Raw genomic sequence first — 57,671 nt, 5'->3', positions numbered from 1 at the left:
AACACACCTGTAATCACACCCGGAATGCAGGCGATAAACAGAATCATCATCAGACTGCGTCTGAAATAGCGCCCTCTTGGCAAGTTGACTGCTGTGCGCTTGAATAACATCTGTCTGTGCCTCCTTCCCGGGAATATAAGCCGAATTAATTGCAGCCTGAATCCTGAACACAGATTTATCCTTTAACCGAGCCGATCAAGGCTCCTTTGGCAAAGTGTTTTTGAATAAACGGATACACAACTAGTACAGGCAGAATGGCTACAATGATCGCGGCCATCTTCAGCATTTCTGTCGGCGGGGTCTCCACCTGCTGTCCAGGTGCAACCAGATCGATATTGGAAGCATTCAGCAGCATGTTCTGCAGCAGTACTTGAATAGGCCATTTGGCAGAATCGTTCAGGTACAACAACGCCGCGAAGAATTGATTCCAGTAGCCTACTGCGAAAAATAAACCAAATGCAGCCAATGCCGGCATAGACAGCGGCAGTACAATCGTGTACCAGGTTCGGATGGCACTACAGCCGTCAATGGACGCCGCTTCGCTGATCTCTGCCGGCAGGCTGTCGAAGAAATTTTTCATCAACAATACCGTCCAGCCATTGGCGAGCGCAGGCAAAATCAGCGCCCAGATGTTATTGATTAGCCCCAGCTCCCGTACCAGCAAATAATTCGGAATGATGCCCGGGCTAAACAAGATGGTTAGTACAATCAGGAACATCAATATTGTTCTGAATTGAAACCGCTTCTGGGACAGCGCATAAGCCAGAGAAGACGATACAGCCAGGCTGCACACCGTGCCCACGGTTGCCAGAAATGCACTGTTTCCCAGCGAGCGTGCAAAGGCAGGCGTCGATAACAAATACGTATACGCTTCGACAGACCAGTGTTCGGGGAAGAGTACGATTTTCTTTTGCAAATACTCTCCTGGATCGGTGAACGAAACGACAAAAACATAATACAGCGGGAAGAACATGACTACTGCCAACAATCCAAGAACAACAGCATTCAGGGACTGCCCAACTCTCTCACTCCATTTCAAACGATGCATTCGAAACCTCCTTCCCCTGAAACATTGTCTGACCCGAAAACGGGTACCGAAACTAGTAAACACCTTCCTGTCCCATGCGTTTTACCAGACGGTTTGCAACCACAACCAGTACCAGTCCGATCACCGATTTGAACAGTCCAACCGCTGTACTATAGCTGAAATCTCCCTGCTCGATCCCTGTTCGGTATACATAGGTGTCGAATACTTCAGCCACTTCGGATACAGCACCGTTGTACATAAGGAATATTTGCTCAAATCCAACCTCCATGATGTCTCCCAATCTTAAAATCAGGAGCACGATGATGACACTACGGATGGCAGGCAGTGTAATGTGCCAGATCTGACGCAGCCGCCCTGCCCCATCCATTCGAGCCGCCTCATATAGTTGGGTGTCCACACTCGCCATGGCTGCCAGAAACACAATCGTTCCCCATCCAGCTTCCTTCCACATCGCTTGCAAGGTCACCATCACCCAGAAGCTGTCCGGGTTCGTCAATATATCTACCCGCTGCCAGCCCCATAAGGTGAACAGTTCGTTAATCAGTCCCGTTCCTTTGGCGAACAAGAGCAGTGTCAGCCCCGCGATGATGACCCAGGACAGAAAATGTGGCATGTAGATAATCGTTTGAATTAGTCTCTTGTACGCCACACTTTTCAGTTCGTTAAGTCCCAAAGAGATCAGAATCGGAAAAGGAAAGAACAGAATCAGATTCAACAGACTAATCGCCAGTGTGTTTCGGAACAGCAAAGCAAAATCCGGATTGGCAAAGAGTTCAGTAAAGTGCAGCAGCCCGACCCACTCACTGCCCTGAATGCCACGAAAAGGGGAATAATCCTGAAAAGCAATGATGATGCCCCACATCGGGATATATTTGAAAACAAGAAAGAACAGGATACCTGGCAATGCCAGCAAGTATAACGACTGGTCACGCCGGAGCGAGGACAGCAAGTTTAACCATTTGCTCCTAGCTGAAGTCTGCTTCCCCTTTACCGTGTTCATTCGTTGTCCATGGCTGCTCATGGTTTGCAGCTCCTTCCCTCAGATTCAATGTCCGTTTCGTTTCTTATAAGCCTCTGTCATCTCATCACTCATCGCTTGAACATTCGGGTCATTTCGCAGCGACTCCACAAAGGTATCCCAAGCTTCAATCGGCTCTCGGCCTAATATAATCTTCGCTTTCAAGTCCTGAATCTTCTTGTTGAGTTCAGGCAGAACCTTCTGTCCGGTCTCCGATTGAAGGCCAGCAGATAGATCAGCTACACTAGTTTTGTCCCGTTCGGCCTCCACTTTCTTGAACAGCTCATTCGCCTGTGTTTCTTCATCCGTTTCGCCTGTCGTATCCCACGGCAGATCAATAACGTTGACGATATGATTGAAATCCGAGGCGTTGTCCGCAGTCAATTTTTCGTTATTCGCTACCTTTTTGCCATCCACCACTTCATAATGTGTGCCTTCAATCCCGAACTGCTGAATTTCAAATACTTCGGGGTTCATCCAGCTATCCACCAGCTTCAGAATACGTTTCATCTTCTCTTCCGGAACACTCGCAGGGATCGCCAGAATTCCGTTGTATCCAGCCCCCTTTGGGTTGTATCCATTCAGATTGGTCAGAGGGTAAAAGTCCGTATATTTGAAAGAAGGATCAACCTTCTTCAAGTCATCCGCATAGATTTTGCGCATCGTTCCTGTCTTGTCCACAATAATGCCTGCCTGATTACGCTTGAACAACTCCCTTGCCTGCGTCAGCTTGAGCGAAAGCAAATCTTCCGGCATCATGCCGCTGCTGTAAGCTTTGGTCAGATATTGAAGGGATTCTCTGACCTCAGGCAGTAACTCCCTGTAGATCAGCTCCCCTTGCGATTCATCCCATTTCCAACTGCTGTTGATTCCAATAAATGAACTTTCAATGGTGCCCAGTACAGGGCCGAGGTTGCCACCCCAACCAAGATCATCCGGACTGATATAAGCGGCAAGTGCCGTCGTATCTTGGGCTCCATTCCCATCCGGGTCCTGCTCCACAAAAGCCTTCATCACTTCGAACAGCTCATCCGTGGTCTCCGGCACCTGCAAATTCAATTTGTCGAGCCAATCCTTGCGGATGATGAAAAAGGAGTCTCCGGTTACCGGGCGGGGGCGGGGAATACCATAATTGTTGCCATCCGCTGCCTTGGTTGTTTCCCAGGCAATGTCGGGAATGCCATTGCTCAGATTGGGATAATCCTTGATATAAGGCGTGACATCCCAGAAAGCCCCCTGCTTGACCATCTTGGTAAACGTGCTTCCGAACGGGTCATTAATCATAATCAAATCCGGAATATCCCCGGAAGCGAGTGTCAGATTCAGCTTGTCACCATAAATATTGTTGGAAACCCACTGGATGTTCATTTTGGAATTCGTCGCCTTTTCGATTGCACGCTTGATGACATTATCATCCGCCGCAGGAACCGCACTTGGCGTAATCGTCATGATACTGACTTCCAATGGATCATCCGCATTACCATTACTTCCGTTCGCCTGTTCTTCTTCTTTATTTCCGCATGCACTGAGTACAACAGATACAACCAACACAATCGATATGATCCAGGCTAAACTACGGGTGTTTCGTTTCCCCACTTTTTGCATGAGCTTTCCCATCCTCCTTAGTCTCTTAAACCTATCGTATTAATCGGATTAACACTAAAAAAAAGGGGCTTCTACAGGCCAATGAAGAATATTCTTCGGCACTGGTCAAAGCTTTCACTCACTATATCGAACACCCGTATTTCCTGCAATTGCACTTTTTTGCACCTGTTAAAATCGGCATAAATAGCCCCTAAACCCTTTCGTCTCAGCGATATGGTCTGATAATTCTCTCGCTCCACACCTGTACTTCGATATAACGCTCCGGTCCGAGATCACCCTGTTGATTCCATTCCTGAGGCCAGCCATAGGTTTGAATAATGTCCAGTATTTCATTTTTCGTGAAGACCTGCTTACGGTAGGGTTTATCGTCCAAATAACGCATCGTTGGAAACAAATCGCCGTAGGTAAAACTTACGGAATCATCAGGCAGATTCTCCCATGAGATCGTGACCCAATCCGGTTCGGTATACCATGATTCCAACCACGTACATGCACTCAGGGTCATATAGTGAGGAAAACGGTTGGTCGGTTTCCCACCTTTGGCGATAAACTGCTCGTACGCTTTCCGCTCAAGTTCTCTGCGAATCATTATGTAATCAGCTGATCGCTGACTGGCAAAATTCCGGCCTTCCTGCCGGATATGCTGCGCAACGGCTTCTGCATCCTGCTCGGACAGACTAGAGAGATTGCGGAATGGTCCCACACTTTTTTCAAAATAATGATACGCGTTCAGGTCTGTCATTCGAAGCTCGCCTCTTTTTCATGTTGAATTAAGCTTACATTTCTGCCTGATAGCTGAATGAAAAAAGGAGCAGCCTGCAACCTTCAGACTGCCCCCTGTTTTGTAAAGTGGGATTTATATCAAAAGGTAGGAGCAGGTAATTCATCAATTTTTATACGAAGTAAACTATACGGTTTTTGTCGCAGGTCTCTTCCATAATGAAATCTCGCCTGCCTATGTAATTGGTTCACAATTACATATAAGTATTGATCCGGACCAATAGAAAAAGTATCCGGCCATAAAATTCTCGGATCATGAGCGATGGTTTCCATGATTCCATTCGGCAATATTTTTCGAATACTATCGTTTTCATAATCTCCAGCATAAACGTTTCCTTGTGCATCCGTTATCATTCCATCAGACGCACCTTTTTCTCCCCAATACTGCACAAGATCACGTAAATTGAAATCCGGTATCGTTCTGTCTCTTAAGGCTTCTGTTGAGATCGAGTATAGATGACGACTGGTTAATGGACAATAGAATAACACTTTTCCATCAGGGGAAATGGCTATACCATCAGAGGCCAATCGAAAGGGAGATGTCGATCCATCCGTGTTTCGATTCATCAAAATTTTACCTTCCACTTTCGGTAAAAAATATGGATCGGGTGAAGTTGAATCTGCTCCATCTAACCGTCTGTATGCATTTCCGTTTTCTAAATTCACGACGATAATAGCGCCTGGACCATTGGAAGAAGAATCGGTAATATATGCATAACCCGCTTTACCTACACGAAAATCAAATCGGACATCATTCAGATACGTTGTCGGCAAGACTACATCTTCTCCAAATGTATATACATTTCTTATTGTATTTGTTTTTAAATCTACAGCAACTAATTTTGCCCCTCCTTTCACAGGCTCAGAAAAGTTTGGTGCAGCCGTATCCAATACCCACAGGGTTCCCCTCCCATCTGCAACTACACTTTGGACACTGATGAAGGACATAGTGATATTCAAAGGGTTTATCAAATTCGTTTCTAAATTTGGATAAGGCTGCACCCGACCCTCAACAATTTCCGCTACCGTAAATCTTACGTCATCTCCCCATTTCGGAAAGCAAATGAAGATGCGCCCGGTTTCTGACACACTAACACCTGTAGGCATAGCCCCATAAAATGAATAAACGAGTTCTAACTTACCGAAATATTCTTCCATTGGCAACATAGGTTTTATGATATCCTCCCCAAACATATTTGAATAGATATACCTATAATATGTTCAAGACATCTTCTAATACCTGGCTCTTAATCATTCTTTTTCTATCCGAAATATCTCAAAAAAAAACAAAGAAGCTTCGGCGCTAACCGAAGCTTCTAACGGTGAGTCTCCGTGTCTATGGCAAATATATTCTTACAAGCGTCAACACAGGTCATATCCGAAAAAGAAAGCCAATCTCTGCCAAACAAACTGTTTATTGTTGGTCCGGCAGATGTAATGCATTGGCTGAAGTTATCGCTTGATCTAAAAACTCTTCTGCTCGGGTCAATTGCTGCCGGGCCTTCTCCAACGCTTGTGAATTGGTTGCCGCATTAGATTCACTTATGGAGCTTATTGCCTGATTTAAAGCCGTCTGCACCTCAGAAACCGCGTTAGATGCGTGCTGCTCCAGCGTATTACCACTCGAGTTAAGTGCACCTTCTGCCGGTTTTCTTGCATTTTCGGTGGCTAGATCAATTTTGTTTTTATTGGGCACCGTAAGTCCTCCTTCCATGAGTAAGATCATTCATTTAAACAGAAATAAGTATGGGAATGAGATTTTGTTTATATCCCTGCGACGGTATGGGAATATTCGGATCTTACCTCTCCGGCGATCCATATTAGTATAAGATCCGATGCATTGGAAAATCTAACGTTGTTGAAAAAGGAGGTGATCATTTCTTAATGACTAATCCAACGCTAGCGCCGCACGAATCGATGGAACTGCATGAAGCGTTAAACTTCAAAACGCTCTGCCTCGCTAAGTCGAAACTTATGCAAGGCCTGGTCTTTGACCAAGAGCTAAAAGCCTTAATGCAGAAAGACGTAATTCAATCCATACAACAGATCGCCGAGCTGCAAGCAATCTACGCAAGAGCTCCTTTTCAAGCGCCTGTTCCGAATAGTCCGACACCTATAACACATTAAGGGGAACTCAGATGAATACCGATTATTTAGACCCGATTAATTCATTGAATATGCCGGAAATGGCAGATATGACTTTTGCCATGGACTTCCTTCTTCGTGCCAAGGAGGGTGTACGTAATTTGTCCATCGCCCTGACGGAAACGGCTTCAACGGATGTAAGAGCCTTGCTGCATACTCAACTTAAGCAGGGGATTGCAATGCACCAAGAAATCACGGAGCTCATGATTCGCAAAAAATGGTTTCATCCTTATGAGCTGAACGAACAGTACCAACTCGATCAGCTTTCGGCGAAAAATACGGTGATGATCGGGCAGATGAATCTGTTCCCGGATGATACGTCGCGTAAAGGGATGTTTGATCGGACCCCAGATGAGCATATTGGAGGACATAAAGCATGAAGGCGGTAACGTATCAAGGGATTAAAAATGTCGTGGTCAAAGAGGTGCCTGATGCGAAGATTGTGAAACCGGACGATATGATCGTAAAGATCACCAGTACCGCCATTTGCGGTTCTGACCTACACCTTATTCACGGGATGATCCCTAACCTTCAGGAGAACTATGTCATCGGACATGAGCCGATGGGGATCGTAGAAGAAGTAGGTCCTGGCGTGACAAAGGTAAAAAAAGGCGACCGTGTGATCATTCCGTTTAACATCGCATGCGGAGAATGCTTTTTTTGCAAAAATCAGCTGGAAAGCCAATGTGACAATTCAAACGAACACGGGGATATGGGCGCATATTTCGGCTACTCCGGAACGACCGGCGGATATCCTGGCGGGCAAGCCGAGTATTTACGGGTCCCGTTCGCCAATTTTACCCACTTTAAGATTCCTGAAAACTGCGAACAACCAGATGAAAAGCTAAGCTTGATCGCTGATGCCATGACCACGGCATTCTGGAGCGTAGATAATGCCGGCGTAAAAAATGGAGATACGGTCATCGTGCTCGGATGCGGCCCGGTCGGACTCCTGGCCCAGAAATTCTGCTGGCTGAAAGGAGCTAAGCGTGTTATAGCCGTCGACTATGTCGATTACCGCTTGCAGCATGCGAAGCGAACGAACCATGTGGAAACCGTAAACTTCGAACAGGATAAGAATATTGGGAACACTCTCAAGGAAATGACCAAAGGCGGCGCCGATGTTGTCATTGATGCAGTAGGAATGGACGGCAAGATGAGCGATCTTGAATATTTAGCCAGCGGTTTGAAACTGCAAGGCGGCACTATGAGTGCATTTATCATTGCGTCTCAGGCTGTCCGCAAAGGAGGAACCATTCAAGTCACTGGGGTATACGGCGGACGCTATAACGGATTTCCACTTGGTGACATCATGCAGCGAAACGTGAATATTCGTTCCGGACAAGCTCCGGTCATTCACTATATGCCATATATGTACGAGTTGGTTACGTCTGGCAAAGTGGACCCTGGCGACATCGTTACACACGTCATTCCCCTCAGCGAGGCCAAACGGGGCTACGAGGTGTTCGATACGAAAACGGACGATTGCATTAAAGTCATCTTAAAGCCTTGAATATGGATAAATACATGGGAGGACAATCCGAATGAATTCCAATTACGCTTTGCATGAGATGCTTGAGGTTCATGAAATGGCTGCGTTCAAGACGGTTTGCATGACGAAATCAAAGACCATGCAATCACTGGTAACCGACCCGGAGCTTTTGCAAATTTTGCAACAAGAAGTGAAATTATCACAACAGCAGCTTCAGGAGCTTGGTGGAGTGCTGACTAAAGCGACTTTATAGGAGATAAAAAATGAACCCAATATTAGAACACATGACAGGGCTTCATATGCTGACTGATGACGTCATCGCAATGGATTTTTTGATGAATGCCAAGAGCGGAGTCAGAAACTACGCCATGGCCGTGACCGAATGTGCCACACCTGAAATCAAGCAAATTTTGATGAAACAGCTCGATGAGGCCATAGACTCTTATGAAAAGATATCCACTTACATGATGCAGCATGGCTTATACCATCCGCACCATATTCCAGAGCAAATCCAGCTCGATCTGAAAAACATTCAGACCGCTATGAACCTTCCGTCCTGACGCGTTCTTGCCCCGGCAACATGCTTAAAAACATAATGGTTCAGGATTGTTTTTGATTTTAGCCGAAGACTTCAGAGAACAAAATATTTTTGTGTCAAATAATCCAACAAAGAAATAAGGGCGGATACAACTCCGCTCTTATTTCAGTTGCGTTACGAACTCACATTTATTCCTTAGATTTTAAATAAAGCCAAAATTCATTCAATCATACCTTTGCGCTAAAATCCCCGTCGACTTAACGTAAAGACAAGATTAATTAGTCTAGTCTTTTTCGCCCATGACTGCTGTTGTTTTTTCTATAGACAATCCAACTAATGTCATGTTTCACGAATTCTGACGGTTGTATATTTTAACTGCTTGGATTGGCCTATTTAGCCTATTGTCCTTCTTGTATTTCGTATTAAGTAAGCATCGAGTATAATTAATCCATGTATTACCATTTATGATTTTTGAAAAACACACTGTAAGTGTGAAGAGGAAGAATTACATGGTTAGCTGAGATATTAAAGGAGGGCTTTATTATGTTAGGCATCAAAGTACAGCAAGTAGAGAATCAACTCATCATCCGTTGGCAGCTTTCCAAAATAGAAATTCCCATCTCAGATATTAAAGCAGTTACCCTTGATGATACATATGGTGGAAGTGAGCCTTCAGCCGTTCGAATCGGCGCAGCGTATGGCGCTTCCGAAACAATCCTGATGCGAACAACCAATCAATCCTACATCTTGTTTACTTCCAATGAGGCTTTATTTCCAAAAATCAGTGCCATGCTTTCCAATAATGCAGGTTAGCTCTTTATTCAGACCTCATTCCTCCACAAGAAAGACGTCTCATATAAAAGGTGCTATCTCCATAGGGCTTCGCATATCGGTAACCGTGGCCGCACGGCTGGTGAGCGAAATTCGTCAAACTTGCAACGTGCTAACGAATCTAGCGCACCTTAAACGTCCGATTCTCAAGGCATGCCAATTTTAACGAACTTCAGTGACGTTATTTCGGTACAAACACAGCGTCAAAGCCTAAAAAGCGACGCAATACATAAAATAACGTCTCTGGGATTCGTTACATCTTAGAACGGTGCAAATGAGAGCAAATAACGTCTGTCAGGTTCGTTAGGCCAAATCAACGCGAACAAGAGGCGTCCACCGTCATGGTTCATGACTTATGGAACAGCCCCCTTTTTTTCACGTCAGTAGAAGTTCAGACAATAGCCCTCCCTATCTCCAACTCCACTTCGGTAATTGATCCAGCGTAATGATTTCTTCGCTATTATATACTTCCTTCAAATACGCCACGGTATTATGATTGCCACCCTTTAGGAATTCTCCTGTCCAGGTACAGAACCAGCTCCAATATACACCTTGCTCTTTCATTTGCTTTGGATCAGGAATGGAGCCGTTCTCGGCTAAGGCTATGATTTTGCTGTCTTTCACCAGTTCACGCAGATTCTCATAACGTTCAGCTAGTGGGCTGTGATCGCCTGCTTCTGGATACACATCCACACTCACAATATCCACCACATCGTCACCCGGATACCACTCCGGCTTTTCCGAGTTCCACACCCAGATCAGATTACCCAGCTCATATTTGTTGACCAATTGATCATACAGCAGGCGATATAACTGTTTGGCAGGTTCAGGTCCCTGGGCTCCCCACCAGAACCAGCCTCCCTCCGCTTCATGAAGCGGCCGGAATAACACAGGCACCCCAGCATCCTTAAGTTCTTGCAGCTGTAATGCAATGGCATCGATATCCCGGATCAATAAGGTATACTCTTGCGATTCAGGATGAGCCAATGCTGAAGCGAGATCATAGGTGGTGGCATCCGTATAGAAACCGCGCCACCATTCCTTGCCTGGTTCATCCACCAGATGAGTAGGTGCATTCCAATGCCAACACAGAGTCACAATTCCGCCTTGCTGGTGCCATGCAATCGCATCCCGAATCTCCTGGGAGATCGCGCCGCGTTCTGTCCTTGATGGAGAATAATCCATGAGATCGAATCCGATCACCGCCGGCTTGCGGCCTGTATTCTCATTAATCCAGTTCAGATTGCCGTAATCCTGCTGACCTGACAGTACCCCTTTTCCATAACGATCCGCCAAGTACGTCATCAGTTCTCTAGCCTCGGAAGTCGCATCTTTATTCACTAAATTACTGCTTATCTTTTGCTCCGTCATTGATAATCCCCCATTCCAAGGCAGGGTACATAGCGACCCAAATATCAAAAACACCCGAATTACGCATCCTGTACGACTACGCCAAGCCCGGTTAACCAACTACACCTGAGCGTTCAATACTTTCCACGAAATAGCGCTGTACAAACAAATACAAAATAATGAGCGGTGCAATCGCCAGCAGAATGCCTGTATCCACGATCATGGCAACATAATTGGGGTCTGCCTTCATGCCCGAGTTCGAGCCAAAACCCATCAATTGGGGAATTAACTGGTTCGCCTGGGCAGGCAATGAAGCCACCTTCAGCGAGATAAGCGGGCTTTCACTCATAAATAGCGAAGAATAGAACGTATCGTTGTACTGCCAGACAAACGAAAACAGAATGACTGTGATGAGCGGTGAAATGGCATTCGGCAGCATGATGCGAGCAAATGTCCGAAATCCTCCTGCTCCATCAATCAGTGCAGCTTCTTCAATTTCCTTGGGCATGCCCTTGAAGAACTGGCGGAAAATATAAATGAACAGCCCTGCCTTCAGCCCACCTGCCGTAGCCGCAGTAATCATGGACGGCCAGTATGTATTCAGCAGGTTGATCCCCTCTCGTCCCGTGAACAGATGAACCATTCCGAGGAAGTCAAAGTTGCGGAAATGCAGATACATCGGCACCATCAGGGTGCTTGTTGGCACCAAAATAGTGAGGATGACCAATACAAACAGCACATTACTGCCGGGAAAAGAAAAGCGGGCGAAGCCGTACCCGGCTAATGCACAGGATATCGCTGTGAGCAGCGTTGTAATCGTGACGGATAACAGCGTATTCGCCAGCAAAGGCAAATAATCCATCACCTGCGCCGCAAGCTTGATATTATCCAGCGTAAAATGCTGAGGAATCATATAGATGGTCGGATTATAGATATCCTGTTTATCCTTGAACGCAACCGAGATTTTAAGAAACAATGGATACAAAATAATAAATGAAATACCAATAATCAATGCATATCTGAAGATGGAATACAGGAGGTCCGATGTCTTGTTTCGCACCCTCTGCATGCTGTAGTTCTCTTTCGGAACCACCACCATGCGATCCGTTCCCGACACAGTCATAGTCTCATGCCTCCTTCAACGTTCGTTAGCTTTCAGTTGTAATGAACCCGTCGTGACAGTACCCATCCAACAACAACTAATACCAGGCCGATGACCAGCGTGTACAGCCAGGACATGGCTGAGCTCAGACCGAAGTTCTGTGTTTTAAACGCCGTCTGGTAAATGGCCTCTGTCACCGGGCTTCCTGCAAAGGAATCAATAATCGTATAGATGACATTGGTAAGAATCAATGGACTCACCATCGGAAACGTAATTTTCCAGAAGGATTCATAGGCCGTCGCTCCTTCAATTTTGGCCACTTCGTACATGGAGCCGGGTACCGATTGCAGCGCAGCGAGGAAGATCAGAATCTGTACGCCGGAGCTGCTGACAATATCGTAAATGCGCATAATGGCTTCCACGATGTAATCGACATATGCCATGGGCAACCCCACATCATTCAGCATTCGCACGATTGAAAGGACGTTAAACGATGCTCCCCCCTCTGCCGACGAATCCACTGCACTGATGTCTCCCATCAGATTGATCAGACCTGCGGACTCGGCCGCCGCCACCGCACTGGAGGCCAGAATGACCGGCAGGAAGAAAATCGCACGCGCCATCGTTCTCCCTTTGAATTTCTGGTTAAGCAATGTGGCCGTAAATAAACTGAAGAATAGAATCATCGGCACATTCAGCAGCATCGCTCCGACCGAATCCACCAAGATCCGGTTGAATGTTGCATCGACCAGGATGGCATCCTTGAAATTTTTCAGCCCGACAAAATCCAGTACATATCCTCCCGGGGCAACCGACAGATTGCTCAAACTGAACCGGATCGATTGCAGCAGCGGCGTAGCGAACAAGAAGATGAAACCAATCAGCCATGGCGAAATAAATGCAAGTCCAAGCAGTGCTCTCCGTGATTTCAATGATAAACGAAGGCTTCTCATTGGTTCGCTCCTTCCACTGCATAGTCCGCCCCGCCAACGGTAATTCCATTAATCGTTACCGGATCAGCCGTGTAATTCACCAAAATCGTTACACCGCCACTATAAGTGACACGCACCACGCCATCCTGAACTCGTTCATGCTCGGTTATTGGCTGGTTCCGCAAATGACCTAATACGTCATTCGCTTCCTTGTATAAGGCAGCCGCCTCATCTACCCAATATGCAAATTCTGTGGCATAAGCCGAATCATAATTGGTCAGCTTCAACTTGGACGATGGTTCATATGTCCATTGAAATTGCGGAGCCGAGCCCAGCTCCAGACTGCGGAGCAGCTGTTTGCGCAGATCCTGATCCCCCGACGTATTCATTGCGGAAGCAGCGTAGTCCATATATCCATGAATGACCATTTCATAAAAAGGAACTTCCTCATCGGTAATGTTGAACCGGCTGGAGCCTGAGGGAGTATTAACAATATGCTGCGTATATCCCCACGCATAAGCATTAGCGGATGACAACATCATGTTCGGATATTCCTGCTGCAGCTTGCCAAGTTGCTCCTTCACGATGTTCTTCGCAGTTTCTCTGTGGATGACACGACGATCCCGATAATCCGAGCTCAATACCTGCCCGAGATCACGCAGCGATAATGCGCTGAGTTCCAGTTTATTGATTTTCTCGGCAAACCCGCTCACGACATACGGCAGCTTGGCGGCCGACAACAGATAATAACTGTCTTTGCTCTGATCCATCCGGTTGAGGGCAGGATTGTATGGATACAGTTCAGCCATCTCCTTGGTGACAAATCGCGCTGCATCGGAGGATGGGGCAAAGTTCCAATCGTCGTGATAAATACGCTGAAACGCCACATCAGGAAATAACGCTCCGCCAGACTGCTTCAATTGTTCAGACAGATCATGCAACTCGGAACGACTGCCCACTTCACTGTCCAGCTTGACCTGGGTCGGTGTATGGTGGCTGAAACCTCCGCCAAACCATCCCTGATACCGCATCTGCACGCGGTTCACACCTTCCTGCTGTAACTTGGAGGCCATCTCAGCCGCTTGTTCATATGTCGTCATAGCCAATGTGGTCCGATATGGTACACCCAGGAATGAAGCTTTTTTGTCCACTGCACCTAACACATCCACGTAAAAAGGTATGGCTGATTCGTCCTCCAGCGGTTTCAGTACATTCTGCCCCACCAATTGCTGCTGATACAAACGGGCCATCCCGGAATAGCTGGCATCCTTACCATTAAGGAAATGGTATCGCACCTGAATATCCCCGCGGAATGGTTCCTCGCTTAATAGCTGAATCTCCTGCATCTTTTGCGAGGTATACATCTCCAGCTCATCCTCACCCCGCAGGGAGAACGTGCCGTAGACGTGGTTGTAGCTATTTTGCCTGCCTCCAATATCCGCAGAGATACTGGCCATGCCATCCCCTTTTTCAATCACAGCAAACCAGGCATGCTCACCGTTCTTCAATCCAAAGACAGGCATATGGACAGATTCACTGACCTGCGGGCGACTGAGTGAATTGTCATTCGGATCTGCACCGTACACACGCTGTACGTACTGCTCCTCTTTGACCTTTCCGTTATTCAGATGGATCAGACTGCCTGAACCGTCAGGTACAAACATATAACCTTCACCTTTCGTATCCGCGGCACCAAAGTAAGCGAGGAGATCGATATTGCGAATACGGTATTGACCGCTCTCTTTCACCTGACTTAGCGGCACGGTTACAACCAGCGAACCTTGATCCAGCCGATATTCCACCGGAATGACAAAGCTTGGTTTATCCGATGCGCCCCCGCCTTCGACTCCATTCTCCTCATTGTCAAAAGCAAGATCGTCAGCGGTGTACCCCGCCGCCTCAAAGGCATCCAGCATCTTGTTTAGCACAAGCTGCTTTGATATCTGTCCATCCAAGCGTTCCAGCACATCCGGATTGTTCTTGGTTGGATAATAACGAGCCGATGTATATCTTGCCACTGTGGCATCCAGTTTCGAAAGAACCTTCTCCTCCAGACGCTGTTTGCTGATCAGTTTGGGCAGAGCATCAATGCCAAGCGAGGTATCCCCAAGCGTGTATGTAACACGAATGCCCTGATCCACATTGGCAGCTGCGAACTGTTTGTTGCTGATACTGGAGCTAAAGTTCGGAAAGTTCTCCAGCGTACCGATCGCATCCCGGAATGACACGTTCAGCTGGGAGGATAGCACTTCCTTTTCATAAGCGGAAGCCAAGCCATCCTGATTACGTTCGTTCGGATTGCTGTACCAGATCTGCCCACTCGCTTTATCACGAACGGCAATTTCCGTCGTTTCTTCGTTGTAATACAGCGCCAGTCCCTGGTCTTCGACGACCAGTCGCATACCCGGCACACCCTCTGAAGCATCGGTGAGGATTTGCAATGTCTTCGTCTCGGTTGATATGGCCTCTGTTGTTGCTTCAAGATAAGCCGTTGCTTCCACAGCAGGTACTCCCCTGTTATTGATATACAGCAGTCCAGCCGCGATCAGGATCACAGCAGCACCACTGGCCAGCACCGTATATATTCGTTGCCTTTTGTTCACGGATGCCGCCTCCTTTAGGTCCGAAAAATCAACTCGCGGTAGATGTTGTAACCGAATTCATATAACTGCTGCAACATGCTAAACACTAATGCGCCGAGGAACACGATGATGCCCATGACAATTACCGTCAGCAGCATCGTCAGGATCGTTTTGATCACGGTGTACTGGTGTACCGTCATCGTGCCAATGAAGAGCAGCAGCATGAACCAGAAGAACGCGATGCTATTAAATAAATAATAAAAAGCCGTCTCTTCCTGTACCATAAACCGGCTAATGATAATCATCGGGACATAGATCAAAATAATCGGAATAAGCGAGTATCCTGTTGCCAGAAAAATCTCCCTGAACTTTCCTTCACCTTCCATCAGGGTGGTTACCGCCCAGTTGGCTATGCACCAAAGAAAGAACGGTACTGCAACCGTTGCGATCTCCCCTATGCTGTTGATTGTGCGAGGATCGATGTAATTCACAAGAAACCCCGCGTATTGTTTTTGCAAAATCATCATGATAATGGTAAGAGTCAATGCTCCAAAAGCAACGGTCAACCTGCCCCGCTGATCCGACTTGAGATCCCAGAATGCTTCAATGGGGTGAAAAATGAGATGCAGCGGAAACTTAATGTAATCCTGCTTCACGGTCAATCTGCCTCCTCCGTCTCCATTTAACCGCCACTCGGACCAGGATCATAATGAAAATCAGTGCGATGGCAAGTGTGAGAAAGGTGCCGAAATGTTCCTTCATCATCTCTCGCCGATATCTTTTGAACGCGACAGAATAACTTTTGCGATCCATTCCCAGCTCGAAGTAACCCAGAGCTTCCTCGTTTTTCTTCTCCATCAGCAAGGACTTGCCGATACCGATATAGGCGATATCATAGTTGGCGTTAAGCTTCAGCACTTCTTTCCAGATATGAACAGCCTCCGTATCCTCACCCTGATAATGAAGGGCAACCGCCTCATTCACGCTGGCTCCAAACCGTGTTGGCTCATAGATAACCAGAGTGCTTTCCCCCCGATCCAGTACCAATTGATGATCCCCGGATTGTTCTATGGCGACTGGTGTTTTGAGCGTTCCCACCTGATTTCCTTTGCCTCCATATACGTAGAGCAGATGACCTTCATCATCGTAAGTAAACACCCGGTTCTGCGTCGCATCCAGCACACTGTACATACCGTTGCCAAGTACCTTCACATCAATCAGTTTGGACGGACCCGGGTTATTGCGGAATCTGATGTCTCCTTTGACTTCAAAATAACCAAATCTTTTCAGTACATCCTCGCCGGATGGATTGAGACGTTTAATCGGTTCGCTGGAACCCGGGTCAATATTGGTCGCATATACGAACCCTTTGGAGTCGATATCCACATTGGAAAACTCGGTCGGTACAAACAAAACCATTTGCGCCCGCTGGGCTTTGGTTGAGAGCATCCGCCAAATGTATTCGCCGTAGTCGCGTTCCACCTTGTTCGTACCTACGTATCCGATGAATTGACCGTGCTCGTCAAACTGCATAATGCCTTCGTAAACACCCTGAGCCACCACATACACCCGGCCTACCCGATCCACAGTCAATTTCAACGGTTGGAACTGAAAATGGGTAGCAAGGATATCAGACTCCGGCTTCGTAATCGTATGGACCAGCTGACCTTCCTCATCCAGGACAACTACACGGCTGTTCCCCGTATCAGCGATGTATACTCGATCCTCTTCATCCACAAATAATCCACCTGGCGTATTAAAACTCTCCTTGCTGCCGTCCATCATAAATCCTTTGATCACCCGCAGCAGCTTATAATCCGCGTCCAGGACAACAATTCGGCTGTTGCCACTGTCCAAAATATAAATCTGCCCGGAGGGAGAAACGTTTACATCACCGGGGTCTTTGAATTCGCCAATGCCCAGGTCGTTGCCCGAGATGGTTTGCTTGGGCAGATAGGCATCCGGTGACGGAACGGCCTCTTTCCAGTAGTTGTAGTTATAACTCTCATACGGCGCCGGGGAGGCCGCCGCAGGCACGGCATTCACCAGCAGCAGTGATACTGTCGTCAGGAGAACAAGCCATCTTTTCACTGTGCGTGCCATATCGTTCCCCCTTATTCCTTCATGCCCGAACTCGCCATCGTCTCAATGATGCGGCTCTGGGAGAAAATGAATAGCGTAATGGGCACACTCATCAAAATAAGTGCTACCGCAGCACCTGCCCCGGCCCGGGATATCCCGCCCTGAATGATCTGACCCGCCGCATAGTGCAAGGTCTTGAGCTGTTCACTGTAGATGTATCCATTGCCATCACTGCCCCACAGCATCTGGAACAGCAGAATGATCAATGTGAGCCAGGCTGGCTTTACATTGGGCATGACAATGGACCAGAAAATCCGGTATTCACTGGCACCGTCAATTTTGGCTGCTTCCAGCAACGCATCCGGGATCTGCTCCATGAACTGCTTCATCAGATACAGACCTAATGAATAGGCAAATGCCGGAATAATGACGGCCCAATACGTATCAATCCAACCCAGCCATGACATGATCATATAGTTGGGAATGGCCGTCACGGCAGGTGTGAACATCAGGGAAAGCACAACAACCTGGAACATGAACACTTTGCCCGGAAATTTGTGCTTGGCGAGTGGGTACGCCGCTGCCGAAGCGAGCAGTACATGGCCCACGATGCCAATGCCCGTAATAAATACCGTGTTGAATATATATCGTGAGAACGGAACCCACGAGTCACTCAGCAAATTCAGCAGATCCGTAAAATTGCTGAACGTTGGATTTTTGACAAATAGCGTTGGTGGAAAAGTAAAAATCTCATCCAGCGGTTTGAACGCATTGTTGATCGCATAGATCAGCGGCAGCACCATGAAAGCACCAAATACGAGCAGAAGGGCAAACAGGGAGATGCTTCCTGATAAGGAGCGGTTCACCCTTTTTTTTCCTGTCGCAATTGCAGCCATAGCTATTCTCCCACCCTTCGAAGCAGTTTCTGTACCAGCAGGTTGGTGCCCACCATAATCATGAACAGTACGGTTGCAATCGCCGAGGCGTATCCCATCTCAAACCGCGTTGTACCAAAGTCGATCAAATGGGTCACCACCGTCTCCGCCGCATAGTTCACACTTGGGAACCCGGCCAGCGCAATGGATACATCGGCCACCGCGAATGAGGTCGTAAGTTGAATGACCGCACCGAACATCAATTGCGGGCGCATCGAAGGCAGGGTAATATACCAGAGCTCCTGCCAGCGATTTTTGATCCCATCTACCGCGCCAGCTTCATATAACGTCCGGTCAACGGTCTGCAAACCGGCGATAAACGCCAGAAAGCCTGTGCCAAGACTGAGCCACAATTGCACCAGAATGAGAATTGGCATAATGTAGGCTTCCGTTTTCAACCACTGGATTGGCTCCAGCAGAAATCCCCATTTGATCAGCAATCCATTGGCTATACCGTAACGATCCCCCGAGAAAATCATCAGCCAGATAAAATAGACATTCCCCGAAATGGATGGCGCATAGAAAATCAGCGTCATGAACGCTCTCCATTTGGGTGTTAGTTCATTAATGATCCACGCAAATACGAAACAGGCAATATAACTGATGGGTCCGGTAATAATGGCAAACAGCAACGTATTTTTGATGGCAATCAGAAATACGTCATCCTCCAGAAACAGCCGGGTATAGTTCTGCCAGCCAATAAAACGCGGAAACTCCAGCATGTTGAAATAGGTGAAGCTGAGTATGATGGAGATGACCACCGGAATCACAGTGAACATGATGAATAGGATCATATAAGGAGCTAGCAGCACATAGGAATGTTTGCTGGCCTTTATTTCCTTGAGCTTCCAGGACCACCATGATTTCATACCCATGCCTGGTGTTTTCTCAGGAGGACTGTTTTGTCCGTCTCGGAGTGATATTTGTGACACTGTTAACCCTCCCTCTGCTTACGGAAGACCAAATTCATTACGCTTGATCCGAATCTCGTCCTGAATATACTGGGTGTAATCCATGATGGATTCCCTGGCTTCCACTTGGCCAACAACCGTCTTGTAAAATGCATTGAACAGATGACGTCCGGTAAAATAACCACCAGGCACTTCGGGAATTCCCTTTACCGTCTCGAATTGTGCCTTCAGATTCGCATAATCCTCAGCTGGCCACGGAAGTGAATCAAGTGCCTTAATGTTGGCCGTCGGATAACGTGCAGCCGCACCCATTAACCCTTCCATTTCGCGGCCAAACTCAGCCTGCACCGGTGTACTGGTCCACCATTTCATGAACTCCCACGCGGCCTCCTGATCTTTGGCGCTCTCCAGCATCATGACCGCACTGCCGCCACCCGGAACGTCCCGATTCAATGTTCCATCCGGCTGCACAGTCCCCGGAACAGGAACAAATCCCCATAATCCACGGATCTCCGGTGCAAATACAGACAGTTGGTTATACATCGTGTAATCCGTCAGACCAATCGGCATCTGTCCGGTCCGGAAACGGTTGGCAAAGTCATACTCCCGCTCCAGCTTGTAATCGGTATAAAACTCTGTCCACTTCTTAAAGGTCTCAATTCCGATGCGCGAATCCAGATCCGATTCCTTGCCGTCATTCCGATAGAAGGAGCCGCCGTTCTGGAGCAGCATCGTGGCATACTGCGAGTTAGGCGGGATATTGACCCCCTGAATGTTGGCTTGGGCCACCACCGGCATGCCAAATTCCATATGATTTTTACTCAGAATCGCCAGCAGGCTCTCGACATCATCCCACGTTTGAGGAACTTCAAGCCCCAGCTCTGCAAGCACATCTTTTCGATAAAACAACATATTAAAGGTCTGTGTCTCCGGCAGGGCGTACACGCCTGAATCATAGGCGTACGGTACGATGGCACTGTCTCTAAACGCCTGTGCCACCGTGGTATAGTCACTGAACTGGGTGAGATCCACCGCCGAGTTCCGCATGGCAAAGTTCACCGGCAGATCATTGCCGATCTGCATCGCTACATCAGGTCCTTCACCCGACAAGGTGGCCGGCAACAGCGTACCCATGTTGACCAGCTTCAAATTGACGTTAATGCCGCTCTCCGGTGTGAATGTCTCATCAATCATCGCTTTCATCGTGTTCGCCTGATCACGACCACTGCCGATCCAGACCGTCACCGTGCGCTGATCCTCTGATGTGGCTACGTTCCCGATCTGGTTATAATCAATGAAGAACGAGTGATAGAATGTCTTCGCTTCATGGCCGAGCTTCGCCAGCGGGCCCATACCCGTTCCGGGAATACCGCTGTCTAATGAAGCTATATATAGTGCATCAATCTCAAGCGGTTGCTCGCGAGCCTGCTGTACCCAAGTCCCCAGTCCGCCCGTGTTCGTTTTGTAAGCGGCAAGTCTTCTTGGAATGGTATCCGGCTTGTCGATCATCTCATCCAATTGTTGGGCCATCGTTTTGATCAGCGCTTCCTGATCGCTGGACTGGCCTGACAGAAGACGAAGTTGCCTTGCAACTTCCTTCAGACGTTTGCTTTCTCCGCTAAACACCTCCAGCAGATTCGGGATCTGCTTCTCCACCCGATAATCCCGGAATTCATCCGGCTTGGTGCCTGTAATCATTAGGATTCTCCGGTACATGGAGTTCAGGTTGTACAGGCTGTCCTCCACATTGCGAATAAGTGGTGCGAAGTCGCCCAGGCTGTTCTCCAGCCGAATGACATGTTTGCCTTTATCCAATTGGAACTTGTAAGCTTCCTCACCGCCCAGCACATCAATGCGATAGTCGCTTTGGTAACGGAACGGGGCTTTCGTCATCTCCGCAAACGGAATCTCGTTATCGATGGTCAGCTTGCGTGTGGAATAGATGCCTTTGACAAAATTTTGCTGAGCGGTAAAACCGATATGATAAAGTCCACTCTCCGGCACGTCCACTTCCCATTCGATCCACTGTCCTGGCAGACGCCAGTTAAAGCCACCAATCGTATTAATACGCACCTGGGAAGCGCTGTACGGAGATACGGCTGAACTTGATCTTTCACTGGTTGGATATAACGTAGGAGAAGATTTGGCAACAGCCGCTTCCCCTTCAATTCGGATGAGCACATCCTTAGGCTGACCGGAAGAATCCGTCTGCTTGGCCCCCGCGGTTTCCGCATAAGCAACGGCTGGCTTATCGTTGAATAGCCGTAGAGATTGAATTACCATGGGTTCGCGAGAGGATTTTAGCGTTAACGTGTGCTTTCCCTTTTCCAGATAGAACTTGAATGGAGCCTGTTCGTACCCGTCCGAGTCCTGAAATGTTTCTTCCATCCAACGCGGCTTCTCCACTTGTTTTGGGCGAAGATCATTGCCCTGATTATCCTGTTCAACAGCTTGTTTCTCATTGCCCCATACCCGGTCAAACTGCAAATAGGCGGCTTCCGCAAACGGAAGTTCACCGTCAATGTACAATGCACGCTCAATGGCCGAACTCTTGCCTTCTACGGGAAAATAGACAGCAGAGAGGTTGTACAGTCCGGTTTCCGGTACGTCAACTACCCAGTCGATCTCGCCTGTCTCCCCGGTATAAAGGGATACACCCGGCCTGCCCTCATAATCCTTCAGCTTACGTACCTCTTCACCCTCTGCCCGTATGTAGTCTCCTGCTTCGATGGTCATATCTACATCCGGTCTTGAGGCCTCGCCTGCCTGGGACAGGTATTGATCATATCCGTTCTTCTGCCTCGTCTGCTGCAAGATGGCATCCACCTCGATGGCAGGCAAACTGCCAGAAGGCACAACTGCACTCTTTACACCTGCACCGGAAGTAAGCAAAAGTATGACGCAGGCTGCCGCCGCTGCAATGACTATGGGCAGAACCCATTTCTTTCGTTGTAGAATTCCAGCCATCCTACGAGCCCTCCTCATCAAGGCTGATGCCAGCAATGCCTAATTGGTGATACAGGAAAAGAGGTACCCATGCGCGAGCCCGGACACGATGCACCCCTGTCTGAATCATGCTGGTATTATGGTTTGCCAAGCTTATCGACTGCCGCTTGTGCCTGTGCTTTATACTTCTCGGCTGTTGCTGTAACGGAAGCATTGTTTTTGATAATGTCGTTTACATAGTCACCGATTGGATAACCCGCGTAGGCGTCATCGAGCAGGATGCGGCCCGTTCCCGCGATATGGTCGCGAATCATGGCGATGTCCTTCTCGTCGGTATAACGGCTTTCCAGGTAATCCTGACCTGGGTACTCTTCGATCTGTGGAATGTCGAAGGTTTCTTCATAGATTTGGTATACCATTTTAGGATCTTCCACACCTTTGGGAATGAATTTTGCTGAGGCAGCGTTGTTGGCGTATGTTACATCCTTGTTGCCCTGAGGACCGTTCGGAATGGGTACGACTCCAGCAGCAAAGGTGATATCGCCCAACTGCCATTCCGCAGCAGTGAACAAAGCCACATCTCCATCCTTGAATGTGTTGCTTTCCTCCCAGTTCGTTTTGTCACCTGTTTTGACTTTCACAACATTCTCGACGTTATACAGGCGTTTGATGAATTCGGCAGCTTCAATCGTTTTCGGATCGGACAATCCTTCTTTTGAATGTTCGTCATCTACAATCGTGCCGCCATTGGCTGCAGTAAAGTGACGAAGCACATCAATCGCCCAGCCGGAGAACCCGTATACGTCAATTTTTCCGTCGTTATCCGTATCTTTAGTTGCCTGTTTCGCCAGCTCCATGAATTTATCCCAATTCCATTCGCCTTTGTTATAAAGCTCCTGAGGATCAGGTAACGACAGCTTCTTGAACAAGTCACGGTTATAGTGAAGTCCCAGACCGATGCTGGTTGGAGATTCAAATGCGTAGTAGTTGCCTGCGATGGCAGGGTATTTAGCGATCAGGTTTGCCTCTTGGTTGATGTTATTCTCAGCTGTGGTGAATTCGGAGATCGGAAGCAGTTGCCCTTTGAGGATGGCGGGTAATGCGGATTTGTACTCCATCTGAACGATGTCTGCGAACGGTTCGCCAGCCAGCGCTGTCGTTGTAAATTTGTTCATGTATTCTTCGAATGGTACATTCACAAACTCGATTTTTACGTTGTATTTCTTCTCAACTTCAGCGATTTTATCCAGTCTCGCCTTATCCGATGCGGTCTCCCCCGCTGGCTTCAGATCCCACCAGGCCGCAACCTTGATGACACGTCCACCCAAATCAGGTGCATCGACTGCCACTTCTTCTGTTCCGCCTTCTTTGTCTGTCTCGACGGTTCCCGTGCTATTACCCGAATTCGTTGGTGCATCAGTAGCCGGCTGGGCCGTACCCCCACCACTGCAAGCGGATACAAAAAGCATTACGGCCATTAACACGAGCGGCAAAACGTTCCATTTTCTAGTCACGATTTTAACAACCTCCCCGAATGTGTATACAAATCATGATCCGGCAGAACTCCCTGATTCCCATTTCCCCTAATGAAATTCGATGACCACCACCATTTGTTATTTTAACGTTTGGTTTTAACAAACAAAATTTAACATAGCACAATGTAAGCGTCAACATTTTTATTGTTAACATTTTCTATTTATTCTGATAAAATGCTGTTATATCGCTTTAATACCTTATATCACAGCATATTATCCATACACCTTTCTGAGTACCATCTTATTTAAAACAAAAACAAATCCAAAAATTTTGTTATTTTATAAAATAACAAAAAGATAATAACTCATTCAAAATTCGCCTTTTTCTACCGCGACATATCCATCACCAAGGTCAATTTCCGTCGTTATATGTATGAGACACTAACATTTTTACTTCTACAGCCGTTATTAGATTAAGAGAAATACATCATGATATACTAGAAGCAGATTTATTTCGCAATGTAAGGAATACGGCAGAACTACGAGTGTAAGGATGGTATGATGAAGACGAAGGTAACAATTCAGGAAATTGCACATTTTACAGGTCTGTCGAAATTTGCGGTCTCACGAGCTCTGTCCGGAAAATCAGGTGTCAGTGAGCAGACACGGGACGTTATTCTTAAGGCCGCTGGCAAACTTGGATATTTCAAAGATAACAGCATGTTGTCTGGTGATATGTATAGCAGCAATGAACTTCAGGACCCGCAGAACACGCGGTGGAGTGGCACCATTTTGATTTTGTTTCCTAATGTTCGTTATCAGAATCAGGAATCCGTATATTGGGGGCCTGTCTTTAACGGGATATCCTCCAGACTGAACCAGAAAGGCATCAATATTCTTACTCTGACCGAGCCTTCTGCGGATCAACTATTCACGTTGCTGAATCCGGATGCCATTCGTGGCATTATTACGGTGGGTTCCATCTCGACACCTATTTTGCTTGAAATCAAGCGTCTGGGCATTCCCGTCGTCATGGTGGATCATCTGGACCCCGTCTTTCATAGTGACAGTATTTTCACAGACAATTTTGCTTCCATGCGTGATATTATGCTCTATTTGCTGCGCAAGGGATTCAAACGGTTTCAGTTTGTTGGAAATACCAGTGACGCCCACAGCTTCTATGAACGATGGGTCGCCTATACTTCGGTATTAATGGGTCATGGATTGGAGATGAATCAGATCCCCGAACTAAACAGCCCGGATATGGATGATTTTCGCAAGACGTTTACTTCCGTCATTCATGAGGGGAATTTGCCTGAGGTTTTTGTCTGTGCCAATGACTTCTATGCGCTATACACCATCGAGGCTCTGGAGAGCATGGGGATTAGTGTACCCGATCAGTGCGTAGTCACCGGTTTCGATAATGTGTACGACAATATCCCTGTACTTGCCACGGTTAATGTAAACAAGGAGCTGCTTGGTGCGCGTGCGGTCGACCAGATGTTATGGCGAATTGTAAACCCGGAGAGTAATGTAGAGAAAAAGCTGATTCTTGCTGATGTGATGATTCGGGAACAGTACGGAAGACATAGCGGATAAAAGTAAGGTACCGATAGACATCAAAACACCCCCATAACCAGTGTTAGGCTGGCTTGGGGGTATTTGAATTTGGATGCCATCCAAAAATAGTTGATGTTAAAAGTTCATTCTACGTATCTGTCCGGACATCATCCCAATCCTGATCCATATAACAGATCAGCCAGTTCAGCGCACGGTGGCGTTCGTAGGCCACTCCACCATTCAGACCTGCGGGAGGTGTTTGCTCCTTCACACGACTGTCTACACACACCCAGTTGTAGCGGTAGATTAGATCCGCTGCATCCAAAATCTCGCTTTTGGAGCGAAGCTGTGCCCCGGCTACAAAGGCTTCAACATCGTCACATTGCTGCAAATATCCTACATCTTGTCCTACGTTACAAAGATTTACCGGTGCTCCAAGTTCTTTGACGTAGCCAAGCGCCCATAACATCACATGATAAGCCTCATATCCCCATGAAAAGGAGACTACCTCCTGATGCTCTGCCCCATGCTGCTCCACAAATCTTCTCTCCACAGGTGAAAAGAATGAAGTCGCATCATACTTGTCGATCACTTCCTGGACCAGCGCTGCTGTATCTTCTGCGCTCTCCCCCGCTCCCAGGCATTCACCTTTGAGAGCTGCAATACAAAGGGCTACCGCGCGTTGAGCCACTTCTTGAACACTGCGGATCGTTGTATGCTCATCCCCGGCTCTTGCAGGCAAATGAAGATTGAATGGGATTCCTTGCTGGGTTAGAAGCTGCTCCGAGCGCTCTTTGCGCAGCATTGCAGATTCCGACGGGGGTCTGACATCATCCAGAAAACTGGTGTGCGCTGTAACTTGGTAATCCTCCACTTCGGATTCTCCGTTGACATCCAACAGCAGCTGACCTTGCGCGTTCAGCAAGGAGCCACCTCCCCAGAAGATGATTGCATCCAGGGCATCGGCCAAATGCAATAATTCATTAAAGAATTCTTCGGAAATGTCTTCTTCGGTCTCGATGCCCACAACCATATTCAGTGTAGAGCATTTAATCAGTACCTTTTCTTGCAGCGAAGCATTCTTTCCCTTAATCTGACTCAGAAATCCCAGCATCCCCTGAATCATAGCGGTAAAGTCTTCAGGGTGTGTCTGGCTCGTCATGATATTAAAGCCCTTTGTTTTCTTACTAAATAACTTCTTGCGTGTAACTTGAATATGGGTTTTGTCTTCCTTACGCTCAATTGTATCCTGAGGGTATATGGATTGAATCATTTCAAACAGCTGATCGAGGTCAAACTGCGAGCTGTATATCGCACAATTTCTCATGAGGTTCACCTTCTTCTTTCTATATAAGTTCAACTAATAAATATTTACACTGGCACTCCGATGACAGAACAACCTTCCGATCGCTGTTATCCCCAGATTTTGTTGATTCCCTTCTCCAAAGGGAAAAATCCGGGGATAAAGGCGAGGTCTATGCTTCCGATGCAGCTTTCTTTCAGAAAGCTTTTAGCTTCGCTTCTTCAGGTTATTTCTGTCCTCTCCGTTGTTGTGTAAATGTTGAGTTGAACATATATAACTAGTCCTTATACGGGTCGAATTCATTGCCTCCGGCCATTGCGACACCTACGGGACGCAGGATATGGTTGATTTTCAAGGTATGCGCATGCGCATTCAGCACGTCCTGCAGCTTCTTGTACACAAATGGACTTTCATCCGTTCCTGCACCCCGAAGCTCCACACCATAGGCACGAATCGCCGCTTGCATCTGTTCTTCGCTGATCTCGCCGCCCATGCGTGTGCGCAGCTTGTAATTCATTTTGCCAGCCGCCTGGGTTCGGCTCATAATCCGACCTGCACCATGAACAGTGCTGCGGAAAGACTCGGTATTCTCTTCGCTGTGGATTCCTTCCACGATTACCGAGATATCTCCCATGCTTCCGCCCACAAAACCGAGCTGTCCCGGTGCCAGCGGTGTTGCTCCTTTGCGGACCACCACGACCTCTTCGCCCATATGCTGTTCTTTCCAGGCAAAGTTATGGTGGTTATGAACCGAATACTCTGCGCTCGCCCCGAGAATGCCGAGAACCTGTTCAATCACATAATCACGCCCTGCATACGCATACCGGCCAGCGAGAGTCATTCCGTCCCAATACATATCACCCATTTCACTCTTGAGGTCAAACAGTGTTGGTGGCTGGTCCATCGATTCTCCCGGCGCTTTGCTACTGAATGTACGTCCGGCAGCCAGATTCAGAAAACCACTGGCGACCTTATGGCCAAAGCCGCGACTGCCAAAGTGGTTTGCAATCCATACTTTACCCGTCGCCTCTTCCACAAAAATGTCGACAAAATGATTGCCGCTACCCACTGTTCCCAGCTGATTGCGCGCGAGTGTCTTCAACTTGTGCTGTAGTCCAGGCTCAATGGAATCAAACAGCTTCCAGCTGGCATCCTCAAACAGTTCGTGCTCCACAGGTGTTGGGTTGTTCCGTCCTACACCGAAGGATATGGTTGAGTTAATGTCATCCATAATAACAGCAATCTGGTCCCGGATATCGTCCCACATCAGGTTGGTGCGTACAGCCTTGTTGCCGCAGGCAATATCATATCCAACCCCTGACGGACTGATCATGTTCCGGTAGGCAACGACGCCCCCGATGGGTTGTGAATATCCTTTGTGATGGTCCGCCATTAGAGCCACGCCCAATACATCTCCATACTGCGAGCAAGTCACCGCCTGACTTACCGCATTCTCCAGCGGCTCCCCCCAGACTTTAATGTTATCTACGATACGCATGATCCAGTTAACCTCCTTTTGTCTTCACTACAACTTTAATGATATATATACGTCCCTGCCCATAACTTTCTTTATTTTACCAAAGAGAGATCCTTCCCGAAACTATACATTCCTTCAGTTCAACGTTATCCGTATAAACCAAAAAAAGAGAGCCAGGCTCTCTTTTACATGATTAGTCCTTATTTCACTTCTTAGTGATCTTAAATTTGAACTCCCACGTCGCCGTGTTACCCGAATAGCGGCCCCTGTTCTCCGTCACAACAACCGATAGAGTCTTGTTGATTGATTTGGAAATGGAGGAAACCTTAACATTCATACTTTTGCTTCCCAGATCAGGGATTTTGTCCTGCTCTTCGGCATTCGCTTGTAATTTCAGCGTATCTGTAGGTTTCAGATTCAACGTGACCGACGAACCCTCCTCCAGACTCTTGCCGTTCACACTTGCCCCTATGGCCCATTCATTACCAACGGAATTGTTCTCCACCAGTTCTGCACTGACAAGCGTCACGGTCACTTTAACCGTTTTGGCAGCGGCATAGGATGTTGGGGAACATACAGCGAATACCAAACTCAGAATCATCAAGACATTAGCCCATTTTTTGAACACGAGAGTGCCTCCCTCATATCAGTTCATTTATTTCAAGACTATGCCTTATTCGCCCTGCTCCTTAAGTAGTCCTTCTACTTATTAGACATTTTCCGTGATATATTGATTAATTAAAATGCTTCCGATAACCCTGAACTTTCTCATCTTTAAAGCCCAGCTTTTCATAAAAAATATGAGCCTCTTTACGCTGATCGCCAGATACCAGAATCATGTATTCACATCCAAGATCTCTCGCAATGTGCTCAATCTGAAGCATAAGCTTCTGACCAATTCCCTGTCTGCGTACCTGATCGGATACAATCACATTCTCCACAACCATGAAGGGATTGCACTGACCTGCCAGATCCATACATTCAATACCCATAACTGATCCGGCAAGTTCACCGTTGTAAAATGCACCGAGTACATGGTAGTGTCCATTTTGCTGGATATAGTGAAACATCTTCTGCATCTGCTGTTCATTAGTCGGTGTACCCATCAATTCGTTGTATAATTGGCTTAGCGCCGGTAAATCCTCAAGTTCGATTGCTTTAATGGTAACCATAATAATCCTCCTGATTTGTCCTATCTCGTATACATTGTCTTAAGTGAGGTCCTTCTTAAAATAATAATGACTGTGTCCGGTCGGTGCATTCTCGATCATTGTGATCAATTGGTAGCCATGCTTCTTGTAAAATTCCGGTGCTTGATAGGAGAATGTGTTCAATTGGATGAAGTCACAGGATTTCTCGCGCGCAATACGTTCAACCTCACGCAGCAATTGGGAACCATAGCCTTTTTGCCGCTGATTTGCATCCACCCAAAGAATATCAACCTCCAGCCAGTTCCAGCAAAGTGTACTGAGTACACCTGCAGCAATCTCGCCGGCCTCATTTTTGATATTGAAATTCAATTCTTCGTATCGATGCCTTAATTCCTCGCTCACATGCGCGGCATTAAATGCGATAAGTTGCTGACGAACATATTCTGAGTCCTCTGAAGTACTTGGATTGATATTGATTTGGGTCATCATCTTCTCCTCCTTCTCGTCATTACTTCGTAGTAAATATCTGAATAGGACCTTCCCAGTCAGGCTCTCTAACCTCTTGGTATTTATCATCGGTATAGCGTGCAATGACCTTACGCCAGAAAATCTGAGCAGGCTCATTCGTCTCCATCTCCGCTACTTTCCATGTTCCGGGAAAAAGATTGAACACATGAATGGCGGCTTGCGCGCCCACTCCCAGCTTTCTGTATTTTTTCATTACAAAAAATTCCGCCATTTGATATATACTTGTTCCCTGTTCACTCTCAATTTCACGAATCAGTGCGAATCCCGCCAATTGTCCTTCTACTCGAAACAAAAAAGGATATCTGCCCGCTTCTGTCCAATAATGGTCCAGGTACACATACTCATATAACCCGTTTTCGTTAACATCTTCCGGGTCATACTCACTAAAATCGTATTTGTACAATTCCATCAGATTGCGCAAAGTTGATTTATGTTGGTACTCCGCTTGATGAATCGATAGCATGAGATTATTTCCTTCTTTCCAGTTGATCATCGTTTGACGCTGTCACTCGCAGCCTCATTTATTTCTTGCATATTTTAACATAAAGTTATCCCCTACAAAAATAAAAACAACGCACCTTCCATACAGGAAGGCACGTTGATGTAACTTTCTATAGTTCACTTATACTTAATGAAAAATGCTCTACTCTATTTCTCTCAGATCAACGTACACGTGGCCAATGGCAATTCTGCCCAGGGGATCCGTAGCCTTCACCTCAACCCGAATAGGCTCAATACTCGTCCCCAGTGCTCTAACATATAATTTCTGTCCAACCATTCTGACATTTGCCAATTGTGGATCAGGCGAGTCTGCCATAAGGTTGAGGGTTGATCTAGCGTCATCTTCATCCTCAAACATAAAGGACAGGTCGATCTCAATCTCATCTCCATTAACATAAGCGGTATTACCCGCAGGTGCCTCCACCAATGAAGGGGGAGCATCATCAAAATCATACATGTACACACGTTGCAACAACGTGTGATGCAGTGTAAAATCAGGCTCTTCTCTCAGGGATATGGAGTTGTTATTCACATCCACGTATTGCAGATCAGACAGTTCAGCAATTCCAATGGGTAAATGAACAAGCTCATTACTGTTCACATCAAGTTTCTGTAAGGAATGTAGTCCGCCCACATCCACTAAAGCAAGTCGATTATTCGCGAGATTCAGAGATTCCAGATGATCCAGTCCCGTAACATTGATTTCCGTCAGTTGGTTACCGGATAAATCCAGCGAATTCAAGCGATCGAATCCAGTGGCATCCGCCTTGCTTATTTCGTTTCCGGACAGATCTATTTCAGTTATATTCAACCCCTTGAATATCTCGACTCCTGTCAGATCGGAAATGCCTGCATTCCTCGCATACAATCCCCCGTTCGTCTGAACGAGAGCTTCTGCCAATTCATCTTTGGTCAGCGGATCATCCACATCCTTTTGCAACCAATAAGCAATAGCTCCAGCCAAATGTGGATCAGGAAATTGGCGACTTATCGTATTGGCCTGTACCTTAACCTTAAGTTGTGCCGTAACACTTGCGCCTTGGACGTCGACTGCTTTGATCGTCAGCGTTGTTTCTCCAGCAGCCTGTGGAACAAGTCGAATCACTTTTTCTACCACAGTAGAGGAAACAATGGTTGCATCTCCTGGTATGACACTGAATTGCAATTCATCACCATCTGGATCACTAAAATACGTGGAGACGTTCCAATCCAAGGCAGCATGATCTAGTGTAAGTTCCTGATCAGGCAAACCGCCAATAATAACCAGTGGCGCCCTGTTTCCCGTTCCTGGATTGGAGGGAGTGGAAGGATTCGTCGGTGTTGTTGGGGCAGATCCACCTCCTCCACCCGTGCTTCCATTTCCACTTTCTGGCGTCGCCACGGAATTGCCGTTTGTGTTTCCGGTACCGTTTCCTGCATCATTGCCGCCTGAAGTTGTACCCTGCACCTCAGTTACCTTTCCTGGCTCATTAGCATTGGATTCCGGATTGACGCCCCCTTGACTCGCAGCTTCATCAAGCGCTTGAATTACTTCAGTTGCGCGTAATGCGATCACGGCCATTTCCTGTCTCGAAGTAGAACGCTTCGGCGCAAAGTTTCCATTGTCCCCTTTCAAGATTCCCAACTCAACAGCCTGTTGTACACTTGGCAAAGCCCAGGCACTAATGCCGGAAGTATCCTTAAATGACAACTCTTTGGTCAAATTTAATGTTTCATCATATCCCTTAGCCTTCAGAGCACGGATAATCGTCGTTGCCAGCTCTTCCCTTGTTACCAGACCGGCAGGACGAAACGTACCATCCGGATAACCATTCATGATTCCGGCCAATTGGAGAGCATGAATATAGGATCCATTCTCAGCGTTACGATCCAGATCTTTAAATAACAGATCTGGAAGCTGAGCTGACGACAGCACGTTCATTTCCAACAGTTGTGCCAGTGTGTACGCAAGGTCCCCTCTTGTCAACGTTGCGCTCGGGTTGAAATTCCCTGCTTCGTCCGCCAGAATCATCTGTTGCTCAGCAGCCCTTTCAATGGCTTGCCTTGCCCATAGTGCTGCCTGCTGCAAGTCACGAATGTTTACTGCATCGGCCGCTGCACTCACTGTTCCGGGAACAGTAATGACTGATAAAGACAGAAGGGCCGCCAAATAAGGCGAGACCCTACGGTTCTTATTTTTAGAACAAAATTTTTGTTTGGATATACGTGTTGTCATCTCTTAACGTTACCTCCTACATGAACATAACCCTGGAGTCAGCAAAGACTCGTTGCGTTACTTGATTATCTTCATTGTAGGAGAGACTATAGTTGGAAAACAGTCTACAAAAGAGTAGACAGCGTTTCAGCTCATCATAACAATCCCCGCTGCTCAGCGATTTGTACAGCATGAGTGCGACTACTCGCACCCAGCTTCGCGAACACTCGGCGAATGTGTGTATTAACAGTGCCGGGTGAGATACCAAACTCGGCAGCAATCTGTCTGCTGGTCAGGCCCTCAGCGATATAACCGAATATTTTTTGCTCCATTGGGCTGAGTCCCACTTCCTTCGTATCCAGGTTTGCCTCCCCTACAGAGGAGAAGCCCCTTGACCGTTTGTCTCTTGCGAATGCCGATAATAACTGCTTCACATAAGCCATTTTCACACCATCATCCTGTATCGCCTGCGTACGGCGCAAATACAGGTAGTCCTGCAATAACCGCCTAACCTGCTCACCTTCTGCAACGAATGAACGTATATATCCTTCCGGTCCCCCCAACACCAAGGCACGGGATAATGCTGCAACACTGGCATCTGTGAATCCTTGCTTTTGCAGCATGATGGATTCTAGCAGAGCACACTCTACCTGTTCAGTCAGCCAATCCCGTTCTTCAGCCTGGTTACGGATTCTTCTCAGTTCCTCTTGTGCAAAATCATACTGCTTAAGGACAATCATCGCACGTATGCGGACCATGGAGTGGAAGATCTGATCACAGCTGGTCTCGGCGGCCAAACTGCCTTCGCATGGTGGTTTAACCAGAATGGTTTGAGCCGATTCCACGGGACTCACTTCAAGTAAAATTCGCTGTTGATGTGCTTCCAGTGCTGGCCGCCAGTAGTCCATGTCCTTCACAGATAATAAACCTGTGACCTGTTGAAGCAGCTTCATGCCTTCCTCAGGTCGACCCAATGTAAGTTCAAGTCTGGCCTTTAGTACATACGCAGGAACGAGCAGCGCAGCCACCTTGATCTGCAAAGCCACTTCAAGGGCTCGATCCGCATAACTTACCGCTTCTGATAACCGATCTTGTTCCATTAAAATTTCACCATATCCGACACCATAGTAGGACGTTACATAGGCATGTTCAGCATACCAACGTTCCGTAATCGCCCCAAAGCAAGCTTGCCCACGCCGTAAATAGCCATTAACGCCATGAAAGCTGCGTAGGCGCATGCTCTCTCTCCGATCATAATCCATATACTGAAAGGCAATATCATCGGGATATCCCTGATCGATATAGGACACCAAATAATGAGCGAGCCCATCCAAATCTCTGTTCAGATAAGCCATGTAGGCTCGCATCACACAAATGACTTGCAACAAATACCCGATAATCTCAGGTTCAAGCTGCCCTTGAAGATGCACCCGGATGACGTGTTCCAGTTCATCAAGCTGCTTCACCATCTGTCCATAAGGCATTTCGCGCGCGACAAGGAACAGGTAGGACATATATAATTTTGGATGTGCTTTCACGATCTCCAGTGGCAAAACATCGAAGTATCGCCGGAGCGTCCACCACTCTCCCATAATAAAGTGGGCAAACAGCTCTTCCAGCAGTCTGGCTGCATCCTGCATGTGCTGTCCGAGAATATAATGATCCAGTGCTTCAGCGGGATATCCATGCCGCTCATACCAATGTGCAGCATGGGCATGTAATTCATTCACCTGTTCTGTGCCATAACGAGCCAGCTCACGCTTTAGAAATGCAGAGAACAAATGATGATACCGATACCAGTGCCTTTCCCGATCCAGTGGAACAAGGAAGAGATGTTCCTTCTCCAGCTGCCTTAACAAGTGCGGGGCTTCCTGCATATCACTTAATACCTGACACAAACTGCTGTTCATTCTTCTCGTGATCGCTGTCCGGAGCAGAAATTGCTGCATCTCGGGTGACTGACGCTGGAACACTTCTTCAAGCAGGTAATCCGAAATTGTCCTCTCCCCAGGCTGCCCGTGATCTTCACGAGACAGAGAAGTCGATGGACTGATTAAAGAGTCTGCACCCCATGTGTGAGATAAAGCCAGCAGCTTCAATCCGGCAGCCCATCCCTCCGTCTGCTGTACCCAACCACGCGCATCCTCCCCGGCAATATCCAATTGCATGATCTCCTTGCAAAATTCAATGCCCTCCTCTGCCGTAAACGCCAGTTCCTGAAGCGTGAAGTGCTTCAATTCACCTCTCAGACGTAGCTTCTCAAGCTTGAATGGAGGATAGGTGCGACTTGACAGTACCAGATGAATGGACAGGGGAAGATTTTCGATAAAGTATTGCATCTGCTCATGAATCTCAGACTGGGTTACTGCATGATAGTCATCCAGAATAAGCAGTGCATGCTGATTGGCGAGGGCAACACGGTTCAACAATAATATTAATGCCGACCTAGGATCTATCGGATACCGTTGCAAAAAGTGTGGCAGGACATCTCCGCAGAGCCCCTCTCTCACTCGATCCAGTGCATGAATAACGTATAGCCAAAACTGAAGTGGGTTCTGATCTTTATCATCCAGGCAGACACTGGCCGCATGTATTGCTTCATTTCTCACCCAGCTGCCTAGAAGTGTGGATTTCCCTGAACCGGCCGGGGCAGTTAACAAAGTGACTTTGGATTGGAACAATTCTTTGCGCTGCAAACTGAGCCGTGGACGGTCCATTGTGTCCGCCGGCAAGGGTGGCAGTTCCAGTTTGGTTGTTAAAATCATAAATTGAAGCCAGTCCCTGTGGAGACCAGCGGTATGTTCCTGTTGCATGAGATCCTCCTGAATCAGCACCATGGTGCCCGTTTTCCGATTCATTGTATGTACATTCAGATACCCTAAGTATACAAGGAACCACGGCCATGCCCCACACATTTTTGAACGGAAGCAATGACAAACAAACCCTGCACATTGAGTGCAGGGTAACATTTGGATGATCGAACCATTATCGGATTGACTCTTCTATTTTCCTGTCTGAAGCAACCTATAGTTCACTACAATATAGTTCAATCCCGATAACAGCGTAACTCCTACCGCCAGCCACAATAAAATCCCATCAACTCGCACATCTGTCAACAAACTGAACGGAACATTATTCAATAACACAGCAATGATGGCTGCGACCTGCAGCACCATTTTGAGCTTGCCATACCGGTCGGCCGCAAGTGCGATCCCCTGTTCACTGGCAATCATGCGCAGCGCCGTAATGACAATTTCACGTCCAATAATGATTACAGCAATCCATGAACCGATCAGATTCTCCTGAACCATCATAATCAGCGCAACCGAAATCAATAGTTTATCTGCCAGTGGATCAAGCAATTTCCCCAGATTGGTGATCTGATTATATTTTCGCGCCACATACCCATCCAATTTATCGGTACCCGCAGCCAGTGCAAAAATAATAACGCCAATCACCAGACCATGCTGATCCAGAAAACGAATAAGTTCACTCGACTCCTGTATCCATGACGGCAACGGGATGAAGCACAACATAAACAAAGGAATCAATGCCATTCTCGCCAGGGTAATTTTGTTAGCCAGGTTCATGGAAAACCTCCCTCTACTTCACTCCAGTATGTTGTGATTTCTCCACCATTGAGCCATCCTCCTTTTTTTCACAAAAAAAGAAAGGGCAGACTGCTCATACAGTTACCCCTTCTTCGGAATTCTTTAATGTATTCCTCTGTAGCTCATCCTCTGATCTACAATGATTCCTTTATCACTCGTTTGTAATACCATATGGACAACAGGCCGAAGATGGAATACAACAACGTATACACAATCATGACGATTACAGTAGGTGTGGCAAGTTCGGTGCCAAAGAAGAACCAGCCTGATTTCACGGCAAAATAACTATGGCTTAGTCCCACAACAAGTGGAATGCCGAAATTAAACAACTGCTTGTACTGAATTCCGCGTAACAAATTGCCTTGCGTAAATCCAAGTTTGCGCAGAATGGTATAGTTTGATTTCTCTTCTTCGCTCTCATTCATTTGTTTGAAATAGAGGATACACCCGGATGTAATCAAGAAAGTCAGTCCCAGGAAACCAACAATGAACATGATTAGGCCCATACTGGTTCGTTGATTATTTCTGAATTCAATCTGGGAGAAGCTTGGAGCTTCCAATTTCAGATCTGCAAAAATGGCATACGCATTCTCTTCTTGCCCGGAATCTGTAATGTGCACACCGTAATAATCGGTCGCTCCCCCTTTTTGAAGTTTCGGATCAAGATCCTGCGCAAGCTTCGCATAAACCGATTCATCCACAACCGCCACGGGTGTACCCTGGGTATAGTATACGGGAAGCACGCCCTGTTTCGTGGTTCCGATTAATTGCTGGTCAATGGCTTGCTTCAACCCGTGCAGAACAATGGGGCCTTTCTCCTGAATTGAAATTAACTGTTGGATTACATTTCCATACCCCATGAAAACCACTTCACCTGGTTGCAGGTCGATGTTATCTACCATGCTGTCACTTAACACACTACTGAACAATCGATCTTCCGACAGGGAATCATTCATCACCTTGGTTGCGTCAATTTCAATATACAAAGGTTGTCTGTGTTTCTCTTCATATGGAATCTGTTTGTGATCCAGCTCGGCTACAAAACGATTTTTCACATCAACCTGGGCAAATGAAAAATCATCTGGCAAGCTTTCCTTGGCTTGCGCCTCTGCCGAATAATAGGAAATATAACTGAGCGACAACATGCCTATGGCGAGTGCCGATACGGTAGTAATAATGGTCAGCAGCAAGGCATTCGACTTCATGCGAAACATGATGGAGGATAACGACAATACCTCGTTAATGGAGAGGTAGCCTTTTTTGCTTTTGCGAATCAGATTAAACAGAAAACTGACCGAACCTTTGTAGAACAGATATGTCCCCAGAATGACCGAGAACAAAATCAGAATCATCGTGTACATTAACTGCTGCATATCCAACGCCTCACCATTGAACAGCCGTGCAGACAGGATGTAACCGAACACGATCAGAGCAATACCCAAGATACCCATCAGAATCTGCCCAACAGATAACTTCTTTACCTGCTGCTCTGTTGTAGAAGACACCCGAAAGAGTGATAGAATACTCTGTGCTCGGATAAATGTGTAATTCATCAACATGATAAGCAGATACATGACGGCAAAGACAATCAGCGTTTGCACTAGCGCCATCGGTGAGAAGTATAGCTTCGTGATCACATCAACGCCAATAATTTTGAACAAAATCATCAATATCAGCTTGGAACCCAGAAACCCGATTAGAATACCGATTACCATAGAACCAAAGTAGAGAATGCAATTTTCCGCACTCAAAATGCCAAATATTCTTCCCTTCGTCAGTCCGATCAGCTGAAACAAACCGATCTCCTTACTGCGCCGCTTGATAAAGATCGTATTGGCATAGAGCAGAAAAATGCCCACAATGACAATCAGTAACACGGAGGATGCGCCGATCGCAGCCGCTCCTTTCGTTGATTCAGCAACCTCATCCATGGAGGGATCATATTGTAGTGTCACAAAGGAAAAATACAGCGCCACACTAAAAATCAGGGCAAAGACGTAAAGATAATAATTTTTCAGATTTTTCCTTAGATTGCGAAAGATGATGTAATTCAGGCTCATGGCTGCACACCACCCAACACGCCCTGAGTTTTGATAATATCGTTGAAGAAAGTTTGTCGGGACTCGTCTCCTTTATTTAATTGGGTGTAGATCTGACCGTCCCGGATGAAAATCACCCTGCTGCAATAACTTGCGGCAAACGGATCATGTGTAACCATAATAATCGTAGCCTGATGCTTCCTGTTCATATCACTCATTTTGCCAAGCAGGTCCGAAGCCGATTTGGAATCGAGTGCACCCGTCGGCTCGTCAGCGAAAATAATGCTCGGATCATGCACAAACGCACGGGCGGCTGAAGTTCGCTGTTTCTGTCCACCCGAGATTTCGGATGGATATTTGTCTTTCAGCTCATATATGCCCAGCTCACGGGCGATTTGTTCGAACTTCAGGTGTGCCTCATGCTTCGGAATACTCGTAATCGAGAGCGGCAGCAATACATTTTCCTTCACCGTGAGGGTATCCAGCAAATTATATTCCTGAAAAATAAAACCGAGATAGTCTTTGCGGAACTCAGCCAGCCGTTTCTCCTTCATGCCGGTAAACTCCTGGCCTTCGATTTCAATTGTGCCCTGACTTACCCGATCGATCGAAGAAAGAACATTCAGCAGTGTCGTTTTCCCCGAACCCGAGGGCCCCATAATCCCAACAAATTCGCCTTTACTTACCCCGAGATCAATCCCCTTGAGGACTTCCTGTTTATTTAACTTGTTGCCATAGACTTTATGAATTTTTTTGGCTTCCAGTATCCACATATCCCACTCACTCCTCTTTGGTATATCTCCATCATAGGCGGGATACTCCAATTTATCGTGCGATTCACCGAACAAAACCAAAAAGCATGTGACAATGTTGTCACACGCCTGCAAGGTGGATCATGTCATTCTTTCGCGGGAAGGTTAGCTTGACGCTGGTGCCCTCTCCGGGAGCAGACTGTACCTGAATGTCTATACGAAGTGTTTGTGCCACCTGTCGAGTCAAATACAAACCCATCCCCGTTGCGTTTCCTTCCAGCCTGCCTTGGGTTGAAGTGAAGCCTTTATCAAAGATACGTGGTAAATCCTGCGCTTCGATCCCTCGTCCATAATCCTGAATGGTCAATATAATATGCCCATCCTGTTCCTTGCTTTCAATGACAATGTCAGAGGAATGACTGTATTTCACCGCATTGCTAAGCAGCTGCCGTATGATAAAACCTAACCATTTGCTGTCGGTCAGCACCTTGGTCACATCTAATGACACGTCGAAGCCAATCCGTTTGGATATACACCATGACTTCAAAGCTCTAATCTCGCCATTCAAAATCGGTTCAAGCTCTGTTTCTTCCACAAACAAATCATTATGCATAAATGGAATACGCTTCTGGTGAAGCTGCTGATCGAGCAGTTGGTGAATTCGCAGCCATTCATACGTCATCTGTCCTTGCAGCTTGTCATCCGGCATTCGCTCGATCATCAATTGCAGTGCGGTTAGTGGCGTCTTCACCTCGTGAATCCAGGCTAACATCTCATCCTTCTCCTGCTCCAGCAAAATAAAATGAGCTGATGACTCCTTCCGATAACGTTCGGTCTGGGAAGTCACGGCATCGTGCACAATCCGTTCATAAGGGCTTTCAGCGATATCCAAATCCCCTGGATCATAGGTATGATCCCAGGCAGTTAATCTTTTGTAGAAACGGGTCTCTATTGGATATCTCGCCCAGATAAACACAATGCATACCACTACATTCAGCACGACGATGTACGCTACAGATTGGAATGGAATGGACTTGTCGATATAGGCTACAAATAAAAAGATGAGCTGTATGCTTATAAGCAACACTAGCCAGCTCAGCTTTTCCCGTATGTATTTTCCAATCATGTTTCCGCCTCTTCCGTTGCCATATAGCCCTGCCCCACCTTGGTTTCAATATAGCCATCCAGATTTAGCGGCTCCAGCTTTTTGCGAAGACGATTGACGTTGACTGTCAGCGTGTTATCACTCACAAAATGTTCATGATCCCAGAGACTGCGAATCAGGTCTTCCCGGGTCACAATCTGATTTTTGTGCTCAACCAGCACTTTGAGAATGAACATTTCATTTTTGGTCAAAAGGACTGACTCATTGTCATGGGTAAGCGTATTTTTCACATATTCAATGGTAGCCCCACGCCATGTGCGCAGCTCAATCCGCTCTGTATTGTAGTTATATACCCTACGCAGGATCGCCTGGATCTTGGCTATCAGCACATCGAAATGGAAGGGCTTCTGGATAAAATCATCTGCGCCCAGGTGCATCGACATGACCATATCCGTAGGATGATCCCGTGAGGACAGAAAGATAATCGGTACATTGGAATGGGCTCGGATCATGCGACACCAATGAAAGCCGTCATACTGGGGAAGCTGAATATCAATAATGACCAGCTGTGGCTGAATGGCACTGTATTCCTGCATCACTTTGCCAAAATCCTGCACGCCATACACGTCATATGACCACTGGGATAACCGTTCTTTGATTTCACTGAATAACGATTCATCGTCTTCAATGAGCATAATTTTAAACATATATCTTCACCACGTTTCTGTTCTTCTTGGGCCGACCAAACAATAAACATACAGCAAAATGACCGTTCCATGTACGAATCGTTCTTTCGATCGCTGTTATCCCCAGATTTTTTTATTACCTTTCAAAGGTGAAAATCCGGGGATAAAGGCGACCACTTCGTTTCTTCAGAATCGATTTCGTCCCCTCCACTACTTTCGCTACATATTGAACAATAAAAATTGTCGAACCAAATAAAATAATTAATTCTCACTACGTTGCAGAGCTCAAAACAAAACACATGCTCCAGATTCATCACTAGAATTCTGGAATCATGGGAGCAAACAGAACGCAAATTAGTAAATTCTATTATCCCTCCATAGTATGGAGGACCTTGCTTGGATCACTGATTTCTTCCATCCGTTCAATTAATTGCTTGGCGACATCTTGTGGCGATCTTAATTGGCCTGCTTCATAGACCTGACCGAATACCTCAGACAGTGCAAATTCCTCTGCACTTTTGCCTCTTGCCACAGCCTGTAGCTCAGTATCTACCATCCCTGGATCGAATGCAATCACTTCAACGGGATTGGGTTGCCCGGATTGTTCCATCGCTACGCACTGGGTGAACATGTTTATTCCAGCTTTGGAGGCACAGTAAGATGCCATTGAAGGTGCCGGGTAACTGCCTGAACCGGACGATACATTGACAATTTTTCTGCGTGTGGTCAGGTGGTTGGTATGTTGTATAAAAGATGAAGTCAGAATCATAGGCGCTGCCAAACTGATGTTCAGATTAAGACTGATCTCCTCTGCACTGCACCGATCTATCGATTTCAACGGTTCCAGCATCGCTGCATTGTTTATGAGCCCAATGAATTCAACTTCTTGCAAAGATATCTGTTTCAAAATGTGTGAGACAAGCTCTTCGATACCACTAAGGTCACCAAGATCGTACTGAAAATGCTTATAACGATCAGTCGCTTCCTTCATGTCAGCTGTTCCGCGTGCAATGCCGTAGACGTAATCTCCTTTTTCCACTAACAATTCTGCGAGTTGCTTACCGATCCCCTTGGACGTACCTGTAATGATAAAGTGCCTGTTTCCCATGTACTTTAACACCCTTTCTGTTACGCATTTTGGTTAGAAACATCTTATTATGTATGGATTGGTTTTCTCCACAACGTCACCCATAGAATGGGCAAGCCAAAACAATCTTCATCCTGATCCATCTCCTTCATCGGTCGCAACTCCACGCATTCAAATGGATCTTCAAGCAAATAGCGAAGCTTTTCCTCCGTAAAAGCCAGACCACCTTTCATCGACTTCTCACGGTATACCTCCCAATCGTCCATAACGCTCTCCGGTCCACCCTGACCGCCAAATCCTGGAGCAAAGCAGGTCATTCCAAAATACCCTCCAGGTTTAAGTGCTTTCTGAATCATCTGTATGTAGGGAATTCGCTGATGTGGCAGCAGGTGGTGAAGACATCCCGAATCATAGACCAGATCGTACTCTTCCTGTGGCGTGAGTTCAAATGCTGATTTGCATTCGAAATTCACCTCAAGCTTTTCTTCCGCTGCTCTTTCCTTGGCCCAGGCAATGGCTGCCTCCGAGAGATCATAAGCATCTACCTTATAACCCTGACGTGTTAGATATATTGCATTTCTTCCCGGGCCACAACCTAGCTCCAATGCTTTACGCCCAGGTAATATCCCTGAGTTCACATGTGCTACCAGATTTTCATCCGGCTTGTTTGGAAAAAAGGGAATCGGTCGGTCCCGATCTTCATAGAACGGTTCCCAAAATTGCTTCGCTGATCTGAATTCTGCGTCAAGCATGTCATATAGATCCTGGACATTTTTAATCGTCTTCTCCATAGCCACATTCCTCCTCGAATTCATACAAAATATCCTGTACATTCCCTCTTATGAATCGATCTCTTTCCCTTTAAATCACCCGATTTATCACGGTTTCTACGCTAAATCAACTACCCTCTATTATAACATTTCCAACTAATCCAACTCTATTTTTCTTGTATGATTCCGAGCCAAAAATGGTCTATTTACATGTAAAAAACGACGTTTAGAAGAAAGTACCTCCCTGTCTTCTCAACATCGTTTTAATCCTTTTTGTTCAGGATTCGATCAGCTTAACTTCTTCGTTAGATACAGCACCACATCGTCATCGATAATCGTTTCATCGCCCCACTTTAGATAACGATCATGCTTGTGAATACCAAGACCATCCGGTATATATCCACGACGGGCATACAGAATTTGAGCTTTGCCATAATCGGAAAACACCCCGACACCAATCCCCGCAGTATCGGTTCTCTCCTGAATAACTTCTTCTGCCCGGTCCATCAAACGTGATCCAATTCCCTGACGCTGATACTTAATCAGTACATTGAAATCATTAATTTCCGGAATACCCTGTTCCTTGAACGACGGGTAATATGAATTCCACAATACATTTACGTAACCGGCAAAAGCACCAGCAAGCTCCGCTACCAGAGTCACCCGCTCACCATTCTGCTGTTCTGCAAGATATTGAATATACTGCTCTGCCGATTTCGCCCAACCCTGTTCCTGAAAAGCCTGCGAAATTACGACCGGATCGCTCTCATCCAAAAGTCTGATATGTATATTCATCGATGTAATCTCCTTAATATTATTAGATATTTAAATGTTATTTTCACAAAAAGTCAGATCCACGAAGTGTTCGTGTGTCCCTTTGGCAGAATACATCCTCCACTGCTGCAAAAAAGTATAAAACATGTCCCCAAAACTCATACCCTCTGGCAATGTATCCACCATTTTTATCGCATCAATTTCCGAATTAGGTTCCATCGATACAGCACGGAATTCCATAATATTCGCATAATAGACCAAGCCGAATTTTCCGTTCATTTCATAGATTCCGAAGGGTTCAAGCATGAACTTCATTGCCCCTGTCTCTTCATACAGTTCTCTTCCAGCAGCTGTAAGAACAGACTCGCCAGCTTCACGATTACCTCCTGGGAATTCCCAGCCTTGGCGTTTAAGGTTATGAATAATGACGTATTTCTCCTGAAACTGAGTAACCATGATGACAAACTGAATCTCTTGTTCCAATTCATGAAATTCACTTAGTTCCAGCCACTGTTGCCCTATCATCAGTAATTACACCTCACATATTTCACCCCTAGATTTCCAACCTGCTTCTAAGCGAGGTAATATGGGCAACGTGGTGCCTGCCATGCCATGCATATACGCCCAAATTGTAGTCCAGTCTGGTCGTTTCTTTGGATGCGGGATGATAAAAGGTTTTGGCATAGTCTACATCTGATAATGTGTTTAACAGCGCTACCCAACGACGATGCAGCGCATCCAGGATTTGCAGGGAAAACTCGACGTCCAGCTCCCGCGAATCACTCAGTTCAGCCCATCGTTCCTCGTAATATGGTCTTATCGTAGGGTTATCCTCCGTCAGTGCCAGCTTGAAACGAACCATGCTATTCATATGGCTATCTGCCATATGGTGTATGACCTGTTTGAGCATCCAGCCACCTTCCCGGTAGGGTAACCTCAATTGGTCTTCACTCAGTCCTTTGACCGCTTCACGGGCACGCTCCGGCAACTCCGCAATATCCTGAATCCACTGCTTCCGCTGCTCTGGTGTGACCTCGCCTGTATGTTCAAATGATCCAATCGGGTATCTCAAATCCATCGATCATTCCTCCTTGTTTAAATGGTTTATATATACACATTGCCCTCCTATGGGGCATACTCCATCAGCCAGCAGTCTCTCATCTGTCCTTCGTGCAGCTCATGTTCTGGTAGAAGTCTGACCTTCCTGAAACCACACTTCTCGTAACAAGCTATGGCACGATCGTTCCACGTTTGCGGGTCCATGACCACTTTCCTGGCCTGCCTCTCGTTGACCAGATAAGCCAACATGGATTGTACTAGTTGTGTGCCAATACCACGGTTCCAGTAATCCACCTCTCCAATAAACTGATCTGTTCCATAGATGATTTCATCTATGTCACCATAACCATACTCATTCCGTTCTTCCTCCTCCAGTTCATAGAACTGGATATAGCCGATCGGTTTACCTTCGTGTTCAACCATACAACGATGTGCCGTATCCTCTTGACTATAAAAGTGCTCTCTGACCAAATTCAGATCATGCGGCTGATCACGGCCTTCATAATATTGAAGTACTACTGGGTCAGACAACCATTGAACAAGGAGCTGTTCATCCTTTTCATCCAGTAAACGCACCGTAATCTCATTCCATTGATAGATTAGCTTCATTCCAAATACTCCTTAATGATCTCCAGAGGCTCTCCTGAGACCCAGCTCAGGTCCTTCCCCAATAATTTTTCCTGATGAACATAATAGATCATCGGTTGCCGAATCAGTTCTGCCTCCTCACCCAAAGGATGAATAGTAAAACGCATCTTGTACGTGCCCACCGCATCAGGTATGGAGAACCCTGCAAATTCAGTTATCGCTGTTGATGACTGCCCCTGTAACGCTTGACGAAAAATTTCTTCCATTGCACCTGTGCTGCCGACGGAGGTAGGTCTAATAAATCGGTTGTCCTTTTTGTCATCAAAAGATATTGAACCCCAGCCAGGTACAAGGGGATAGACGGTGTGCTGACCCTTGTCTTCTTTTGTGCGTATAATGGTTAATTGCACCTCGTATTCATCCGCAGCTGTCTGCCGAATCGTGCCCTTCATGTTAACATCCTGCGCTGTAACGCTTGGAGCCAAATTATTATATACAATGAAAGCTGCTACAATAATAATTGCAATACCCGTTATCCAAAATATCGTACTTCTACGCATGTATTTAACCCCCAAGCTGATTAACCGTAAGTCTGAAGTAACTCGCTCTCCATTAGTATATGTGTAACGCTGTCCAGTTCCGGAGAAGCAGACCAATCACTATGTGTATTCAAACCATATTTAATCGTATGGATAACGCTATTGGCTGACATATATAAATTATGGTGTACTCCCGGTTCCACAATGATGTGATCTCCTTCGCACATAACTCTGATTTCAAGCATTTGATCATTCGTAAATTTTGCATAAGCGATCCAACCGGACTGCACAACATAGAATTCGGTTATATGGTTATGAAAATGGCTATTTTGCCATGCTCCCTGAGATGAAGCTACCGTTCTACAATAATAACTGCCATCCTCTGAAACCATTTTGTATTTCCGTTCCCCATTAGCCATCTGCTCGAAGGTGGTAATCACGTTGTCCGGCCCTAGATTTCGTTCTAAAGTTTCTCTATCCAAACCATTACACCTCCTGATCTGAAATACGAAGGTAGCATTCAAACTCTATAATCTTCCTTTAACGCCTTACGGCCTTCCAGATATATTTGTGCTCACGCACAGCAAGTCTCCCATCAATCAGATTTTCCTTCAGCTTAACTTGAAGCTGTTCATGGTACTCAAGCCGTGTGTAATCCGGGTTGCCAGGGATATCGGAAAGAAAGATAGCGAACTCTTTTTCATCAGGGAAAACCATTAAAGCCTCGTTGAATTCCTCAATCTCAATGTTTTCATACTGATTCATGTGCAGCCTTTCTTGTACCTTGCTTACATCGGTATGAATGCCAAAGATCACGCCACCCTTTCGCAGCAATCGCCCATGTTCAATAATGGACGTAGGTCCTCTGCGGTCATAGATCAGGTCGAACTGTTCGTCTTCGAAAGGCAATTCTGTTTTGGTTGTAGCGTAGACAAATTCAATATTTCCAACGTCACTGGCCTCAAGCCCAGCTTGAGCGATACGCAGCAGCTCCTTCGAATTGTCAAAACCCGTAATATGATCGGTATAGGCCGACATTTTTAATGTGAATTCACCATGACCACAACCCGCATCGAGCACGGATTTATGCTGAGGCAGCAACTGCATCAAACGCGCTTCAAATACATCTTCTGCTGAATTGCCCTCCCAGGTAAATACAGACCTACCCGTGTATCCTCCGTTACGCCGTGCAATCATGTCATACCATTCCATGCCCAATAGATATCCCCCCAGAAGAAAATCCCATATTAAACAACATTCGACACAGGCAAGTCGATTTCCCTGTACATAAGTTAACTTTTTTCTCACTAAAAAAGTTCAATCTATTCACATCTTGTGCTTGTTAAAATTTGAAACGCTTCTCTCGTAGGCGCCGTATTAAGCTCGAAGTCGTATTTTTCAACTTGGATAAACCAATAAGATGTGGAGGTTAAATGAATGTCTTTTTTTAAGAAAATGTTAGCCAGTGTAGGTGTTGGAGCAGCCAAAGTAAATACAGAATTACATACACCTCAGGTTACGCCTGGAGGCGTCATCTCTGGGATCGTGTACATCGATGGTGGAGACGTGGAACAGAATGTAGACCGAATCTACCTTACGATCAAAACCCATTACATACGGGAGTACAATGATCGAAAAGTAAATGAAACTGCCGTTGTAGCCAAATACTTGCTTACCGAAGGTTTTATATTACAGGCTGGCGCCAAACTGGAGAAATCCTTCTCATTTGATCTACCAGAAAATCTTCCAATTACACTGCATCGTGCAGAGGTGTGGGTTGAAACTGGCCTCGATATATCAAGCGCCATGGACCCCTCAGACCGGGACAGACTCCATGTCGTTCCTACAAAAGATATGAACACTGTGCTTGATGCGATTGATCTCCTCGGTTTCAAGCTGCGTGAAGTGACCAACGACTATGCTCCAAAGCTTGGTGGTAATCTTCCATTTGTACAGGAATTTGAATTCGTGCCAACGAGCAAATTCCGTGGTTATTTGGATGAGCTGGAAGTACTATTCTACCCGATGGGAGATTCACTGGAACTGTTGCTTCAGATCGACCGCCGCGCACGTGGACTTGGTGGCATTTTCTCGGAGGCGATGGGGACGGATGAGAGCTTTGTCCGACTGCATCTCTACGAGAGACACCTTGCACGGGGTGCGCAGTCAGTTGCCCAAGGTCTGGAAGAAGTCATTTCCAAGCATTTATAATCTATTAAAAATAGCCAAAAAAACAGTTCTCCTACCAACTTTCATTGGTGTAGAACTGTTTTTTGGCTATGTTTTTCTTTTATTAATAAACAAGTCCAACCTCAGGAACGCTTTGTCCAGCGCTGTATCCCCGATCGAAGTCCATAATATGCAGCAGCAAGCAAAAGAAATCCAACGGCAGCGATCAGAATCGAAGTAGTATCCCAACGGGCAATGGTGCCAAAAGCAACCTTGGACTGCAACAATGTGACGGATGAATCGGTGTTCATCATTTCAGGTGTATGATTCAGCGTCATTAACATGCCTTGAACGACATTCCAAGCCATAAAACCCAGTGTGAATAGCAAAGTTACCAGCAGGGATTCCACACCTAATCGTTTGTTGATCCTCATGATTTTGCCTCCTCAATTACGGTTTGATAACACTTTGGAAGTTATAACATTCACCACATCATCTGTTGTTTGGTCATCCGTTTGAATGTACTCTTCAAAGCGTGCTCCATGGAATGCTTCGACACACTTAACCGCTTGTTTAAAAGTCCATCCATCAGGCTTATCCCCTTGCTCCAACAATATCTCATGTAATGTTTCCATAGATGTCATCAGGGTAAAATGAAAAAGGTCAGTATCTAGCTCTTTCAGACCCCGATGGATGTAACTGAACTGCTCATGTAACCAATCTCTTCAGGATCGTAGATCATGCTGTTCGGAATTAGCGGCTGCAGCTTGGTTGCAGCAGAGGTTTTACCCGGGCCAAATGCCCCATTAATCGTCACAATCATAGTGACGCTCTCCTGCGTGTCAGATTCAATTAGACAAGAGGTGCTGCAACTCCTGTTTCAGTCGATCTTTGTTCGTATCCACATATTGATAAAGGAGTTCAAACACCTCTTCATTATCCGATTGCATGCTTAAATTACCCGCTTCCAGCTCCACCCGTTGCAAAACTTCATGGATCTGTTGTCCATGCGTATTCAGGGTCGTCGTTACATCCTGCTCGGAGAGTGCATTCACATTTTCTCTTAACTGCTGAGGCGTTACACCACTTTCGGATAACATACACTGGATGTTCTTCAGAATCTCTGCATCTGCATCATTGCCTATGCGCTGCATCGCTTCGGTCGTTTCACCCAGAAACTGCCCACTCGCATTTTCAAGAAAACCAGTCATGCCATTCATGGATAGCTCTGTATCCAGATCTATGATCAGGATGGTATCTCGCAATACCTGTGGAAGTTCAGGTCCGCACTCCCGAATGGTCGCAAATTCCGCACGATACAGATCCATGGCAACACTCCCCACCACTTCCTCCCCCGACATGCTGTCAAACTGATCCAAGGGTAATAATTGCTGCAATTCTTCCTGTAATTTGTTCATCTCTCTGCCTCCTGTATCTCTCTATCTATAAGTTCAACTAATGAATCTTTACACGATCACTCCGTTGACAGAGCAACCTTACGATCACTGTTATCCCCAGATTTTTTTGACGCCCATACATCATAGCAGAATATGTTATATAAGTTTATCCGATGTAAGTTTGCACCAAATCACTTCCCCGCACACTTTACACGGAATATGGATAAAGTTAACCTGCACTTGACCTTTGGAACATGATCCGCTGTTATGATCTTGTCATCAAGAGTCTTGGGAGGGGTTAAGATGCGCCTGGCCTTGTTCACCGACACTTATGTTCCGGAAACCAATGGTGTTGCCGGTACGCTGCACCGCTTGAGTAATCACTTGAACCGCAAAGGCATTGAGCATCTGCTATTCACACCGCAGTCTGTTATTGAAGGCAACGATGCCGCTCCGGTCCGTTCGGTGACGAACATCCCCTTTTTCCTCTATCCGGAATGTCGCATTGCCTTACCTAATCGAGCAGCCATTCATCGGGAGCTAAAGACTTTTCAACCAGATCTGCTGCATATCGCCACTCCGTTCAATATGGGTCTTTTCGGTCTCAGATATGCGCTCAAGCATCAGCTTCCACATGTCATCTCCTACCACACTCACTTCGATCGGTACCTCGAATACTACAGGTTGAAAAGTGTCATTCCTCTGTACTGGAAGTATATCCAATGGTTCCACCGGGCCTGTGATGCAACACTAACACCGTCTCAGGAGACCTTAAACGCATTGCAATTGAAAGGTATTCCACGTCTGAAGTTATGGTCCCGCGGGATCGATTGCAGCCTGTATTCACCTGATAAACGAAGCACCGATATCCGTACTCGCTACAACATAACGGCTCCTCTAATTTTACTCTACGTTGGACGAATTGCCCCGGAAAAAGATATCGCTACCCTCACCCTTGCCATGCAGCAGTTGCCAGAACCTATGCAATCCCGTGTACACTGGATTATTGTAGGCGATGGGCCATTACTTCCCAAAATGCGTATGCAATCCCCACCCAATGTCACCTTTACGGGGTATCTGCATGGTGAAGAGCTTGCTGCTATGTATGCTTCGGCAGATCTCTTTGTGTTTCCTTCCTCAACAGAAACATTTGGCAATGTGGTGCTGGAAGCGATGGCTTCGGGATTGCCGGTGCTCGCTGCAAATGGTGGCGGTGTAAAAGATTTGGTCACACATCATCGAAGCGGTGTTCTGTTCGAGCCGGGTAATGCGGATGCATTGATTCGGGAGATATGCCTCTGGGGAGATCATATGGATCAACTGAGGAATATGGGTCTTGAAGGCCGAAAACTTGCTGAGCAGCGTTCGTGGGATCATATTTTTGACAGGTTGGTCGGAGATTATGAGGAAGCCATTGAGAATCGGAGAAGACGTACGAAAGATCGAATCATTACAGCTTGATTTTCATTAAATAAACCGAATTGAATTGAATAACAGAAAATCACTGCTGCTCCAAGAGGCACCTGTTGAAGTTTGGATATTTATATCCTTCCTCCTTCCAATGAGGAAATTTATATGCAATACGAGATATTAAAAAAGAGCGGGGATGGTTGATATCCTCGCTCTTTATAACAGTCGTCTACAGACGGTTAAACGTATGGCTTTTTCAATGAGAGATAGGTCCCTTTCCCGGTCAAGACGTCTAACATTACACAACGGGTTCAAAGGATATCGTGTCTTGCATAATACTCCATTCTACCCTCGGTCTAGCCGCTGCCCCTTCTCCATTCAGCACATTCCCGATCCATATCTCGTCGGTCTCCTGATTCTGCAAAAAGTGCCGGATCGCAGCTCTAATCAGAATAGATGTATGTAAATCCAGCAGCTCATCCAAAGGTACCCAAAATAACTCCCCTTCATCTGATGGAATAAAGGCTCGATGTGTCGTCTCACCAAAATATACAAACTGCTGCCGAACTTCACCGTCGCTATACTGCATCAAAACATATCGAAGACGGAAATTTTCAATTTCCGCTTGCTTGAACCCCGTCTCTTCTTCAATCTCCCGGTAACTGGCGGTCATTGGTGAATTAAGCTCGCCATGCTCCAAATGCCCGCCAATACCACCCCAGAACTCAAAATTGAACAGCCTGCTGCCAGCCTTCTTCATCATCAACATGTCGTTGCCATTACTCAAAAATGCCGTAGCCATTTGTCTGATCTCCATGTGCATTTACCTCACTGTTCTGTTATGTAATGTTGTGTGGTTTGACTCTAATCTGACGATCTCCCCTTAGAGCAGGCCCTTTAATTCACCAAGATGCTCAATAGCATGCAATGGTTTGGTTGTAATGCTGTCCTGCCAAGGCTGATTGACCTTCATCCAGATCGTGCTCATGCCTACTTTTGCCGCTCCTTCAACATCATTGACAGGATGGTCCCCAATGTAGATACACTGCTCGGGAGAGAGGTTGAAATGATCCAATGCCAATTTGAAAATACGAGGATCGGGCTTTTTGACCCCAGCCTCTTCCGAAACGATAATATGATCAAAATCATCCCGGATGCCGAGTTGATCAATTTTTCCGTACTGAATCTCGGTTTTACCATTGGTAATTAAACCTGTTTTATATTTTTCTCTTAGATGCTGAACCACTTCTCTCGCCTGCTGCATCAGAACAGCACTTTTCACATACTCTCTGCCATAGAACTCCATCAGCTCCGCGTGAGGCGGATTCTCAGCCCATGGTAATTCATGCAGCAGCTCGTTGAACAACACATCCTTGTCCTTGTAACCGTCCTCATCCAGCTCAACAATTCGTTTATGAATATCATCCGTAGTCTCAAGATGGGCAAAATAATTGTTAATCAAGCTCTGGCTGAAGCTTTCAAAGGTACTTGTTCTGTTGAGAATCGTATTGTCCAGATCAAAAATAATTGCTTTAATATGATCCATCGTCATGCTCCTCCTGTCTGGTCTGTAAACGTTCTTTCCTCAATAGTTGCTCCAGTTTCCGATTGGTTTCGGCCTGCTCTTGAATTAACCGTTTCGTTTTAATTTCTATGCTGATGAGTGTGACCGTCATAATAATTACACAAATGATCCCAATAAACCCCATAATATCTACTCACCTCTAACGTAATGTTTATTGTATTCTGTTAGCTGCGACTACCATGAATTATAAACATGCAAACCCAACCATAGATCAGACCAGGGCTGGGTTTACCTTGTAAAACTCATTTTCATTTCTTCTTTTTGTGATAATGGTAGCCCGTGCACAGGCCTTTTTGTTTGGATTTCGCGGAACAATTATGTCCACCATTTTTGTCCAGTCTGCCTGGATGGGCATAAGCTGAAGAAGATACACCAATAAGTACGACAAGAGACAAGATTACAATGACAACCTTTTTCATAAGTCACCCTTCGATCACACCCTATGCTTTAGGGCTTAATTCATCCTCCATCATTCTACATGAAAACCCATAATTAGGATATCCTTATTGCTCCAAAATTTGCTTATTCTATGATTTTAAACTTCCTCAACGCATGTGTGATGCCATCCTCACTTGCTCGCAGCGTGACATAGTCGGCACTTTGTTTGACGCGCTCTCCTCCGTTTCCCATCGCAATGCCAAGACCCACATACTCTAGCAAATCAATATCATTTTCACCATCGCCAAAGGCCATTGCTTCCTCTTTCGATATATTCAGGTGGGCGAGCACTTTTCCTGCCGCTATCGATTTGGATACTTCGTTCTCTTCCAGTACGTTAGACACGTAAGGATGAAACCTCACGAATTTTAATGCTGGAAATCTGGAATGGAATTTCTCCGCTTCGGCTTGATCGGCATATAAACAAATGCAATACACTTCCTGTTCCAAAGAACTGATTTTCAAGGGGGACTCCATCAGACCGAGCGTATCTCTCAATGCATCGGTGACACGCACATCCGTTGTACATAAACCATTCATCTCGAATGACTCTGTAAAATAAGAAATACTGCTGCCGTTCAGCTCGGCAAATTCACTGAATTCTCTGACCATTCGTGCAGAAAGCACCGATTTATGTATCACTTCTTCACCACTCTTGATCAATGCCCCGTTAGCCGAAATCATGGTTTCAATCCCGAATTTCCTGAAATCTTCGCATAAACTGTACGGTCTGCCAGTGACCAGAACAACCTGTATGCCCCTACGAACCAATTTTCGAATGGAATCCTCTGTACTTGGAGAGAGACTTCGATCCTTCTCACTGAGTAACGTACTGTCCACGTCCATAAATACGATTTTAATCAAAGGAACACCTCCTAAGTTATATCAATTGAACTAAAGCATATTTACACCTGCCACTCCGATGACAGAACAACCTTCCGATCGCTGTTATCCCCAGATTTTTTTTGATTACTATTTTCAAAGGAGAAAATCCGAGAATAAAGCGAGGTGTATGCTTCCGATGCAGCTTTCTTTACAGAAAGCTTGTAGCTCCGCTTCTTCAGGTTATTTCTGTCCTCACAAATTAAAGGCAAGTGCACGGTTAACTTAGTAGTCTTCCTGCACTTGCCTTTAGATTAACAGGTCTGGACGTTCTGGCTCCGCTCCATATACCACAACTGAAACGCTTCTACGGCCTCAACCGGTATATCGTTTAGCGTGTGATGCAGAACAGGTTTGGCACGATTCACGGTTTGAATCGAAGCAACTCCAAACCAGCGTTGCAGCAGACTCCGGGTAATCTGTACCTCAATGACTTTCTCCCGCTTGGAGATGTATAGTGTTGAGGTTAATGCACCCGTTCGCAACTGGATAAAGTTCTGATTCAGCACGTATCGTGTATGGAGAAAATCAGTTAGTCTGCATATGACAATCCACAGTAACAGAATAGCGGAAATCATCCACCATGCCTGATCCTGTCCCAGAATCGGCGGTTTGAAATAAAACAATAATCCCGTTGCAATAATCCATACCCAGCTTGGTGTGAGCATGCGCAGCCATAATGATTTTCGTGGAAGCTTCTGCATCTCCTGCGTAACCTGATAGGATGGCAAAATCTCCGAGATCATATCGTAAGCTTGCTTCACAGGCAGAAAAGGATAGAGCGAGTTAACTTCCTGTTCGGTTTCTCCCACACCACCTGCTGTAGTTAGTTCCACTTCTGCCAATCCTAGCAGTCTTTTCATCGGAGACTGCGTGATTTTCACCGCCTGAACTCGTTCTTTCAGGATCGAAAATGCGGTCTGTTCCAACATGCCCTTCGTAATGTAGATACGTTTGCGATCAGAGGAGATTTGGAAATCACCATACTTCACAAAGGTTCTAACAATACCTAGCATAATGGAAACAGCAATAAGTCCTGTGATGATCAATGCGGTAATCCACCAGGTATCCAGCCACGTTAATAGGATGCTCTCCGTCACTTTTTCATCGGGAAAGAAATCTTTCACCGACGAATAGAGCGATCCCAGAATCGGAATAAGTACCAGAAAGCTGAGCGAGGTAAACGAAGCTTTGAATATATCTTTTCGGGTGGACTTGTAATGGACAATCCGTTCAAGCCCCTCTTTTACAGTTAGTTGAATATCTTCTTCCCGTGTTACGTGTTCAGGTGCTGTCTCGGGTTCTTCGTTTGGTTGTACAGCATCACTGGCGACATTCGCTTCCGACATATGCCCTGCAACGACCTTTTCAAGCCGATCCGATTCCGAAAGCGAAACGACTTGCAGCTGAAAAGTAGCATCGTCTCCTTTGATGCCCGTCTCAAAACGAATGGATGTGACTCGGAACAAACGATGAAACAGCGACGTATGCCGGTTCACGTTCTGAATTTTGGTATAGGGTATCGTTCTTCTTGTGCGATTAAACACCCCACTGTAGATCTGAAAAGCCTTATCATCTGCGGTATAACGTAGTGTAAACCAACTCCAGATAATGCTTATCACACTAAACGCGATAGCCACATAGAAGACGATTCTGCCATACATAATCCACGTGGACGCCGAGCCATGACGGAGAATAAATAAAAAAACGATAAATGCAAAAGAATTTTTCACCAGTTTCCACAAACTCCAGAGCATGGCTAACGGGTGTTGTCTTTTCATCTCGTTCATTCATCCACCTCATTAATCCTTGCATACGACGCAATCTGATTACGCAGTTCAAGTGCCACTTCCTCTGGCAGCGCCGGGATCGTATGAGATGAACCCATCGTGCCAACCGATACAGAATATAGGCCATATTTTCTCAAAAGGGGACCTTGGTTCGTCGTGACGGATTGTACTTTGGCCATGGGAATGATCTGATGTACCTTTTTCAAAGCCCCGTGTTTCAATTGCAAGAACTCTTCATTCGCATCATAATACCAATGCTTGTATAACAATGAAGGCCGGATAAAAATTTCCCACACCGCATACAGCACTGAGATGGCAGTCACTCCCCACAGCAACCAACCAATCCACGCCTTCCATCCATAGATGGAATCCAGAACCAGCAGAGCTGCAAGCACAATCAACCCTATTCCGTTCGATATAACCGCACTGATTCTCCATATGGTTATGGCATCCGGCGATAAACGTTGCTCGGGTGTACTCTGTATGTACTGCATATCTTCACTCCTTTTTCTTACTGTACGAAGAATAGTCCTCTATCGATGCAGAAAGATTGACTTAGTAAAAGAGATGACCCCTGTTCAGTACAGGTCGTCATCTCTTCGTCATTTTATTTTGCAGCAAAATCCTTCACATCGCATAACCACACCATATGGTCCGTGCCTTCACCCCAATAGTTCTTTGCCACGGCATAGGGTTCTCCAAACTTCCGCTGCCATTTCTTCTGCGCTGTCCGGTACCCACTATCCAGGCAAAATTGCGTAATCTCACGCCTCTGAAGTTCAGTAGCCAAAGCCTGAATGAGAGCAGAGCCAATTCCCTGACCCTGAACCTCTGGCAGAACGTAGAGACTACCCAATTCCCCTACTTGGTTCAGTTGGTGGTCTGTGCATTCTTGAATCTCCTCGCCGCAAGGTCCGTAGGAAATGGTGCCCACGACAGTATCTTCCCTTTTAGCTATTAGAAAGAAGACACTCGATTCCTTGTTGTTTTCAGGATGCAAAGCTATGTGAAGCATCGCTTTTTTGTGTTCAATTTCATCCCGTATGTCTTCGTGCAGGGCACCCAGCCCTTCCTGTGTAAATGCATTCGTAATGGATGTCTCGAATACCTGGCAGGCACCCTTCATATCCGATGCTGTTAAAGGTTGAATGGTAATCAGGTGACTCATATGACCGTCTCTCCGTTTCAATAGCTAGTCAGTCCGTATGACTCTGGATCAGTTTCCTTACTTTGTTTGCATCCTCAATGGGTATGCTGTATCCCACGTGGGTATCCTCATGGTTAACTAGAAGGGCTGACTGCTTGGGATCTTTGCCTATGGAAAAATCATACTTCGTTAAGGAGCCATCTGCATCTGTTAAGCTCATCTTGTATTCCACGCTATAATCAAGACTTCCCGCTATACGCTCCGCTTTGTTTATAGCCTCGATTACGATTCCAATCTCAACCGGATCTTCGAATTTCACATCCTCGCACGCTTCAATCGAGAAGTTGGGGTTGCAGGTTAATGTAATGAGCGAAGGCAGAGCTTCTTTCGGGTTAGAAATAGTTTTAATTGGATGATTGCAGGCTGCAAGGAGCATTGCGAAGAGAACTAAGAGAATCCTTGCTTTTTTCATTAGCATATACCTCCCGGCTCAACTAAACACATACTACTCACTCTCTAAGCAATCATCTGTGTTTAGCTCTAGATGCTTATGCTCGCATGCTGCAGCTCGGTGTCCCATCCTTGGAGCAGTACTTTTAAACGCTGGACAGTATCGGCCACGAAAGCCCTTATCTTTACGTCCGTAATGAATTCGGGAACTATACCCGGTGTTCAACCCTGCACTCGCTCTGTTTGTATCCTCTCAAATAACTGCTCCAAATCCGTATGAAGATCCGGCTGTTCGTTAACGAGCAGACTTATGTATTCCGACCCGCATTCATAGAAAACAAGACGATTAAACGGAGCTGAATCCCCCATATGATTGATTTCCAATCCCAATTTCTCCCGAATTCGATTCTCCAGATAGCGCGCGTAACCTTCGTTCCATTCCAGCCAGTTGAAGTACTCACCTTGTTCTTCACTCAAAGAGCTGAACAGGGCCACTCTCGCCTCTTTCACTTGCAAGAGATCCTTACTCTTCAAGGCTGATACCAACGAAGTGATCCGCTGGACAACCGTCTCATTGTCATAAGGAAACTCATAATCTAGTTCCCATGTTACACGTTTGATTTGCTCCATCTTACGTTTGATCTCAAGACGGTCACCAATGTCGGTATACTGCTCATATACGTAACAATGGACAAACTCATGAAAGAGGTAGATTTTCTGCTCAAAATTTTGGAACGCCGCATCCGTCACCACTGCGCACATCCGCCCACCCATGTGATGCACCGGGAACGCTGCAAGGCACTCATCGGGAATGTTCAGGTCATCCGGAACGGTTTTTACCCATTCATATTGCTGCGTCTTGGACGAATAATCATACATATATAACAAAGATTCAAATTCCACAACA

61 protein-coding genes (2 of these 61 only partly in view) are annotated in these 57,671 nt (G+C 46.2%); 9 read left to right on the top strand and 52 right to left on the bottom strand.

What is annotated here, in order from left to right:
• From BMY78_RS04315 to BMY78_RS04285, 7 genes are all read right to left on the bottom strand, one after another.
• Window positions 1-110 carry the start of a helix-turn-helix domain-containing protein gene (locus BMY78_RS04315; RefSeq protein ID WP_090895014.1) on the bottom strand. 2,305 nt of this gene lie to the left of the window's left edge, so 110 of the gene's 2,415 nt are visible here — the first part of the coding sequence; its start codon is at window positions 108-110; its stop codon lies beyond the left edge, outside the window.
• 65 nt (window positions 111-175) lie between these two features.
• The gene (locus tag BMY78_RS04310) at window positions 176-1,048 is read right to left on the bottom strand and encodes a carbohydrate ABC transporter permease (protein ID WP_090895012.1); all 873 of its coding nucleotides are present in this window, start codon (window positions 1,046-1,048) and stop codon (window positions 176-178) included.
• Between the two features lie 52 nt (window positions 1,049-1,100).
• Window positions 1,101-2,069 (bottom strand): ABC transporter permease, encoded by a 969-nt coding sequence (locus BMY78_RS04305; RefSeq protein ID WP_371129115.1) that lies wholly within the window; start codon window positions 2,067-2,069, stop codon window positions 1,101-1,103.
• A gap of 24 nt (window positions 2,070-2,093) precedes the next feature.
• The gene (locus BMY78_RS04300) at window positions 2,094-3,671 is read right to left on the bottom strand and encodes an extracellular solute-binding protein (RefSeq protein ID WP_256221951.1); all 1,578 of its coding nucleotides are present in this window, start codon (window positions 3,669-3,671) and stop codon (window positions 2,094-2,096) included.
• A 205-nt stretch (window positions 3,672-3,876) separates the two neighbouring features.
• Entirely contained in the window at window positions 3,877-4,413 is a 537-nt protein-coding gene (locus BMY78_RS04295) for a hypothetical protein (RefSeq protein ID WP_090895008.1), read from the bottom strand.
• 119 nt (window positions 4,414-4,532) lie between these two features.
• A complete protein-coding gene (locus BMY78_RS04290; RefSeq protein ID WP_177185650.1) occupies window positions 4,533-5,645 on the bottom strand; it encodes an L-dopachrome tautomerase-related protein in 1,113 nt (370 codons plus the stop codon).
• Window positions 5,646-5,865: 220 nt separating this feature from the next.
• A complete protein-coding gene (locus tag BMY78_RS04285; RefSeq protein ID WP_090895006.1) occupies window positions 5,866-6,147 on the bottom strand; it encodes a hypothetical protein in 282 nt (93 codons plus the stop codon).
• A 188-nt stretch (window positions 6,148-6,335) separates the two neighbouring features.
• Between BMY78_RS04285 and BMY78_RS04280 the strand changes: the two genes are divergently transcribed.
• The 6 genes from BMY78_RS04280 to BMY78_RS04255 all read left to right on the top strand — a co-directional run bounded on the left by BMY78_RS04280 (window position 6,336) and on the right by BMY78_RS04255 (window position 9,439).
• Window positions 6,336-6,578: a spore gernimation protein GerQ gene (locus BMY78_RS04280; protein WP_090895004.1), complete on the top strand. Its 243-nt coding sequence runs from the start codon at window positions 6,336-6,338 to the stop codon at window positions 6,576-6,578.
• An 11-nt stretch (window positions 6,579-6,589) separates the two neighbouring features.
• On the top strand, window positions 6,590-6,976 hold the full coding sequence (locus BMY78_RS04275) for a spore coat protein (protein ID WP_090895001.1): 387 nt from the start codon (window positions 6,590-6,592) through the stop codon (window positions 6,974-6,976).
• Window positions 6,973-8,109 (top strand): zinc-dependent alcohol dehydrogenase, encoded by a 1,137-nt coding sequence (locus tag BMY78_RS04270; RefSeq protein WP_090894998.1) that lies wholly within the window; start codon window positions 6,973-6,975, stop codon window positions 8,107-8,109. Before BMY78_RS04275 ends, BMY78_RS04270 begins: the two co-directional genes overlap by 4 nt.
• Before the next feature lie 31 nt (window positions 8,110-8,140).
• The gene (locus BMY78_RS04265) at window positions 8,141-8,341 is read left to right on the top strand and encodes a cytochrome P450 family protein (protein WP_090894995.1); all 201 of its coding nucleotides are present in this window, start codon (window positions 8,141-8,143) and stop codon (window positions 8,339-8,341) included.
• 10 nt (window positions 8,342-8,351) lie between these two features.
• Entirely contained in the window at window positions 8,352-8,648 is a 297-nt protein-coding gene (locus BMY78_RS04260) for a spore coat protein (protein ID WP_090894993.1), read from the top strand.
• Window positions 8,649-9,169: 521 nt separating this feature from the next.
• Window positions 9,170-9,439, top strand: coding sequence for a SunI/YnzG family protein (locus tag BMY78_RS04255; protein WP_090894991.1), 270 nt, complete (start codon window positions 9,170-9,172; stop codon window positions 9,437-9,439).
• Between the two features lie 426 nt (window positions 9,440-9,865).
• On the opposite strand, the gene BMY78_RS04250 is transcribed toward BMY78_RS04255, so the two are convergent.
• The 10 genes from BMY78_RS04250 to BMY78_RS04205 form a co-directional block, all read right to left on the bottom strand.
• Entirely contained in the window at window positions 9,866-10,828 is a 963-nt protein-coding gene (locus BMY78_RS04250) for a glycosyl hydrolase (RefSeq protein ID WP_090894988.1), read from the bottom strand.
• Between the two features lie 91 nt (window positions 10,829-10,919).
• The gene (locus tag BMY78_RS04245) at window positions 10,920-11,876 is read right to left on the bottom strand and encodes a carbohydrate ABC transporter permease (protein WP_090902010.1); all 957 of its coding nucleotides are present in this window, start codon (window positions 11,874-11,876) and stop codon (window positions 10,920-10,922) included.
• A gap of 86 nt (window positions 11,877-11,962) precedes the next feature.
• Window positions 11,963-12,862 (bottom strand): carbohydrate ABC transporter permease, encoded by a 900-nt coding sequence (locus BMY78_RS04240; RefSeq protein ID WP_090894986.1) that lies wholly within the window; start codon window positions 12,860-12,862, stop codon window positions 11,963-11,965.
• A complete protein-coding gene (locus BMY78_RS04235) occupies window positions 12,859-15,444 on the bottom strand; it encodes a DUF5696 domain-containing protein (protein WP_090894983.1) in 2,586 nt (861 codons plus the stop codon). Before BMY78_RS04235 ends, BMY78_RS04240 begins: the two co-directional genes overlap by 4 nt.
• Window positions 15,445-15,458: 14 nt before the next feature.
• Window positions 15,459-16,079: a YIP1 family protein gene (locus BMY78_RS04230; RefSeq protein WP_090894980.1), complete on the bottom strand. Its 621-nt coding sequence runs from the start codon at window positions 16,077-16,079 to the stop codon at window positions 15,459-15,461.
• Complete coding sequence (locus BMY78_RS04225) at window positions 16,060-17,526, bottom strand: NHL repeat-containing protein (protein ID WP_090894979.1); 1,467 nt, start codon at window positions 17,524-17,526, stop codon at window positions 16,060-16,062. The genes BMY78_RS04230 and BMY78_RS04225 overlap by 20 nt, the downstream gene beginning before the upstream one ends.
• An 11-nt stretch (window positions 17,527-17,537) precedes the next feature.
• Complete coding sequence (locus tag BMY78_RS04220; protein ID WP_064639582.1) at window positions 17,538-18,401, bottom strand: carbohydrate ABC transporter permease; 864 nt, start codon at window positions 18,399-18,401, stop codon at window positions 17,538-17,540.
• 2 nt (window positions 18,402-18,403) lie between these two features.
• Window positions 18,404-19,315: a carbohydrate ABC transporter permease gene (locus BMY78_RS04215; protein ID WP_090902007.1), complete on the bottom strand. Its 912-nt coding sequence runs from the start codon at window positions 19,313-19,315 to the stop codon at window positions 18,404-18,406.
• A gap of 75 nt (window positions 19,316-19,390) precedes the next feature.
• Window positions 19,391-22,318, bottom strand: coding sequence for an extracellular solute-binding protein (locus BMY78_RS04210; protein ID WP_090894976.1), 2,928 nt, complete (start codon window positions 22,316-22,318; stop codon window positions 19,391-19,393).
• A gap of 116 nt (window positions 22,319-22,434) precedes the next feature.
• Window positions 22,435-23,811, bottom strand: coding sequence for an ABC transporter substrate-binding protein (locus BMY78_RS04205; RefSeq protein WP_256221950.1), 1,377 nt, complete (start codon window positions 23,809-23,811; stop codon window positions 22,435-22,437).
• 519 nt (window positions 23,812-24,330) lie between these two features.
• Here BMY78_RS04205 and BMY78_RS04200 point away from each other — a divergent pair.
• Entirely contained in the window at window positions 24,331-25,371 is a 1,041-nt protein-coding gene (locus BMY78_RS04200; RefSeq protein WP_257031499.1) for a LacI family DNA-binding transcriptional regulator, read from the top strand.
• A gap of 109 nt (window positions 25,372-25,480) precedes the next feature.
• On the opposite strand, the gene BMY78_RS04195 is transcribed toward BMY78_RS04200, so the two are convergent.
• The 22 genes from BMY78_RS04195 to BMY78_RS04090 form a co-directional block, all read right to left on the bottom strand.
• A complete protein-coding gene (locus tag BMY78_RS04195) occupies window positions 25,481-26,659 on the bottom strand; it encodes a DUF4272 domain-containing protein (protein WP_090894969.1) in 1,179 nt (392 codons plus the stop codon).
• Window positions 26,660-26,912: 253 nt separating this feature from the next.
• Complete coding sequence (locus BMY78_RS04190; protein ID WP_090894967.1) at window positions 26,913-28,133, bottom strand: RtcB family protein; 1,221 nt, start codon at window positions 28,131-28,133, stop codon at window positions 26,913-26,915.
• 184 nt (window positions 28,134-28,317) lie between these two features.
• On the bottom strand, window positions 28,318-28,740 hold the full coding sequence (locus BMY78_RS04185) for a hypothetical protein (protein ID WP_256221949.1): 423 nt from the start codon (window positions 28,738-28,740) through the stop codon (window positions 28,318-28,320).
• A 106-nt stretch (window positions 28,741-28,846) separates the two neighbouring features.
• Complete coding sequence (locus BMY78_RS04180) at window positions 28,847-29,284, bottom strand: GNAT family N-acetyltransferase (RefSeq protein WP_076289992.1); 438 nt, start codon at window positions 29,282-29,284, stop codon at window positions 28,847-28,849.
• Window positions 29,285-29,323: 39 nt separating this feature from the next.
• The gene (locus BMY78_RS04175) at window positions 29,324-29,749 is read right to left on the bottom strand and encodes a GNAT family N-acetyltransferase (RefSeq protein ID WP_090894965.1); all 426 of its coding nucleotides are present in this window, start codon (window positions 29,747-29,749) and stop codon (window positions 29,324-29,326) included.
• Window positions 29,750-29,771: 22 nt separating this feature from the next.
• Window positions 29,772-30,254 (bottom strand): GNAT family N-acetyltransferase, encoded by a 483-nt coding sequence (locus tag BMY78_RS04170; RefSeq protein ID WP_090902000.1) that lies wholly within the window; start codon window positions 30,252-30,254, stop codon window positions 29,772-29,774.
• Window positions 30,255-30,434: 180 nt separating this feature from the next.
• Window positions 30,435-32,507 (bottom strand): S-layer homology domain-containing protein, encoded by a 2,073-nt coding sequence (locus BMY78_RS04165; protein ID WP_090894964.1) that lies wholly within the window; start codon window positions 32,505-32,507, stop codon window positions 30,435-30,437.
• Between the two features lie 134 nt (window positions 32,508-32,641).
• Window positions 32,642-35,299 carry a winged helix-turn-helix domain-containing protein gene (locus tag BMY78_RS04160; RefSeq protein ID WP_177185648.1) on the bottom strand — a complete coding sequence of 886 codons (2,658 nt, stop codon included), beginning with the start codon at window positions 35,297-35,299 and terminating at the stop codon, window positions 32,642-32,644.
• A gap of 189 nt (window positions 35,300-35,488) precedes the next feature.
• Window positions 35,489-36,076: a CDP-diacylglycerol--glycerol-3-phosphate 3-phosphatidyltransferase gene (gene pgsA / locus BMY78_RS04155; RefSeq protein WP_090894961.1), complete on the bottom strand. Its 588-nt coding sequence runs from the start codon at window positions 36,074-36,076 to the stop codon at window positions 35,489-35,491.
• Between the two features lie 155 nt (window positions 36,077-36,231).
• Window positions 36,232-38,157, bottom strand: coding sequence for an ABC transporter permease (locus tag BMY78_RS04150; protein WP_090894959.1), 1,926 nt, complete (start codon window positions 38,155-38,157; stop codon window positions 36,232-36,234).
• Window positions 38,154-38,909 carry an ABC transporter ATP-binding protein gene (locus BMY78_RS04145; protein WP_090894957.1) on the bottom strand — a complete coding sequence of 252 codons (756 nt, stop codon included), beginning with the start codon at window positions 38,907-38,909 and terminating at the stop codon, window positions 38,154-38,156. The genes BMY78_RS04150 and BMY78_RS04145 overlap by 4 nt, the downstream gene beginning before the upstream one ends.
• 100 nt (window positions 38,910-39,009) lie before the next feature.
• Entirely contained in the window at window positions 39,010-40,014 is a 1,005-nt protein-coding gene (locus tag BMY78_RS04140) for a sensor histidine kinase (RefSeq protein WP_090894955.1), read from the bottom strand.
• A complete protein-coding gene (locus BMY78_RS04135; protein WP_090894954.1) occupies window positions 40,011-40,700 on the bottom strand; it encodes a response regulator transcription factor in 690 nt (229 codons plus the stop codon). Before BMY78_RS04135 ends, BMY78_RS04140 begins: the two co-directional genes overlap by 4 nt.
• 346 nt (window positions 40,701-41,046) lie before the next feature.
• The gene (locus BMY78_RS04130) at window positions 41,047-41,787 is read right to left on the bottom strand and encodes an SDR family NAD(P)-dependent oxidoreductase (protein ID WP_090894952.1); all 741 of its coding nucleotides are present in this window, start codon (window positions 41,785-41,787) and stop codon (window positions 41,047-41,049) included.
• Window positions 41,788-41,834: 47 nt separating this feature from the next.
• Window positions 41,835-42,557, bottom strand: coding sequence for a class I SAM-dependent methyltransferase (locus BMY78_RS04125; protein WP_090894950.1), 723 nt, complete (start codon window positions 42,555-42,557; stop codon window positions 41,835-41,837).
• Between the two features lie 267 nt (window positions 42,558-42,824).
• Window positions 42,825-43,331: a GNAT family N-acetyltransferase gene (locus BMY78_RS04120; RefSeq protein ID WP_090894948.1), complete on the bottom strand. Its 507-nt coding sequence runs from the start codon at window positions 43,329-43,331 to the stop codon at window positions 42,825-42,827.
• Window positions 43,332-43,361: 30 nt separating this feature from the next.
• Window positions 43,362-43,835: an NUDIX domain-containing protein gene (locus tag BMY78_RS04115; RefSeq protein ID WP_090894946.1), complete on the bottom strand. Its 474-nt coding sequence runs from the start codon at window positions 43,833-43,835 to the stop codon at window positions 43,362-43,364.
• Between the two features lie 28 nt (window positions 43,836-43,863).
• Window positions 43,864-44,388: a YfiT family bacillithiol transferase gene (locus tag BMY78_RS04110; RefSeq protein WP_090894944.1), complete on the bottom strand. Its 525-nt coding sequence runs from the start codon at window positions 44,386-44,388 to the stop codon at window positions 43,864-43,866.
• A gap of 47 nt (window positions 44,389-44,435) precedes the next feature.
• Window positions 44,436-44,978 (bottom strand): GNAT family N-acetyltransferase, encoded by a 543-nt coding sequence (locus tag BMY78_RS04105; RefSeq protein WP_090894942.1) that lies wholly within the window; start codon window positions 44,976-44,978, stop codon window positions 44,436-44,438.
• Complete coding sequence (locus BMY78_RS04100) at window positions 44,975-45,517, bottom strand: hypothetical protein (RefSeq protein ID WP_090894941.1); 543 nt, start codon at window positions 45,515-45,517, stop codon at window positions 44,975-44,977. Before BMY78_RS04100 ends, BMY78_RS04105 begins: the two co-directional genes overlap by 4 nt.
• Before the next feature lie 20 nt (window positions 45,518-45,537).
• Window positions 45,538-45,978, bottom strand: a complete 441-nt coding sequence (locus tag BMY78_RS04095; RefSeq protein WP_090894939.1) for a hypothetical protein — start codon at window positions 45,976-45,978, stop codon at window positions 45,538-45,540.
• A gap of 58 nt (window positions 45,979-46,036) precedes the next feature.
• Entirely contained in the window at window positions 46,037-46,708 is a 672-nt protein-coding gene (locus BMY78_RS04090) for a class I SAM-dependent methyltransferase (RefSeq protein WP_256222194.1), read from the bottom strand.
• A gap of 225 nt (window positions 46,709-46,933) precedes the next feature.
• Between BMY78_RS04090 and BMY78_RS04085 the strand changes: the two genes are divergently transcribed.
• Complete coding sequence (locus BMY78_RS04085) at window positions 46,934-47,707, top strand: sporulation protein (RefSeq protein ID WP_090894935.1); 774 nt, start codon at window positions 46,934-46,936, stop codon at window positions 47,705-47,707.
• Between the two features lie 101 nt (window positions 47,708-47,808).
• Here the strand turns inward: BMY78_RS04085 and BMY78_RS04080 are convergent, their stop codons facing one another.
• The 3 genes from BMY78_RS04080 to BMY78_RS04070 form a co-directional block, all read right to left on the bottom strand.
• Window positions 47,809-48,099: a hypothetical protein gene (locus tag BMY78_RS04080; RefSeq protein WP_090894933.1), complete on the bottom strand. Its 291-nt coding sequence runs from the start codon at window positions 48,097-48,099 to the stop codon at window positions 47,809-47,811.
• A gap of 245 nt (window positions 48,100-48,344) precedes the next feature.
• Complete coding sequence (locus tag BMY78_RS33185) at window positions 48,345-48,488, bottom strand: hypothetical protein (RefSeq protein ID WP_256221947.1); 144 nt, start codon at window positions 48,486-48,488, stop codon at window positions 48,345-48,347.
• Between the two features lie 25 nt (window positions 48,489-48,513).
• Window positions 48,514-49,083 (bottom strand): DMP19 family protein, encoded by a 570-nt coding sequence (locus BMY78_RS04070; RefSeq protein WP_090894931.1) that lies wholly within the window; start codon window positions 49,081-49,083, stop codon window positions 48,514-48,516.
• A gap of 282 nt (window positions 49,084-49,365) precedes the next feature.
• Between BMY78_RS04070 and BMY78_RS04065 the strand changes: the two genes are divergently transcribed.
• The gene (locus tag BMY78_RS04065; RefSeq protein WP_090894928.1) at window positions 49,366-50,523 is read left to right on the top strand and encodes a glycosyltransferase family 4 protein; all 1,158 of its coding nucleotides are present in this window, start codon (window positions 49,366-49,368) and stop codon (window positions 50,521-50,523) included.
• Window positions 50,524-50,770: 247 nt separating this feature from the next.
• On the opposite strand, the gene BMY78_RS04060 is transcribed toward BMY78_RS04065, so the two are convergent.
• The 10 genes from BMY78_RS04060 to BMY78_RS04020 form a co-directional block, all read right to left on the bottom strand.
• Window positions 50,771-51,289 (bottom strand): NUDIX domain-containing protein, encoded by a 519-nt coding sequence (locus tag BMY78_RS04060; RefSeq protein ID WP_256221946.1) that lies wholly within the window; start codon window positions 51,287-51,289, stop codon window positions 50,771-50,773.
• Between the two features lie 66 nt (window positions 51,290-51,355).
• On the bottom strand, window positions 51,356-52,018 hold the full coding sequence (locus BMY78_RS04055) for an HAD family hydrolase (protein WP_090894924.1): 663 nt from the start codon (window positions 52,016-52,018) through the stop codon (window positions 51,356-51,358).
• Complete coding sequence (locus tag BMY78_RS32740) at window positions 52,005-52,181, bottom strand: hypothetical protein (RefSeq protein WP_177185647.1); 177 nt, start codon at window positions 52,179-52,181, stop codon at window positions 52,005-52,007. Before BMY78_RS32740 ends, BMY78_RS04055 begins: the two co-directional genes overlap by 14 nt.
• A gap of 124 nt (window positions 52,182-52,305) precedes the next feature.
• Complete coding sequence (locus BMY78_RS04050) at window positions 52,306-52,476, bottom strand: YHYH domain-containing protein (protein ID WP_094030689.1); 171 nt, start codon at window positions 52,474-52,476, stop codon at window positions 52,306-52,308.
• A 103-nt stretch (window positions 52,477-52,579) separates the two neighbouring features.
• Entirely contained in the window at window positions 52,580-53,359 is a 780-nt protein-coding gene (locus BMY78_RS04045) for a Cof-type HAD-IIB family hydrolase (RefSeq protein WP_090894922.1), read from the bottom strand.
• 272 nt (window positions 53,360-53,631) lie between these two features.
• Window positions 53,632-55,167, bottom strand: coding sequence for a PH domain-containing protein (locus tag BMY78_RS04040; RefSeq protein WP_090894920.1), 1,536 nt, complete (start codon window positions 55,165-55,167; stop codon window positions 53,632-53,634).
• Complete coding sequence (locus tag BMY78_RS04035) at window positions 55,164-55,661, bottom strand: PH domain-containing protein (protein ID WP_090894918.1); 498 nt, start codon at window positions 55,659-55,661, stop codon at window positions 55,164-55,166. Before BMY78_RS04035 ends, BMY78_RS04040 begins: the two co-directional genes overlap by 4 nt.
• A gap of 113 nt (window positions 55,662-55,774) precedes the next feature.
• Window positions 55,775-56,335, bottom strand: a complete 561-nt coding sequence (locus BMY78_RS04030) for a GNAT family N-acetyltransferase (protein ID WP_090894916.1) — start codon at window positions 56,333-56,335, stop codon at window positions 55,775-55,777.
• Between the two features lie 28 nt (window positions 56,336-56,363).
• The gene (locus BMY78_RS04025) at window positions 56,364-56,786 is read right to left on the bottom strand and encodes a hypothetical protein (RefSeq protein WP_090894913.1); all 423 of its coding nucleotides are present in this window, start codon (window positions 56,784-56,786) and stop codon (window positions 56,364-56,366) included.
• A gap of 200 nt (window positions 56,787-56,986) precedes the next feature.
• Window positions 56,987-57,671, bottom strand: partial view of a hypothetical protein gene (locus BMY78_RS04020; protein ID WP_090894912.1) — the 3' portion only. 92 nt of this gene lie beyond the right edge of the window; the window shows 685 of its 777 coding nt (coding positions 93-777); its start codon lies beyond the right edge, outside the window; the stop codon is at window positions 56,987-56,989.

This window comes from Paenibacillus sp. OK076 (assembly GCF_900110055.1).
Taxonomy (GTDB): domain Bacteria; phylum Bacillota; class Bacilli; order Paenibacillales; family Paenibacillaceae; genus Paenibacillus.
This window is presented reverse-complemented; position numbering and strand designations above follow the sequence as displayed.

Bases quoted from the DNA above. Each gene is read 5' to 3' on its own strand.
- BMY78_RS04130 (WP_090894952.1), bottom strand. From the start codon at position 41,787: ATGGGAAACAGGCACTTTATCATTACAGGTACGTCCAAGGGGATCGGT.
- BMY78_RS04195 (WP_090894969.1), bottom strand. From the start codon at position 26,659: ATGAGAAATTGTGCGATATACAGCTCGCAGTTTGACCTCGATCAGCTG.
- BMY78_RS04290 (WP_177185650.1), bottom strand. From the start codon at position 5,645: ATGTTTGGGGAGGATATCATAAAACCTATGTTGCCAATGGAAGAATAT.
- BMY78_RS04190 (WP_090894967.1), bottom strand. From the start codon at position 28,133: ATGCGTATCGTAGATAACATTAAAGTCTGGGGGGAGCCGCTGGAGAAT.
- BMY78_RS04100 (WP_090894941.1), bottom strand. From the start codon at position 45,517: ATGCGTAGAAGTACGATATTTTGGATAACGGGTATTGCAATTATTATT.
- BMY78_RS04080 (WP_090894933.1), bottom strand. From the start codon at position 48,099: ATGAGGATCAACAAACGATTAGGTGTGGAATCCCTGCTGGTAACTTTG.
- BMY78_RS04255 (WP_090894991.1), top strand. From the start codon at position 9,170: ATGTTAGGCATCAAAGTACAGCAAGTAGAGAATCAACTCATCATCCGT.
- BMY78_RS04200 (WP_257031499.1), top strand. From the start codon at position 24,331: ATGATGAAGACGAAGGTAACAATTCAGGAAATTGCACATTTTACAGGT.
- BMY78_RS04275 (WP_090895001.1), top strand. From the start codon at position 6,590: ATGAATACCGATTATTTAGACCCGATTAATTCATTGAATATGCCGGAA.
- BMY78_RS04215 (WP_090902007.1), bottom strand. From the start codon at position 19,315: ATGGGTATGAAATCATGGTGGTCCTGGAAGCTCAAGGAAATAAAGGCC.
- BMY78_RS04160 (WP_177185648.1), bottom strand. From the start codon at position 35,299: ATGCAACAGGAACATACCGCTGGTCTCCACAGGGACTGGCTTCAATTT.
- pgsA (WP_090894961.1), bottom strand. From the start codon at position 36,076: ATGAACCTGGCTAACAAAATTACCCTGGCGAGAATGGCATTGATTCCT.
- BMY78_RS04025 (WP_090894913.1), bottom strand. From the start codon at position 56,786: ATGAAAAAAGCAAGGATTCTCTTAGTTCTCTTCGCAATGCTCCTTGCA.
- BMY78_RS04035 (WP_090894918.1), bottom strand. From the start codon at position 55,661: ATGCAGTACATACAGAGTACACCCGAGCAACGTTTATCGCCGGATGCC.
- BMY78_RS04280 (WP_090895004.1), top strand. From the start codon at position 6,336: ATGACTAATCCAACGCTAGCGCCGCACGAATCGATGGAACTGCATGAA.
- BMY78_RS04150 (WP_090894959.1), bottom strand. From the start codon at position 38,157: ATGAGCCTGAATTACATCATCTTTCGCAATCTAAGGAAAAATCTGAAA.
- BMY78_RS04145 (WP_090894957.1), bottom strand. From the start codon at position 38,909: ATGTGGATACTGGAAGCCAAAAAAATTCATAAAGTCTATGGCAACAAG.
- BMY78_RS04140 (WP_090894955.1), bottom strand. From the start codon at position 40,014: ATGATTGGAAAATACATACGGGAAAAGCTGAGCTGGCTAGTGTTGCTT.
- BMY78_RS04125 (WP_090894950.1), bottom strand. From the start codon at position 42,557: ATGGAGAAGACGATTAAAAATGTCCAGGATCTATATGACATGCTTGAC.
- BMY78_RS04110 (WP_090894944.1), bottom strand. From the start codon at position 44,388: ATGGATTTGAGATACCCGATTGGATCATTTGAACATACAGGCGAGGTC.
- BMY78_RS04060 (WP_256221946.1), bottom strand. From the start codon at position 51,289: ATGGAGATCAGACAAATGGCTACGGCATTTTTGAGTAATGGCAACGAC.
- BMY78_RS04265 (WP_090894995.1), top strand. From the start codon at position 8,141: ATGAATTCCAATTACGCTTTGCATGAGATGCTTGAGGTTCATGAAATG.
- BMY78_RS04270 (WP_090894998.1), top strand. From the start codon at position 6,973: ATGAAGGCGGTAACGTATCAAGGGATTAAAAATGTCGTGGTCAAAGAG.
- BMY78_RS04135 (WP_090894954.1), bottom strand. From the start codon at position 40,700: ATGTTTAAAATTATGCTCATTGAAGACGATGAATCGTTATTCAGTGAA.
- BMY78_RS04310 (WP_090895012.1), bottom strand. From the start codon at position 1,048: ATGCATCGTTTGAAATGGAGTGAGAGAGTTGGGCAGTCCCTGAATGCT.
- BMY78_RS04115 (WP_090894946.1), bottom strand. From the start codon at position 43,835: ATGATAGGGCAACAGTGGCTGGAACTAAGTGAATTTCATGAATTGGAA.
- BMY78_RS04175 (WP_090894965.1), bottom strand. From the start codon at position 29,749: ATGACCCAAATCAATATCAATCCAAGTACTTCAGAGGACTCAGAATAT.
- BMY78_RS04055 (WP_090894924.1), bottom strand. From the start codon at position 52,018: ATGGATCATATTAAAGCAATTATTTTTGATCTGGACAATACGATTCTC.
- BMY78_RS04250 (WP_090894988.1), bottom strand. From the start codon at position 10,828: ATGACGGAGCAAAAGATAAGCAGTAATTTAGTGAATAAAGATGCGACT.
- BMY78_RS33185 (WP_256221947.1), bottom strand. From the start codon at position 48,488: ATGATTGTGACGATTAATGGGGCATTTGGCCCGGGTAAAACCTCTGCT.
- BMY78_RS04040 (WP_090894920.1), bottom strand. From the start codon at position 55,167: ATGAACGAGATGAAAAGACAACACCCGTTAGCCATGCTCTGGAGTTTG.
- BMY78_RS04120 (WP_090894948.1), bottom strand. From the start codon at position 43,331: ATGAATATACATATCAGACTTTTGGATGAGAGCGATCCGGTCGTAATT.
- BMY78_RS04090 (WP_256222194.1), bottom strand. From the start codon at position 46,708: ATGGAATGGTATGACATGATTGCACGGCGTAACGGAGGATACACGGGT.
- BMY78_RS04050 (WP_094030689.1), bottom strand. From the start codon at position 52,476: ATGAAAAAGGTTGTCATTGTAATCTTGTCTCTTGTCGTACTTATTGGT.
- BMY78_RS04065 (WP_090894928.1), top strand. From the start codon at position 49,366: ATGCGCCTGGCCTTGTTCACCGACACTTATGTTCCGGAAACCAATGGT.
- BMY78_RS04030 (WP_090894916.1), bottom strand. From the start codon at position 56,335: ATGAGTCACCTGATTACCATTCAACCTTTAACAGCATCGGATATGAAG.
- BMY78_RS04085 (WP_090894935.1), top strand. From the start codon at position 46,934: ATGTCTTTTTTTAAGAAAATGTTAGCCAGTGTAGGTGTTGGAGCAGCC.
- BMY78_RS04305 (WP_371129115.1), bottom strand. From the start codon at position 2,069: ATGAGCAGCCATGGACAACGAATGAACACGGTAAAGGGGAAGCAGACT.
- BMY78_RS04210 (WP_090894976.1), bottom strand. From the start codon at position 22,318: ATGGCTGGAATTCTACAACGAAAGAAATGGGTTCTGCCCATAGTCATT.
- BMY78_RS04240 (WP_090894986.1), bottom strand. From the start codon at position 12,862: ATGAGAAGCCTTCGTTTATCATTGAAATCACGGAGAGCACTGCTTGGA.
- BMY78_RS04300 (WP_256221951.1), bottom strand. From the start codon at position 3,671: ATGCAAAAAGTGGGGAAACGAAACACCCGTAGTTTAGCCTGGATCATA.
- BMY78_RS04295 (WP_090895008.1), bottom strand. From the start codon at position 4,413: ATGACAGACCTGAACGCGTATCATTATTTTGAAAAAAGTGTGGGACCA.
- BMY78_RS04260 (WP_090894993.1), top strand. From the start codon at position 8,352: ATGAACCCAATATTAGAACACATGACAGGGCTTCATATGCTGACTGAT.
- BMY78_RS04245 (WP_090902010.1), bottom strand. From the start codon at position 11,876: ATGCAGAGGGTGCGAAACAAGACATCGGACCTCCTGTATTCCATCTTC.
- BMY78_RS32740 (WP_177185647.1), bottom strand. From the start codon at position 52,181: ATGGGGTTTATTGGGATCATTTGTGTAATTATTATGACGGTCACACTC.
- BMY78_RS04225 (WP_090894979.1), bottom strand. From the start codon at position 17,526: ATGGCACGCACAGTGAAAAGATGGCTTGTTCTCCTGACGACAGTATCA.
- BMY78_RS04220 (WP_064639582.1), bottom strand. From the start codon at position 18,401: ATGGCTGCAATTGCGACAGGAAAAAAAAGGGTGAACCGCTCCTTATCA.
- BMY78_RS04170 (WP_090902000.1), bottom strand. From the start codon at position 30,254: ATGCTATCGATTCATCAAGCGGAGTACCAACATAAATCAACTTTGCGC.
- BMY78_RS04105 (WP_090894942.1), bottom strand. From the start codon at position 44,978: ATGAAGCTAATCTATCAATGGAATGAGATTACGGTGCGTTTACTGGAT.
- BMY78_RS04180 (WP_076289992.1), bottom strand. From the start codon at position 29,284: ATGGTTACCATTAAAGCAATCGAACTTGAGGATTTACCGGCGCTAAGC.
- BMY78_RS04165 (WP_090894964.1), bottom strand. From the start codon at position 32,507: ATGACAACACGTATATCCAAACAAAAATTTTGTTCTAAAAATAAGAAC.
- BMY78_RS04070 (WP_090894931.1), bottom strand. From the start codon at position 49,083: ATGAACAAATTACAGGAAGAATTGCAGCAATTATTACCCTTGGATCAG.